52 protein-coding genes, 1 tRNA gene and 1 other RNA gene (1 of these 54 running past the window's edge) are annotated in these 57,671 nt (G+C 45.3%); 42 read left to right on the top strand and 12 right to left on the bottom strand.

Annotated elements, in window-relative coordinates:
- The 5 genes from tkt to mscS form a co-directional block, all read left to right on the top strand.
- A protein-coding gene (gene tkt, locus AB6E54_RS17000) for a transketolase (protein ID WP_048605833.1) crosses the window boundary here: on the top strand, nucleotides 1–1,535 show its 3' portion. Its footprint begins 460 nt before the window's first position; 1,535 of the gene's 1,995 nt are visible here — the last part of the coding sequence; the start codon falls outside the window, past its left edge; it ends in the stop codon at nucleotides 1,533–1,535.
- A 211-nt stretch (nucleotides 1,536–1,746) separates the two neighbouring features.
- Complete coding sequence (gene epd, locus AB6E54_RS16995; RefSeq protein ID WP_017066020.1) at nucleotides 1,747–2,796, top strand: erythrose-4-phosphate dehydrogenase; 1,050 nt, start codon at nucleotides 1,747–1,749, stop codon at nucleotides 2,794–2,796.
- 166 nt (nucleotides 2,797–2,962) lie between these two features.
- The gene (locus AB6E54_RS16990; protein WP_017059064.1) at nucleotides 2,963–4,126 is read left to right on the top strand and encodes a phosphoglycerate kinase; all 1,164 of its coding nucleotides are present in this window, start codon (nucleotides 2,963–2,965) and stop codon (nucleotides 4,124–4,126) included.
- A gap of 155 nt (nucleotides 4,127–4,281) precedes the next feature.
- Nucleotides 4,282–5,358, top strand: coding sequence for a class II fructose-bisphosphate aldolase (fbaA, locus tag AB6E54_RS16985; RefSeq protein WP_010435694.1), 1,077 nt, complete (start codon nucleotides 4,282–4,284; stop codon nucleotides 5,356–5,358).
- Nucleotides 5,359–5,735: 377 nt separating this feature from the next.
- The gene (gene mscS / locus AB6E54_RS16980) at nucleotides 5,736–6,602 is read left to right on the top strand and encodes a small-conductance mechanosensitive channel MscS (protein WP_017063201.1); all 867 of its coding nucleotides are present in this window, start codon (nucleotides 5,736–5,738) and stop codon (nucleotides 6,600–6,602) included.
- A 96-nt stretch (nucleotides 6,603–6,698) separates the two neighbouring features.
- Here the strand turns inward: mscS and AB6E54_RS16975 are convergent, their stop codons facing one another.
- Nucleotides 6,699–7,328 carry a LysE/ArgO family amino acid transporter gene (locus AB6E54_RS16975; protein ID WP_017059061.1) on the bottom strand — a complete coding sequence of 210 codons (630 nt, stop codon included), beginning with the start codon at nucleotides 7,326–7,328 and terminating at the stop codon, nucleotides 6,699–6,701.
- A 142-nt stretch (nucleotides 7,329–7,470) separates the two neighbouring features.
- Between AB6E54_RS16975 and AB6E54_RS16970 the strand changes: the two genes are divergently transcribed.
- Nucleotides 7,471–8,367 (top strand): LysR family transcriptional regulator ArgP, encoded by an 897-nt coding sequence (locus AB6E54_RS16970; protein ID WP_017068706.1) that lies wholly within the window; start codon nucleotides 7,471–7,473, stop codon nucleotides 8,365–8,367.
- A gap of 111 nt (nucleotides 8,368–8,478) precedes the next feature.
- Nucleotides 8,479–9,192: an oxidative stress defense protein gene (locus tag AB6E54_RS16965; RefSeq protein ID WP_017059059.1), complete on the top strand. Its 714-nt coding sequence runs from the start codon at nucleotides 8,479–8,481 to the stop codon at nucleotides 9,190–9,192.
- 112 nt (nucleotides 9,193–9,304) lie between these two features.
- On the opposite strand, the gene serA is transcribed toward AB6E54_RS16965, so the two are convergent.
- From serA to zapA, 5 genes are all read right to left on the bottom strand, one after another.
- On the bottom strand, nucleotides 9,305–10,534 hold the full coding sequence (gene serA / locus AB6E54_RS16960) for a phosphoglycerate dehydrogenase (RefSeq protein WP_017059058.1): 1,230 nt from the start codon (nucleotides 10,532–10,534) through the stop codon (nucleotides 9,305–9,307).
- 261 nt (nucleotides 10,535–10,795) lie between these two features.
- Nucleotides 10,796–11,452, bottom strand: coding sequence for a ribose-5-phosphate isomerase RpiA (gene rpiA, locus AB6E54_RS16955; RefSeq protein WP_017059057.1), 657 nt, complete (start codon nucleotides 11,450–11,452; stop codon nucleotides 10,796–10,798).
- A 124-nt stretch (nucleotides 11,453–11,576) separates the two neighbouring features.
- The gene (locus AB6E54_RS16950; protein ID WP_065584112.1) at nucleotides 11,577–12,176 is read right to left on the bottom strand and encodes a 5-formyltetrahydrofolate cyclo-ligase; all 600 of its coding nucleotides are present in this window, start codon (nucleotides 12,174–12,176) and stop codon (nucleotides 11,577–11,579) included.
- A gap of 6 nt (nucleotides 12,177–12,182) precedes the next feature.
- A non-coding RNA gene (gene ssrS / locus AB6E54_RS16945) (6S RNA) lies at nucleotides 12,183–12,366 on the bottom strand.
- Nucleotides 12,367–12,377: 11 nt separating this feature from the next.
- Nucleotides 12,378–12,686, bottom strand: coding sequence for a cell division protein ZapA (gene zapA, locus AB6E54_RS16940; RefSeq protein WP_004735366.1), 309 nt, complete (start codon nucleotides 12,684–12,686; stop codon nucleotides 12,378–12,380).
- Nucleotides 12,687–12,994: 308 nt separating this feature from the next.
- Between zapA and AB6E54_RS16935 the strand changes: the two genes are divergently transcribed.
- From AB6E54_RS16935 to AB6E54_RS16925, 3 genes are read left to right on the top strand one after another with little or no spacing between them, the layout of a single operon-like run.
- The gene (locus tag AB6E54_RS16935) at nucleotides 12,995–13,570 is read left to right on the top strand and encodes a YecA family protein (protein ID WP_017059055.1); all 576 of its coding nucleotides are present in this window, start codon (nucleotides 12,995–12,997) and stop codon (nucleotides 13,568–13,570) included.
- 24 nt (nucleotides 13,571–13,594) lie between these two features.
- Nucleotides 13,595–14,773, top strand: coding sequence for a 2-octaprenyl-6-methoxyphenyl hydroxylase (gene ubiH, locus AB6E54_RS16930; protein ID WP_017059054.1), 1,179 nt, complete (start codon nucleotides 13,595–13,597; stop codon nucleotides 14,771–14,773).
- A gap of 11 nt (nucleotides 14,774–14,784) precedes the next feature.
- Nucleotides 14,785–16,008: an FAD-dependent 2-octaprenylphenol hydroxylase gene (locus AB6E54_RS16925; RefSeq protein WP_017063203.1), complete on the top strand. Its 1,224-nt coding sequence runs from the start codon at nucleotides 14,785–14,787 to the stop codon at nucleotides 16,006–16,008.
- A gap of 111 nt (nucleotides 16,009–16,119) precedes the next feature.
- Here the strand turns inward: AB6E54_RS16925 and AB6E54_RS16920 are convergent, their stop codons facing one another.
- The 3 genes from AB6E54_RS16920 to ygfZ form a co-directional block, all read right to left on the bottom strand.
- Nucleotides 16,120–16,326 carry a DUF1107 domain-containing protein gene (locus tag AB6E54_RS16920; protein WP_009847660.1) on the bottom strand — a complete coding sequence of 69 codons (207 nt, stop codon included), beginning with the start codon at nucleotides 16,324–16,326 and terminating at the stop codon, nucleotides 16,120–16,122.
- A 557-nt stretch (nucleotides 16,327–16,883) separates the two neighbouring features.
- Complete coding sequence (locus AB6E54_RS16915; protein ID WP_029235114.1) at nucleotides 16,884–17,345, bottom strand: aminoacyl-tRNA deacylase; 462 nt, start codon at nucleotides 17,343–17,345, stop codon at nucleotides 16,884–16,886.
- 4 nt (nucleotides 17,346–17,349) lie between these two features.
- On the bottom strand, nucleotides 17,350–18,321 hold the full coding sequence (gene ygfZ / locus AB6E54_RS16910; RefSeq protein ID WP_017070455.1) for a tRNA-modifying protein YgfZ: 972 nt from the start codon (nucleotides 18,319–18,321) through the stop codon (nucleotides 17,350–17,352).
- A gap of 167 nt (nucleotides 18,322–18,488) precedes the next feature.
- Here ygfZ and AB6E54_RS16905 point away from each other — a divergent pair, with 167 nt between their 5' ends.
- Nucleotides 18,489–18,749 (top strand): succinate dehydrogenase assembly factor 2, encoded by a 261-nt coding sequence (locus tag AB6E54_RS16905; RefSeq protein ID WP_004735374.1) that lies wholly within the window; start codon nucleotides 18,489–18,491, stop codon nucleotides 18,747–18,749.
- Nucleotides 18,697–19,116 (top strand): protein YgfX, encoded by a 420-nt coding sequence (locus tag AB6E54_RS16900; protein WP_346763705.1) that lies wholly within the window; start codon nucleotides 18,697–18,699, stop codon nucleotides 19,114–19,116. Before AB6E54_RS16905 ends, AB6E54_RS16900 begins: the two co-directional genes overlap by 53 nt.
- Before the next feature lie 135 nt (nucleotides 19,117–19,251).
- Here the strand turns inward: AB6E54_RS16900 and nadB are convergent, their stop codons facing one another.
- Complete coding sequence (gene nadB, locus AB6E54_RS16895; protein WP_017059049.1) at nucleotides 19,252–20,868, bottom strand: L-aspartate oxidase; 1,617 nt, start codon at nucleotides 20,866–20,868, stop codon at nucleotides 19,252–19,254.
- A 389-nt stretch (nucleotides 20,869–21,257) separates the two neighbouring features.
- Between nadB and rpoE the strand changes: the two genes are divergently transcribed.
- The 11 genes from rpoE to acpS all read left to right on the top strand — a co-directional run bounded on the left by rpoE (nucleotide 21,258) and on the right by acpS (nucleotide 30,520).
- Nucleotides 21,258–21,836 carry an RNA polymerase sigma factor RpoE gene (gene rpoE, locus AB6E54_RS16890; protein WP_008223963.1) on the top strand — a complete coding sequence of 193 codons (579 nt, stop codon included), beginning with the start codon at nucleotides 21,258–21,260 and terminating at the stop codon, nucleotides 21,834–21,836.
- A gap of 26 nt (nucleotides 21,837–21,862) precedes the next feature.
- Nucleotides 21,863–22,486, top strand: coding sequence for a sigma-E factor negative regulatory protein (locus AB6E54_RS16885; RefSeq protein WP_102427893.1), 624 nt, complete (start codon nucleotides 21,863–21,865; stop codon nucleotides 22,484–22,486).
- Entirely contained in the window at nucleotides 22,483–23,445 is a 963-nt protein-coding gene (gene rseB / locus AB6E54_RS16880; protein WP_017059047.1) for a sigma-E factor regulatory protein RseB, read from the top strand. Before AB6E54_RS16885 ends, rseB begins: the two co-directional genes overlap by 4 nt.
- Nucleotides 23,442–23,912 carry a SoxR reducing system RseC family protein gene (locus AB6E54_RS16875; protein ID WP_372106480.1) on the top strand — a complete coding sequence of 157 codons (471 nt, stop codon included), beginning with the start codon at nucleotides 23,442–23,444 and terminating at the stop codon, nucleotides 23,910–23,912. The genes rseB and AB6E54_RS16875 overlap by 4 nt, the downstream gene beginning before the upstream one ends.
- 137 nt (nucleotides 23,913–24,049) lie before the next feature.
- Nucleotides 24,050–25,843: a translation elongation factor 4 gene (gene lepA, locus AB6E54_RS16870; protein ID WP_017059045.1), complete on the top strand. Its 1,794-nt coding sequence runs from the start codon at nucleotides 24,050–24,052 to the stop codon at nucleotides 25,841–25,843.
- A 97-nt stretch (nucleotides 25,844–25,940) separates the two neighbouring features.
- The gene (lepB, locus tag AB6E54_RS16865) at nucleotides 25,941–26,837 is read left to right on the top strand and encodes a signal peptidase I (protein WP_016792824.1); all 897 of its coding nucleotides are present in this window, start codon (nucleotides 25,941–25,943) and stop codon (nucleotides 26,835–26,837) included.
- A gap of 26 nt (nucleotides 26,838–26,863) precedes the next feature.
- On the top strand, nucleotides 26,864–27,541 hold the full coding sequence (rnc, locus tag AB6E54_RS16860; RefSeq protein WP_017066012.1) for a ribonuclease III: 678 nt from the start codon (nucleotides 26,864–26,866) through the stop codon (nucleotides 27,539–27,541).
- Nucleotides 27,534–28,505, top strand: a complete 972-nt coding sequence (gene era / locus AB6E54_RS16855) for a GTPase Era (RefSeq protein WP_017059042.1) — start codon at nucleotides 27,534–27,536, stop codon at nucleotides 28,503–28,505. The genes rnc and era overlap by 8 nt, the downstream gene beginning before the upstream one ends.
- A 102-nt stretch (nucleotides 28,506–28,607) precedes the next feature.
- Nucleotides 28,608–29,336, top strand: a complete 729-nt coding sequence (recO, locus tag AB6E54_RS16850) for a DNA repair protein RecO (RefSeq protein WP_372106478.1) — start codon at nucleotides 28,608–28,610, stop codon at nucleotides 29,334–29,336.
- The gene (gene pdxJ / locus AB6E54_RS16845; RefSeq protein ID WP_017059040.1) at nucleotides 29,333–30,070 is read left to right on the top strand and encodes a pyridoxine 5'-phosphate synthase; all 738 of its coding nucleotides are present in this window, start codon (nucleotides 29,333–29,335) and stop codon (nucleotides 30,068–30,070) included. Before recO ends, pdxJ begins: the two co-directional genes overlap by 4 nt.
- 69 nt (nucleotides 30,071–30,139) lie before the next feature.
- Nucleotides 30,140–30,520, top strand: a complete 381-nt coding sequence (gene acpS, locus AB6E54_RS16840) for a holo-ACP synthase (RefSeq protein ID WP_017059039.1) — start codon at nucleotides 30,140–30,142, stop codon at nucleotides 30,518–30,520.
- Nucleotides 30,521–30,645: 125 nt separating this feature from the next.
- Here the strand turns inward: acpS and barA are convergent, their stop codons facing one another.
- On the bottom strand, nucleotides 30,646–33,459 hold the full coding sequence (barA, locus tag AB6E54_RS16835) for a two-component sensor histidine kinase BarA (protein WP_017067822.1): 2,814 nt from the start codon (nucleotides 33,457–33,459) through the stop codon (nucleotides 30,646–30,648).
- A gap of 165 nt (nucleotides 33,460–33,624) precedes the next feature.
- On the opposite strand from barA, the gene rlmD reads away from it, so the two are divergent.
- The 13 genes from rlmD to rpoS all read left to right on the top strand — a co-directional run bounded on the left by rlmD (nucleotide 33,625) and on the right by rpoS (nucleotide 47,893).
- On the top strand, nucleotides 33,625–34,944 hold the full coding sequence (gene rlmD / locus AB6E54_RS16830; RefSeq protein ID WP_102333133.1) for a 23S rRNA (uracil(1939)-C(5))-methyltransferase RlmD: 1,320 nt from the start codon (nucleotides 33,625–33,627) through the stop codon (nucleotides 34,942–34,944).
- A gap of 134 nt (nucleotides 34,945–35,078) precedes the next feature.
- The gene (gene relA, locus AB6E54_RS16825) at nucleotides 35,079–37,301 is read left to right on the top strand and encodes a GTP diphosphokinase (protein WP_017059036.1); all 2,223 of its coding nucleotides are present in this window, start codon (nucleotides 35,079–35,081) and stop codon (nucleotides 37,299–37,301) included.
- A gap of 208 nt (nucleotides 37,302–37,509) precedes the next feature.
- Nucleotides 37,510–38,307, top strand: a complete 798-nt coding sequence (gene mazG / locus AB6E54_RS16820; RefSeq protein WP_102333132.1) for a nucleoside triphosphate pyrophosphohydrolase — start codon at nucleotides 37,510–37,512, stop codon at nucleotides 38,305–38,307.
- A gap of 150 nt (nucleotides 38,308–38,457) precedes the next feature.
- Entirely contained in the window at nucleotides 38,458–40,098 is a 1,641-nt protein-coding gene (locus AB6E54_RS16815) for a CTP synthase (RefSeq protein ID WP_017063214.1), read from the top strand.
- Nucleotides 40,099–40,179: 81 nt separating this feature from the next.
- On the top strand, nucleotides 40,180–41,478 hold the full coding sequence (gene eno / locus AB6E54_RS16810; protein WP_017059033.1) for a phosphopyruvate hydratase: 1,299 nt from the start codon (nucleotides 40,180–40,182) through the stop codon (nucleotides 41,476–41,478).
- A gap of 401 nt (nucleotides 41,479–41,879) precedes the next feature.
- Nucleotides 41,880–42,161, top strand: a complete 282-nt coding sequence (gene ftsB / locus AB6E54_RS16805; protein ID WP_010435786.1) for a cell division protein FtsB — start codon at nucleotides 41,880–41,882, stop codon at nucleotides 42,159–42,161.
- Nucleotides 42,161–42,862 carry a 2-C-methyl-D-erythritol 4-phosphate cytidylyltransferase gene (ispD, locus tag AB6E54_RS16800; RefSeq protein ID WP_102333131.1) on the top strand — a complete coding sequence of 234 codons (702 nt, stop codon included), beginning with the start codon at nucleotides 42,161–42,163 and terminating at the stop codon, nucleotides 42,860–42,862. The genes ftsB and ispD overlap by 1 nt, the downstream gene beginning before the upstream one ends.
- Before the next feature lie 2 nt (nucleotides 42,863–42,864).
- On the top strand, nucleotides 42,865–43,344 hold the full coding sequence (ispF, locus tag AB6E54_RS16795) for a 2-C-methyl-D-erythritol 2,4-cyclodiphosphate synthase (RefSeq protein WP_017067356.1): 480 nt from the start codon (nucleotides 42,865–42,867) through the stop codon (nucleotides 43,342–43,344).
- Nucleotides 43,345–43,366: 22 nt separating this feature from the next.
- Nucleotides 43,367–44,413: a tRNA pseudouridine(13) synthase TruD gene (gene truD / locus AB6E54_RS16790; RefSeq protein WP_102333130.1), complete on the top strand. Its 1,047-nt coding sequence runs from the start codon at nucleotides 43,367–43,369 to the stop codon at nucleotides 44,411–44,413.
- A gap of 81 nt (nucleotides 44,414–44,494) precedes the next feature.
- Nucleotides 44,495–45,238, top strand: coding sequence for a 5'/3'-nucleotidase SurE (surE, locus tag AB6E54_RS16785; RefSeq protein WP_017059030.1), 744 nt, complete (start codon nucleotides 44,495–44,497; stop codon nucleotides 45,236–45,238).
- Nucleotides 45,239–45,865, top strand: a complete 627-nt coding sequence (locus AB6E54_RS16780) for a protein-L-isoaspartate(D-aspartate) O-methyltransferase (protein ID WP_017059029.1) — start codon at nucleotides 45,239–45,241, stop codon at nucleotides 45,863–45,865. It begins immediately after the preceding gene.
- A 34-nt stretch (nucleotides 45,866–45,899) separates the two neighbouring features.
- Nucleotides 45,900–46,814, top strand: a complete 915-nt coding sequence (nlpD, locus tag AB6E54_RS16775) for a murein hydrolase activator NlpD (protein WP_017059028.1) — start codon at nucleotides 45,900–45,902, stop codon at nucleotides 46,812–46,814.
- Between the two features lie 98 nt (nucleotides 46,815–46,912).
- A complete protein-coding gene (gene rpoS, locus AB6E54_RS16770) occupies nucleotides 46,913–47,893 on the top strand; it encodes an RNA polymerase sigma factor RpoS (protein ID WP_017059027.1) in 981 nt (326 codons plus the stop codon).
- A 140-nt stretch (nucleotides 47,894–48,033) separates the two neighbouring features.
- Here rpoS and mutS read toward each other — a convergent pair whose 3' ends face one another.
- Nucleotides 48,034–50,595: a DNA mismatch repair protein MutS gene (mutS, locus tag AB6E54_RS16765; RefSeq protein WP_017059026.1), complete on the bottom strand. Its 2,562-nt coding sequence runs from the start codon at nucleotides 50,593–50,595 to the stop codon at nucleotides 48,034–48,036.
- A 124-nt stretch (nucleotides 50,596–50,719) separates the two neighbouring features.
- On the opposite strand from mutS, the gene pncC reads away from it, so the two are divergent.
- The 6 genes from pncC (at nucleotide 50,720) to AB6E54_RS16735 (ending at nucleotide 57,568) form a co-directional block, all read left to right on the top strand.
- Nucleotides 50,720–51,214: a nicotinamide-nucleotide amidase gene (gene pncC / locus AB6E54_RS16760; RefSeq protein WP_029235458.1), complete on the top strand. Its 495-nt coding sequence runs from the start codon at nucleotides 50,720–50,722 to the stop codon at nucleotides 51,212–51,214.
- Nucleotides 51,215–51,353: 139 nt separating this feature from the next.
- The gene (gene recA / locus AB6E54_RS16755) at nucleotides 51,354–52,394 is read left to right on the top strand and encodes a recombinase RecA (protein ID WP_017056586.1); all 1,041 of its coding nucleotides are present in this window, start codon (nucleotides 51,354–51,356) and stop codon (nucleotides 52,392–52,394) included.
- 332 nt (nucleotides 52,395–52,726) lie between these two features.
- Nucleotides 52,727–55,309, top strand: a complete 2,583-nt coding sequence (gene alaS / locus AB6E54_RS16750) for an alanine--tRNA ligase (protein ID WP_102333129.1) — start codon at nucleotides 52,727–52,729, stop codon at nucleotides 55,307–55,309.
- A 220-nt stretch (nucleotides 55,310–55,529) separates the two neighbouring features.
- Nucleotides 55,530–56,711: an aspartate kinase gene (locus AB6E54_RS16745; RefSeq protein WP_017063224.1), complete on the top strand. Its 1,182-nt coding sequence runs from the start codon at nucleotides 55,530–55,532 to the stop codon at nucleotides 56,709–56,711.
- 92 nt (nucleotides 56,712–56,803) lie between these two features.
- Complete coding sequence (gene csrA, locus AB6E54_RS16740; protein ID WP_004415691.1) at nucleotides 56,804–57,001, top strand: carbon storage regulator CsrA; 198 nt, start codon at nucleotides 56,804–56,806, stop codon at nucleotides 56,999–57,001.
- Nucleotides 57,002–57,475: 474 nt separating this feature from the next.
- Nucleotides 57,476–57,568: transfer RNA gene (locus AB6E54_RS16735), tRNA-Ser, on the top strand.
- Nucleotides 57,569–57,671: the final 103 nt, after the last annotated feature.

The following is a 57,671-nucleotide window of genomic DNA, read 5'->3' as shown; positions in this document are numbered from 1 at the left end:
GTGATGGCTGTCTGATGGAAGGTATCTCTCACGAAGCATGTTCTCTAGCAGGTACGCTAGGTCTTGGTAAGCTGGTTGCTTTCTGGGATGACAACGGCATCTCTATCGATGGTGAAGTTGAAGGTTGGTTCTCTGACGATACACCTAAGCGTTTTGAAGCATACGGTTGGCACGTAATCCCAGCAGTAGATGGTCACGACTCTGATGCTATCAACGCAGCGATTGAAGCGGCTAAAGCGGATCCTCGTCCAACGCTTATCTGTACTAAAACTATCATCGGTTTTGGTTCTCCAAACAAAGCGGGTACGCATGACTGTCACGGTGCTCCACTAGGCGCTGATGAAATCACAGCAACTAAAGCAGCATTGGGTTGGGAACACGGTCCTTTCGAAATCCCAGCAGATATCGCAGCTGAGTGGAATGCGAAAGAAGCAGGCGCAGCGAAAGAAGCAGCGTGGAACGCGAAGTTTGACGCATACGCAGCGGCTTACCCAGAGCTAGCAGCTGAATTCAAACGTCGTACTAACGGCGAGCTACCCGCTGAGTGGGAAGAGAAAGCAAACGCAATCATTGCTGATCTTCAAGCTAACCCAGCAAACATCGCTTCACGTAAAGCATCTCAAAACGCACTAGAAGCGTTTGGTCAAATGCTTCCAGAATTCATGGGCGGCTCTGCTGACCTTGCGCCTTCTAACCTGACTATGTGGTCTGGTTCTAAGTCTCTTGAAGCAACTGACTTTTCTGGCAACTACATCCATTACGGTGTACGTGAATTCGGTATGACGGCTATCATGAACGGTATCGCTCTGCACGGTGGTTTCGTGCCATACGGCGCAACGTTCCTAATGTTCATGGAATACGCGCGTAACGCAATGCGTATGGCTGCTCTGATGAAAGTTCAGAACATCCAAGTTTACACGCACGATTCTATCGGCTTAGGCGAAGATGGCCCTACTCACCAACCGGTTGAGCAGATCGCTTCTCTACGTCTGACTCCAAACATGAGCACATGGCGTCCATGTGACCAAGTTGAATCTGCAGTGGCTTGGAAACTGGCTATTGAGCGTAAAGATGGTCCTTCATCTCTAATCTTCTCTCGTCAAAACCTTGCACAACAAGATCGTAATGCTGAGCAAGTTGCTAACATCGCTAAGGGTGGTTACATCCTGAAAGATTGTGAAGGCAAGCCAGAGCTAATCATCATTGCAACTGGTTCTGAAGTTGAGCTTGCAGTTGAAGCTGCTGCACAACTAACCGCTGAAGGTAAAGCTGTACGCGTAGTATCTATGCCTGCAACTGACGCATTCGACAAGCAAGACGCTGAATACCGTGAGTCTGTACTTCCATCTGATGTTACAGCGCGTATCGCAGTAGAAGCTGGCATCGCTGACTTCTGGTACAAATACGTTGGCTTCGGTGGCAAGATCATCGGTATGACAACGTTCGGCGAATCTGCACCAGCAGGTGAGCTATTCAAGATGTTCGGTTTCACTACTGAAAACGTAGTAAACACAGCGAAAGAGCTTCTTGCTTAATCATTGACTGATGGCCTGTGCTAACAGTTAAATGAAGGAAAAACCGAGCGCTGAGCTCGGTTTTTTGTATCTGGGATTTGTTTCTTCTAGGCTTATCTCTACAAGCAACAGATTAACCTGTCCTAACTAAACGGGGTTATTCAAGTAATGCCTTTTGGGTAGGATTCAGTTATCATCTGTTGCACGAAATTTTGGTTAGATGTACGGAAATATGCTAAAAGTCGCGATAAACGGATTTGGAAGAATAGGGCGTAATGTATTACGCGCTGTCTATGAAAGTGGCAAAAGCCAACAAATCAAAGTAGTAGCTGTTAATGAGCTTGCTCAGCCTGACGCTATGGCTCATCTATTGCAGTACGACACTAGTCACGGCCGCTTCGGCAAGAAAATCTCCAACGATCAAGAGCACATCTATGTCCATCACGGCATTGGTGCGGAAGATAAAGGTGAGTTCGATACCATTCGTATCTTACATCTTGCTGATATTGAGCTGTTGCCTTGGCGTGACCTAGAAGTGGATATTGTTCTCGACTGTACCGGTGTTTATGGTTGCCGAGATGACGGCCTAGCGCACATTGCTGCTGGGGCAAAAAAGGTACTGTTTTCTCACCCTGGTGCCAATGACCTCGATAACACCATTATCTATGGTGTGAATCACGATACCATTGAAGCGGGCCACCGAATCGTTTCCAATGGTTCATGCACCACCAACTGTATTGTTCCTATCATTAAGGTTCTTGATGACGCCTTTGGCATTGAGTCCGGTACTATTACAACTATTCACTCTTCAATGAATGATCAACAAGTTATCGATGCGTACCACAGCGATTTGCGTCGTACTCGAGCGGCAAGCCAATCGATCATTCCTGTCGATACCAAGTTGCATAAAGGTATTGAAAGAATCTTCCCGAAATTTTCCAACAAATTTGAAGCTATATCTGTGCGTGTGCCGACGGTAAACGTAACAGCGATGGATTTAAGTGTCACAATTAATGCAAATGTGAAAGTTAATGACGTAAATCAAACCATTGTTAATGCATCCCAGTGTACATTACACAATATAGTTGACTATACTGAAGCGCCGCTCGTTTCCATCGACTTTAATCACGATCCCCATAGCGCAATCGTTGATGGTTCACAAACTCGAGTGAGCAACGGCCACTTAGTTAAAATGCTAGTGTGGTGTGACAATGAATGGGGCTTTGCGAACCGAATGCTGGATACGGTTCTTGCAATGCAAGCTTCTGAAGGCAAGAAGTAAGACCTAGAAGCAAATGTGCGGATTATTTATTTTTTAGCTTGAAATAAATACTAAGAGTCCACATATTATTGGTAGTGAAAGAATTACCAGTTGAATAATTTATAGGCTTAGCAGGGTTGCTGAGTTTCCAAAACTTTATATTTATTTAAATTTGAGAGGACAAATCATGTCTGTGATCAAGATGACTGACCTGGAACTTGCAGGTAAACGCGTATTTATCCGTGCTGACCTAAACGTACCAGTAAAAGACGGTAAAGTAACTTCAGATGCACGTATCCTTGCATCTCTACCAACTATCAAACTTTGCCTAGAAGCTGGCGCAAAGGTAATGGTTACTTCTCACCTTGGTCGTCCTACTGAAGGCGAATACAACGAAGAGTTCTCTCTAGCTCCTGTAGTTAACTACCTAAACGACGCACTAGACTGCGAAGTTAAACTAGCTAAAGATTACGTAAACGGCCTAGAGCTAAACGCTGGTGAACTTGTTGTTCTTGAAAACGTTCGCTTTAACAAAGGCGAAAAGAAGAACGAAGAAGCGCTTTCTAAGCAATACGCTGCACTATGTGACATTTTCGTAATGGATGCATTCGGTACAGCTCACCGTGCTCAAGCTTCTACACACGGTGTTGGTACTTACGCTCCTGTAGCATGTGCTGGCCCTCTTCTAGCTGCTGAGCTTGAAGCGCTTGGTAAAGCAATGGACAACCCAGCTCGCCCACTAGTGGCTATCGTTGGTGGTTCTAAGGTTTCTACTAAACTAACCGTTCTAGAATCTCTTTCTAAAATTGCTGACCAGCTTGTTGTTGGTGGTGGTATCGCGAACACATTCATCGCTGCTGAAGGCCACAACGTAGGTAAGTCTCTATACGAAGCTGACCTAGTTGAAACGGCTCAAAAGCTAATGAAAGAGTGTGCTATCCCAGTAGCAACTGACGTTGCATGTGCTAAAGCATTCGACGAAAACGCAGAAGCTGAAATCAAGCACGTTTCTGAAGTTCAAGACGACGACATGATCTTCGACCTTGGTCCAGATTCAACTGCGGCACTAGCTGAAATCATCGGCAACGCGAAAACAATCCTTTGGAACGGCCCTGTAGGCGTATTCGAATTCAAGAACTTCGAAGCGGGTACAGCTGGTATCTCTAAAGCAATCGCTGAGTCTGCAGGTTTCTCTGTAGCAGGTGGTGGTGACACGCTAGCAGCTATCGATAAGTTCGGTATCAAAGCTGACGTTTCTTACATCTCTACTGGCGGTGGCGCTTTCCTTGAATTCGTTGAAGGTAAAGTACTTCCTGCAGTAGCAATGCTTGAAGAGCGTGCTAAAGCATAATTGATTTAGAAAGGCGAGATGTGAATCTCGCCTTTTAACGTTTGCTGCATATCACACTTTTTTGCTAGAATGGCATAAGTTGTGAGCAAACGATTGCAAGTTTTTAAACTTAAGTTTTTTAATCTTAAAACGATAGAATAAATAGGACTATTTCCATGTCTAAGATCTTCGATTTTGTAAAACCTGGTGTGATTTCTGGCGATGACGTACAGAAAGTATTTGAAGTAGCAAAAGAAAACAAATTTGCTCTTCCTGCTGTAAACGTTGTTGGTACTGACTCTGTAAACGCAGTACTAGAAGCAGCTGCTAAAGTTAAAGCTCCAGTAGTTGTTCAGTTCTCTAACGGCGGCGCTGCATTCTTCGCAGGTAAAGGCGTTAAACTTGAAGGTCAAGGCGCACAAGTTCTTGGCGCTGTAGCTGGTGCAAAATACGTACACGCTGTAGCTGAAGCTTACGGTGTTCCAGTTATCCTGCACACTGACCACGCTGCTAAGAAACTTCTTCCATGGATCGACGGTCTACTAGACGCTGGTGAAGAGTTCTTCGCACAAACTGGTAAGCCTCTATTCTCTTCTCACATGCTAGACCTTTCTGAAGAGTCTCTAGAAGAGAACATCGAAACATGTGCTAAGTACCTAGAGCGCATGGCTAAAATGAACATGACAATCGAGATCGAACTTGGTTGTACTGGTGGTGAAGAAGACGGCGTTGATAACTCTGATATGGACGCATCTGAGCTTTACACTTCTCCAGAAGACGTAGCATACGCTTACGAGAAACTAATGGCTGTTAGCCCACGTTTCACTATCGCTGCATCTTTCGGTAACGTACACGGTGTTTACCAAGCTGGTAACGTTGTACTTACTCCAACTATCCTACGTGACTCTCAAGCATACTGTGCAGAGAAGTTCGGTATCGCACCTAACGCTCTAAACTTCGTATTCCACGGTGGTTCTGGTTCTTCTGAAGCAGAAATCCAAGAGTCTATCGGCTACGGTGTTATCAAAATGAACATCGATACTGATACACAGTGGGCAACTTGGGACGGTATCCGTCAGTACTCTGCTGACAACTTCGATTTCCTACAAGGTCAAATCGGCAACCCAACTGGCGAAGCTGCTCCAAACAAGAAGTACTACGATCCACGCGTATGGCTACGTGCTGGTCAAGCTTCAATGGTTGCTCGTCTAGAGAAAGCATTTGCTGACCTTAACGCTGTAGACGTACTATAATTCTTTGAATTAAGTACTCTTTAAGTTTTAAAAACCCGCTCATTGAGCGGGTTTTTTTATATCTGATAAAAACTTGTACTAAATATGTGAAAAACCTAGCGTGCGGTGAATAAATTTCGTAGTCTTTTAGTTATCGGTATTTGTGTTTATCGGTAAGTTTTAATAATTCAAAAGCTTACATAAATATGACTTTGCAATCTGTCAAAGATAGGATATCGTGCCGAAAAACTGAACTTGGTTCAGTTTATAAAAAGGACTTGGCTTTAATTTACTTTTAACACAATGACTTAACGGTAATTACACTGTTTATTATATTGCAGAGTAAATGAGGCTTAAGGCAGTTTAGCCCATAGCATATTATATAGAGGATGCACATTATGGCTGATAGTTCGACAGCGATTGAGACTCCACTTGTGGATGGTTTGTCTCAAGCAGAGCAGTGGTTAACAAATAATTCAGATTTATTTATCCAATATGGCGTAAATATCATTTCAGCACTGATAATTCTATTTATTGGTAACCTTATTGTTAAAGCAGTAGCGAATAGCGTGTCTAAGGTTCTTCAGAAGAAGAAAATGGACCGAGCAGTTGTGGAGTTCGTCCATGGTTTAGTTCGTTACTTGTTGTTTGTGATTGTTTTAATTGCTGCACTTGGTCGTTTAGGTGTTCAAACGGCATCTGTAGTTGCTGTTATTGGTGCGGCTGGTTTAGCCGTTGGTCTTGCACTACAAGGCTCACTATCTAACTTTGCTGCTGGTGTACTTATCGTTGCATTCCGTCCATTTAAGTCTGGTGACTATGTGGAAATTGGTGGTGTGGCAGGTTCAGTTGATTCTATTCAAATCTTCCAAACGGTTCTAACAACGCCAGACAACAAAATGGTTGTAGTACCTAACGGTAGCGTTATCGGCAGCCCAATCACAAACTATTCTCGTCATGCGACGCGCCGTATTGATCTAATGATTGGTGTTTCTTACAACGCTGATCTTCAGAAGACAAAAGCGCTACTGACTAAGATCTGTGAATCTGATGAGCGTGTACTGAAAGAACCTGGCGTTCAAGTTGGTGTTCATACGCTTGCTGATTCTTCAGTTAACTTCGTTGTTCGTCCATGGGTTAGCACTGCTGACTACTGGAATGTTTATTTCGACCTGATGCAAGCAATCAAAGAAGGCTTGGATAACGAGGGTATCGAAATTCCATTCCCGCAAATGGATGTACACATGAATAAAGTAGAAGCTTAATTCCTAGTTAGTTTTTATAACTATAAGCTTTTATAAGGAAAGGCGGATAACTTAGATTATCCGCCTTTTTTGTTGGTTTCATGAAGCTAAATAGATTTACCAGTATTGCTCAATAAGTCCATCGGTAAGCACCGTTGCTATGGCGAACATCATGGTTGCGACTGCGATATCAATGCCTTTCTTAACCTTAGGTTTAGATAGCGTCGGGCCTAGTTTTGCAGCGCCTAATGACAAAGAATAGAACCAGACGAACGAAGCCAATATAGTCCCCATAGCAAATGCAATTCTGTCGTTGCCTTCAAATTGCCCACCAATGGATCCAAGAATTACCACGGTATCCAAATAGAGATGTGGGTTTAATACTGTTACTGCCAATGCCCCTAAAATAACGGTGCGCTTGCCACGCGCTAATATCTCACCTTTCGACTCATCACTGGTGCGCACTTTGAATGCACTGCGTAGTGAGAGCAAACCATACACAGTCAGAAAAGCGATGCCACCTAGTGTCACTGAGGTAAGCAGTAATTCATTTTGCGACAAGATCGCTCCGCCGCCAAAAATGCCTAATGAGATAAACAGAGTATCGAGCAGGCTACAAATCGTTGCTGTCGTTAAATGATGATTGCGTTTTATCCCTTGATTTAGGACGTACGCATTCTGAGCGCCAATAGGGATAATCATACTTGCCCCTAGACCAAAACCTTGTAATAAAACCCAAAAACTCATTTTAACCTCCACTTATTTAACGATATTTACGTGCTATATGGCGAAGATACTCTGACCCTTTAAATAAGTATAATTAATGATTTTAATCCATTATTAGAGTTGCTAATGTGGTGGTGAGTTAGCTTAAAAAGGAAGCAAATTGATGCGCGGATTGGATTATAAATGGATTGAAGCACTGGATGCTGTAGTAAAACAACGTAGCTTCGAAAGGGCTGCTGAGCAGTTATATATCTCCCAGTCGGCGGTATCTCAACGCATCAAACAGCTGGAAAAGTGGTTGGCTCAGCCAGCCTTGGTGAGAGAAAGCCCGCCTAGGCCAACGCCTGCGGGTAAAAAACTACTGGGCTTATATCGCCGTGTTCGTTTGTTAGAGCACGAGCTTGTGCCTGAGTTGATGAATGAAGAGGGTAATCAACCACTATCGATATCCATAGCCACCAACGCTGATAGTTTGGCGACATGGTTGCTACCAGCTTTGTCGGATGTGATTAAGTCTCGCCAAGTCGAGTTGAATCTCGCGATTCATGGTGAGTCGAGAACCATTGAAAAGATTAAAAGTGGCGAGGTGGCCGGTGCAATCAGTTTGGAGTCTCAAGCGATTCCTGGCTGCAGTGCTGACTATCTCGGTAGGATGGATTATGTGTGCGTGGCTAGCCCTGACTTTCATCAGCGTTACTTTGCAGAGGGCGTAAACTACGCCACCTTAAGCAAAGCACCTGCGGTTTCCTATGATCAATACGATGATCTGCATAAGAAGTTTCTGCATGATCATTTTAACGTCCCGAGAGACAGTGTGATCAATCATACAGTCGGCAGTTCAGAAGCATTTGTGCGCTTGGCATTATCGGGTGTAGCCTATTGCTTGATCCCCCGATTACAGATTATCGATGAGCTCGAGTCTGGTGCTCTGATTGATATTACCCCTGGCTTTCTGCTCTCTTATCGCATCTATTGGCACCATTGGCAGCTTGAGAGCGGAGTATTAAAAGAGGTATCCCAAGCAATATTGAGTTTTGCTCACAATCACTTACCTCAGTAAACTGTTGGTTTTTTCAGCGTCAAAGTTCTGTTAGAAGTGTGTGCTCTGGATTGGCTAAACGATAAATTGCTCTATGATGAAAGGACATTTGTTTAGCATAGGTCATACCTAATGAAGCTTGTACCAAAGATGTTAGCAACGTCTCTTACTCTTACTGCGGCGTTGAGTGCTGTGAGTTTTCCATCATTGGCTGACTCTCCATCCTTTCCTCATATTTCAACGACAGGCTATGGTGAAGTGATCGCTACACCTGATATGGCGACATTCTCTGTGAGAGTCGTGGAATCGACGATGACTGCTGAACAGGCTAAAAATACCGTTGATAAAGTCGTGACAGGCTTTCTAAACAAGCTACATCAAGCTGGTGTTGATGAGGCGAGTGTACACAGCTCTAACCTGTATTTATCTCCTCAATATCATTACCCGAAAGATGGCAAACCGGAACTGGTTGGCTACCGCGCCTCACGTAATGTGACCGTTCAAGTGACTGAGCTAGCTAATCTTAATGAGTACATGGATATTGCGATTGGAGAAGGCATTAATCAGATCGACAACATCCAACTGCAAGTTCGCGACCAAGCTAAGTATCAAGAGCAAGCGCGCTTAGAAGCCATTAAAGATGCGACATCAAAAGCTAAATCATTGGCGAGTGGTTTTGAGCGCGAGTTAGGTGATGTATGGCGCGTGGATTACAACGCCCAATCTTCTCAGCCAGTACTCATGCGTTCAATGGCGATGGATGCAAGAACAGAATCGAACTCTTATGAAGACTCAACGATCACCATTCGTGATCGCGTGAATGTGATCTACCAGATCGAAGAGTAATGACAGTGCTATAGAAGGTTTTGGATCATGACGACCTAATTACCTACGATAGGCCAAATGCTAAAAAGGCTCTCATGATGAGAGCCTTTTTTATGCATTTTGAGTGCGATGATTAGTGAAGAAGACGAGCACGGATTGTGCCTTCGATCTCTTTCAGTTTAAGCAGTGCTTCTTCAGAGCGATCGGCTTCTACATCGATAACGACATAACCCATATCAGCCGCAGTCTGTAGGTATTGACCCGCGATGTTGATCCCTTCCTCAGCGAAGATGGTGTTGATCTGAGTTAGGATGCCTGGGCGGTTTTCGTGAATGTGTAATAAACGAGACGTTCCAGTATGCAGTGGTAGTGATACCTCAGGGAAGTTAACACTTGATAGCGTAGAGCCGTTATCAGAGTATTTCGCTAGCTTACCAGCAACTTCAACACCAATGTTCTCTTGTGCTTCTTGAGTTGAACCACCCACGTGAGGCGTTAGGATCACGTTATCGAACTGCATTAATGGAGACTCAAACGGGTCTGCATTGGTTTTTGGTTCTGTTGGGAAAACATCAATAGCCGCACCTGCAAGGTGTCCAGACTCCAGAGCGCCACACAGAGCAGGAATATCGACTACCGTGCCACGAGCTGCGTTGATAAAGATAGAACCAGGCTTCATGCGCTCGAACTCTTCTTTACCCATCATGTCTTTTGTTTCGTTGGTTTCAGGTACATGCAAAGAGATTACGTCACACTTGTTCAGTAATTCCGTCATGGTATGAACTTGCGTTGCGTTACCCAGAGACAGTTTGTTTTCAATGTCGTAGAAGTAAACACGCATGCCAAGGTTTTCAGCAATAATACCCAGTTGAGTACCGATGTGACCGTAGCCAATAATACCTAAACGCTTACCACGGGCTTCGTAAGAGTTGTCGGCACTCTTTTTCCAGATGCCACGGTGTGCAAGCGCGTTCTTTTCTGGAATGCCACGTAGTAGCAATAGAACCTGACCAAGAACGAGCTCAGCAACGCTTCGAGTGTTTGAGAACGGTGCGTTGAACACAGGGATACCGCGTTTTGCTGCTGCTTGAAGGTTGACTTGGTTAGTACCAATACAGAAACAACCGACGGCAACCAGCTTTTCAGCTGCATCAATAACTTCTTGGGAGATATTAGTGCGAGAACGAATACCAATGAAATGAGCATCTTTTACTGCTTCAAGAAGTTCATCTTCCGGTAGCGAGCCTTTGTGGTACTCAATGTTTGTGTAACCAGCGGCTTGCAGTACTTCTACAGAAGAAGGGTGAAGACCTTCTAGAAGTAGAATTTTAATTTTTTCTTTTTCCAGTGAAACTTTGGCCATTGTTCTCGTCCTTAAAATGGAAAGGTTGGGCAAATGCGGCGCACGTGCTACAAAATGGCTGAAAGGGGAACAAATTCACCACTTTGTTAGGAGACAAACGTTTTCTCTGTGCGTCTTCTGAACAATAAAGTAACAAAAAAAAAATGTTTTGGGTAAGAAAATTACGGAATAAGACATAATTTTACAGCAATAAAGCAAAAAAAACGGCGCCCTAGGACACCGTATGTAATGAAGTAACAGAAAAACTCAATCTTCTATTATTTATTCTTCGATTTTTGCACCTTCAGGCGTGCCGGTGATAACCACATCAGCACCACGGTGAGCGAACAGACCAACCGTCACCACACCAGCTATACCATTGATGATATCTTCTAGTTGTTTCGGGTTTTCGATCGCCATGCCGTACACATCTAGGATCACGTTGCCGTTATCGGTTGTGCAGCCTTCGCGGTAAACTGGGTCACCACCAAGCTTAACCAACTCACGTGCCACGTATGAACGTGCCATTGGGATTACTTCAACAGGCAGTGGGAATTTACCCAACACATCAACTGCTTTAGTACCGTCAACAATACACACAAACTTATCAGAGATAGCCGCTACGATTTTTTCACGAGTCAAAGCAGCGCCGCCGCCTTTGATCATATCGCGAGTTGGGTTGATTTCATCTGCGCCATCAACATAGATGTCTAGCTTAGCGACATCGTTACACTCATACACTTTGATCTCTAGCTCTTCTAGTCGCTGCGTTGAAGCAACAGAGCTTGAAACCGCACCTTTGATTTTGTCTTTCATTGTGCCTAGTGCGTCGATGAAGTGATTTACTGTAGAGCCAGTACCTACACCTACAATGCTGCCTTCTTCAACATATTGAAGTGCTGCCCAGCCAGCTGCTTTTTTCATTTCATCTTGAGTCATGCCATTCTCCTGAATAAGGTCTTGCGCTTTGAATTGATCGTTTGCGTAATGATGAAGTTAACGTTTAGATATTGAGTTAACGTTTCTATATCGAGGTTAACGTTTGCGGCGCGATTATAGCGCTTTAATGGTTGCTTTCCCATTGCCAAGTTTTACTCGGAGTCACGATTTTAGGTAACGGAATGTCCCATTCTTCAATCGGTAGCGTATCAACATGTTGGCAATCATGAGCCAAACCAATAGGAGCTGCACCTTCGCCCGTCTCGAACCACTTTGCCAAGGTGCGATCGTAATATCCGCCGCCCATACCTAAACGATGGCCATGGGAGTCAAAGCCGACAAGGGGCGTAAGAATAAGGTCGAGTTGCTGACAAGGTTTAACCAGCATTTGATTGAGCTGAGGTTCGACAATACCGTACTTATTCAAGACCGTCGGTGTGGTTGGCGAGTAGTGTAAAAACAGCAGGTGCCCAGCAGAGAAGGGGTGCAATACTGGTAAATAAGTTTGCTTACCTTGCGCCCATAACCATTCGATTAAAGGCTGAGTATCGAGTTCGCCATCGATAGAGATATAGAGGGCAATATGCTGAGCAGACTGAATTTCATCAAGCTGCATGCACTGCTTAACTAAGTCGATACCGGATTGAGTTTGTTGGTCGCCAGATAAGGCATTGCGTTTGATACGGATCTGTTTGCGAAATTCGCTGCGTGTGAGCGTCTTCATAAGAAGGGATACCCCAAAGTGCCGTTGAGAATAGATGGCCCTTGAACCAGCGAGTTCAAGGCGGATCAGCAATGATTACCGTAGGCTTCTCGGTCGGGCCGAGCATGCTCAATAGCACTCAAGTACTAACCCTTAGGGATTGCTTATCGGCTCGGGGACGTGAATCCTCTGACAAACACTCCAGGGTAAATTTTGTGTACGCTATTGCTGTCCGTGCTTAACTTTACTGAGGACATCTGAAAGTGATGTCGTGAGCTGTTCCATTCGCTCGGTCAGTGCGTTTTGTTCATCATTTGCTTCAAACTTCTTGGTTTGTAATTCGTAGCAAATATTCAGAGCTGCGATAGTCAGCAGCTTCACTTCATTGGTTACCTTAGTACGTTCAGCCATCTCTTTCAATCGATTATCAAGATCGGCCGCCGCTGCAATCAATGACTCTTCTTGCCCTGGTGGACAATTCACTCGAGTCAGTTTTCCTAATATTTCAACGTCTACCGCTTGATTACTCATGATGGATGAACTCTTTAACGCGCTATTTTAAGGCTGTTGCCCTTCGCCATTTTTTGAGAAAGAAAAAGTGCAAGTACCGATGAGGAAGCAATCTCCTCTGAGGGAGAAACTATAGGTAAACCGCTATTAAGATTCAAGCTTTTCAGAGTGACTGTTTGTAAATGAGAGCTTGAGCACACAGTAATTCAGCAAATTGAACAATTGGTAGTCAGTCATCCTTCAATTGCTGGGGATCGATGCTTACCAGAATTGGGGTGAAGTGGTACGATTATACTATCGATATAAAGAATAACTGAGCGAGCTATCTGATGAGCGAAACTACTTTACCTGACTACCTAACGGTTGCGACTGAACTTCAATCGGCAAGTCTAGCCGTAACCCCTGCTGAGATGCACGGTTTATTAACGGGTATGTTAAGCGGAGGCTTAAGCCTTGCAGATAAAAGCTGGCAACCACTGATCTTCGATTACACCAATGAAGGCATGGGTTGGCCAGATCGCGCATTAACGCTAGCGGAAGCGACACTGAAAGTAACGACCAGTGAAATCACAGGTTCGGGTATGGAATTGTCTATGTTGCTGCCTGACGAAGACGCAAGCGCAAGCCTATTTGACTTGGCTGATGGTGTGTCTGATTGGATTAACCATTTCATTACTGGTCTAGGCTTGGTTGGCGCTCAATTGAACAAAGCGTCTGACAGTACAAAAGAAGCATTAGCTGATCTAGAAGAGATGGCTAAGCTAGGCATTGACGAAGAAGATGATCTGGAAGAGCAAGCGCAGCTTCTAGAGCACGTTATTGAGCACGTAAAAGCGTGTGCACTAACGATTCATGCTGAATTTGGTGCTCGCCCATCTGAAGATGCGGCGCCTACCATTCATTAATTCGTTGGCCGGTTTGAGGTTATGATGGCTCAGTATGATGTTGTAATTGCTGGTGGCGCAATGGCAGGGGCAACCTTAGCCCTTGCTTTGAATCACCTAAGCCAAGGTTCACTGTCGATTGCGGTAGTGGAGCCTTATCAGGTTGATCATCAAGCTCACCCTGGGTTTGATTCTCGTTCGATTGCTTTGTCCTATGGCACAGTGCAGATCCTGGATTCTTTGCGCTTATGGCAATCTATCGCTCCGGTCGCGACCCCGATTAAAGATATCCATGTTTCGGATCGCGGGCATGCCGGAATGACAGACATCTACAGTGAAGAGCTTGCTGTAGATGCGCTTGGCTACGTGGTCGAGTTAGCAGATGTGGGTCGAATCTATCAGCAGAAACTTGAATCAGAAGCGGCAATTACCATGCTTTGTCCTGAGTCTGTTAGTAAAGTTGAACGTGAAGAAGCGTTGACGACGATTGAACTGACAAGTGGGCAAACAGTAACCACTAAGTTACTGGTTGCTGCTGACGGTGCAATCTCAACCTGTTGCCAACAGCTCAATATCTCATTGAGTGAGCATGACTTTGAGCAAGTCGCTGTGATTGCCAATATTGTGGCGAGTGAACCTCACCAAGGTCGCGCATTTGAGCGTTTTACCCATCATGGGCCAGTTGCTCTATTACCGATGAGTGACAACCGTTTATCGCTGGTTTGGTGTTTAACACCAGAGCAAGCACAAAAAGTGATGACGCTAAACGACAATGAATTTCTTGAGCAATTGCAGAATGACTTTGGCTGGCGACTTGGCCGATTAGAGAAGGTCGGCAAGCGCGCGAGTTACCCTCTGATTCTTCGTCACCGACAGCAAAATATCTCTCATCGATTTGCCATTGTTGGTAATGCTGCTCAAACGCTTCACCCAATTGCGGGGCAAGGCTTTAACCTAGGTATCCGAGATGTGGCTTCCTTGGCAGAAGAGTTGTGTACCCAGTTAGATGATGTAGGTCGTTACCGTGGTCTTGTTAACTTTAGAAAGCGTAGAGAACAAGACCGAGACGCAACGATCACGTTGACTTCAAGCCTAGTTCACCTGTTCTCAAACGATTATATGACCGCTCGCATTGGGCGTAATCTTGGGTTAGCCGTAATAGATAACCTTCCACCACTTAAAGGTCCACTTTTGCGTCATACGCTTGGCCTAGTAGAAAGATAAGGTAATAAATAATGATGCAAAGTGTTGATATCGCGATTGTTGGTGGTGGCATGGTTGGCCTAGCGCTTGCTGCTGCCCTAAAAGACAGTGACCTAAGAATCGCTGTCATTGAAGGCAGAGCGCCTAGTGAAGGGCTGAGTGAGCTGCCTGATGTGCGTGTATCCGCGCTGAGTCGTTCTAGTGAAGTGATTCTTCGTAACCTAGGTGCATGGCAAGGTATCGAACAAAGACGCGCTGCACCGTATCAAGCGATGGAAGTGTGGGAACAAGACAGTTTCGCTCGTATTGAGTTTGACTCGACACGCTTGGCTCAGCCTAATCTTGGTCATATCGTTGAAAACCGTGTGATTCAATTAGCGCTGCTTGATCAGGTTAAGAAACAAGACAACGTCAGCCTGTATATGCCCGCAACGTGTAAAACGATGGCGATTGGTGAAAGTGAAGCTTGGTTAACATTGGACAATGGTCAAGCACTGACAGCTAAGTTAGTTGTTGGAGCAGACGGCGCAAACTCTTGGGTTCGTAAGCAGCAAGATATCCCATTAACACATTGGGATTACGGACACAGTGCGATTGTCGCGAACATCAAAACCACAGAGCCGCACCACAGCGTTGCTCGTCAAATCTTCACGCCTCAAGGCCCATTGGCATTCCTACCAATGCAACCAAGCAACATGAGCTCGATTGTTTGGTCTACGGAACCAAATCGTGCCGAGAACCTCGTATCAATGTCGGATGCTGAATTCAACAAGCAGTTAACAGCTGAGTTCGATGCAAAGCTGGGCTTATGTGAAGTGGTTGGTGACCGTTTTGCCTTCCCACTGCGCATGCGTTATGCGCGTGACTTTGCGGTAGAGCGTGTGGCTTTGGTTGGTGATGCTGCTCATACCATTCACCCATTAGCAGGGCAGGGCGTGAACCTTGGCCTATTAGACGCAGCAAGCCTAGCGCAAGAGCTGTTAAAGCTATGGTCTGCGGGTGAAGACATTGGCACCAAGCGTAATCTTCGCGGCTACGAGCGCTGGAGAAAAGCAGAGGCGGCGAAAATGATTGCTTCAATGCAGGGCTTTAAAGATCTGTTTGAAGGCGATAACCCAGCTAAGAAGCTGATTCGTGGCATTGGTATGAAGCTTGCGGGCCAATTACCGGGTGCGAAAGATGAGATCATGAAGCGCGCACTGGGTTTGTCTGGCAATCTTCCTGACTTAGCTAAGCGTCCAGTGACTCATCGATAATGACATAGTGTTCTGGTGGTATATCGAATCATCATTGATACGAAAATTGGTACGAAAAAAGGGTTGGCATAATGCCAACCCTTTTTGTTTTTAATTCTGTAGATAATCAGGTCATGCGTACGCGCAGCGCAGTTTCATGATTTCACTATTTATTTCTTTCACTGTTTGAAAGTGACGTTTTTCTGCTCGGTCTGGTAGCACTAGCTTACCGTTATCAAACTCAAATTTTCCTACGCCGTAAATGTAGATTCGTCCTTTGAAAAGTCGACTTACATGTTTAGCAATCATACTCGGTGTATAGCGCTTAAACAGTCTCATTCTTAATTATCCTTATATTTACCTAGCCTGCATATTATAGAAAAACTCCGAGATAATAATTGTGATAAGCATGGAGTTATATGCAGTAGCGTTGACGTTAATTAGATATTTGTGCTGTTCTAAGCACTTTCTTCAGTAAATATCTATTTTTACGTGAGCTCCTCCCCAAAATAATACTGAGTAGTGAACTGCCGTGAACTTTTCTGTTCAGTATTAAGCAGTGATAATGTTACAAGTATAAGAATAGGCGGGATTTTTTTGTTTGTGTAATCAAATTGTAAATTTCGGACAAAAAAAAGCCCGTCTAAAACGGGCGAATAGTCACAGATGCATTACACAAAAGTGGATACTGATGTTACTCAGTGGATTCACTTGCACTGATTTGCTTAATAGCTAGTCAGTAAATTTACAATAACGCAAATTTAACTTTGTGACTACTTATGCTTTTATTTTGAGTAACTATTTATTAATGGTGTGTTCTTCTTATGACGAGGTTCACACTAAAAATGTACTCAATGAAATATTAAAATGAAGTTTGCGAAGCATGATCTAAACGATCATCGACTGATGTCCGCGACGGTCGGTGCACATAGCGCCATAAGATCATTGAGATCCAGCGCAACGCCAGCCATTCGGTCGCCGGAGCTAATGGTTACGGTCGAGTTGTTTTGAATGGAAGGATCAAAAATGATCGGCATGTGTCTCTTGAGAGCGAGCGGACCAACACAACCCACTTTAAAACCGGTGATCGCTTCAACATCAGCGAGCGACACGCAGGTCATTCGACGGCAATTCAGTACCGAGCGTACTTTCTTGGGGTCGACAGAGCGATCGCCAGCAGTACAGGCTAACGCATACTGGTTGCCCATATCCTTGAGCAGGATGCACTTCACCATTTGAGAGGCGTCGATGCCTCGCTCTTGTGCAGTTTCTTCAATGCTGGTGGTTGGCTTGCTTTGCATCAGCAGGCGATAATTCACCTGCTGTTGATCCAGCCATTGTGTAATCTGCGTTTCCACGTGGTTACTCGTCGTCAAGGCTGTACGGCAGTGGCAGGATATTCCATGTTTGATCAGGCTGCGCGGTCAGTCGCAGCTGAACATCGTCATCAAGGTTGTTTGGCAGTACCATCAAACCAATCGCTCGGTTATCAGCAAATTGATAGACGTTTAATAGTCGGCCTGCGCCACGCCAGTTCTCACCCACGCTACGCTCTAGTTCAATTGGGTTCTCTAGAGACAATACCTCTGCTGTCGTTCCTGAAACAATGCGCATCTCACGCTTGTTCATGCCACGGTACTTAGCACGAGCAACCGTTTCTTGACCTGTGTAACAGCCTTTTGAAAAGCTGATACCGCCAATCGCTTGCAGGTTAAGCGCTTGAGGGATGTGCTCGTTTTGCTCTGCTTTCGATAGGTTAGGCTGAGCATCAAGAATTTCATGATATTGCCAAAGTGTTTCTGATACTTTCTCCGCAGCGCTGTTTGATACCAAGGCTTCAGCGGCTTCTTCTGTCACAAGTAGAGCCCAGCGGTTATCTGCAACTTGAACCGCTGTACCACCAGAGATAGCACGCACATTACCTTGGCTTTCTGAAATAGAATCAATGTATTGATTAGCTGACGAACCCATCACACCGATAACAACGTCAGACGTTTGCTCGATATCGACCTTAGAGAACACCGCGTACTTCTTGATTTCAACGAGCTCGACTTCAATCGCTGATTTAGGTTGCATGAGTGCGTAGCCACCGTTGTGGTGGAACAAACGAAAGATACTCCATACCTTTCCTTTTGCATCACAGTGCGCGCCTAATGTGGATTCATCATTAGGAAGAGTGACGACATCGCACGTTACTTGACCCTGTAGGTACGACTTTTTGTCATCGCCTATCATGGTAATTGCACTCCAGTCTGATACGTGTGTCATCATCAGTTCTGGAAGCGATTCATTTTGCGTATGAGCGAGTGGCTGAAATATGTTTTTCCAATCCATTTTATCTTTCCTAAGAATTTTATTTGGCTCTATGTTAATCCGGTTCTGTTTCTTTGTCAGCCTAGGTTTTTTTGTGAGCTTAGATAGGGACTGTGACTCACATAGTAGTTGCAGGGCGTATGACTTGTTACACTCCGAGAAAGAAAAATTATAGGTGAGGATAGCCAATGTACACTGCAGAGCAGAAAGCACGAATTAAATGGGGTTGCCGTCGCGGCATGTTAGAACTTGATGTAGTCATCATGCCATTTTTCGAAGAGTGTTTTGATTCATTGCAAGAGCAGGAACAGCGCGAGTTTGTTTCTCTATTAGAGTGTGATGATCCAGATTTGTTTACTTGGGTAATGGGCCACGGACGCAGTGAAAACCTAGGCCATGCATCAATGGTTGATAAAATTGTCGCACACAACCTCAGCAAGGTTCGTTAAGCTTCAGCTTAACCCTTCGTATTCCGCATTATTTGCAAAAGGCACTATTTTTGGGTGCCTTTTGTTTTTCATCGTCCTGTCTTCTATTCCACTTGCCGCCAGCCTTTATTGCTTAGCTTTAATGATCCGCTTGTTCAGAAACAATCATGTGATTCTAAATAGTGTCTATGGGTGTTTTGATTACAGAGAGGATGGTGATATTCGACTCAATGACCGAACTTACCGACTCAAGTCCGTTGATAAGATCTGGGCGCAGTTCTTCGTTAAATTGCAGTTTGAATGTGGGCACTCGGTACTGCTTTGGCGGGACAGCTGTTGCGAGCGAGAATATCGCCATTTTCTGGCGAACTTACAACGAGCGCGCTAGAGAAGCCAAACTATTCGATGAAAGAAAGTATTAGATAAAAGAAAGCGTTAGACAAAAGAAAAGGGAGCACTCGGCTCCCTTTCGTTTAATCATTTTCCGCTGACGGCTAATTCGCTAAGCACGTTTAACCAATTATTATGATTGGCGTTTCTCTGGCGTCAGAATCGTTGGGCCACTGTCTTCTGCAAGTTCAGGGTAATCCAACGTGTAGTGGAGGCCGCGGCTCTCTTTACGTTGCATTGCACAACGAACCATTAGCTCTGCCACTTGTAGCAAGTTACGCAGTTCTAATAGGTTATTCGAAACCTTGAAGTAGCTGTAGTACTCATGAGTTTCTTGTTGCAGCATCTGAATGCGACGCAATGCTCGCTCTAGTCGTTTATCCGTTCGAACAATGCCCATGTAATCCCACATGAATAGGCGCAGTTCGTGCCAGTTGTGTTGAATGATAACTTCTTCATCACTGTTGGTGACCTGGCTTTCATCCCATGCTGGCAGTTCAGCGCACAGTTGAGATTGGTCGATGTTCTCAACGATATCTTTTGCTGCTGCCCATGCGTAAACCACACACTCAAGCAGTGAGTTAGAAGCCATTCGGTTTGCACCGTGTAAGCCGGTGTAGCTCACTTCGCCAATCGCATACAAGTTCGTTAGGTCGGTTTGACCCTGCTTATTCACCATGACACCACCACACGTGTAGTGAGCGGCTGGTACGATAGGGATCGGCTCTTTGGTCATGTCGATGCCCAAGTCCATCAAGCGAGTATGGATCATCGGGAAGTGCGCTGTGATGAATTCTTCAGGCTTGTGGCTGATATCAACATACATACAGTCGGCACCTAAGCGCTTCATTTCGAAGTCAATTGCACGAGCAACCACATCACGTGGCGCCAGTTCACCGCGCTCATCGAAGTCCTTCATAAAGCGAGAACCATCTGGACGACGCAAGTAAGCACCTTCACCACGCAGTGCTTCCGTTAGTAGGAAGTTACGCGCTTCTGGGTGGAATAAACAAGTTGGGTGGAACTGGTTGAACTCAAGGTTTGCCACACGACAACCCGCACGCCAAGCGATAGCAATACCATCACCTGAAGAAACATCTGGGTTAGAGGTGTATTGGTAAACCTTTGAAGCGCCGCCTGTTGCTAATACAACAAACTTAGCGCGCACGGTTTCAACATGTTCTTGGTTACGGTTCCAAATGTAGGCACCGATCACCTTGTCTTTTGAACCACCAATCTTATCTTCCGTGATCAAATCCAGCGCATTGTGGCGCTCGAAGATCTCGATATTTGGGTGGTTGTTGACGTTATCTTGTAGTGAGGTTTGCATCGCCATGCCAGTTGCATCGGCAGCGTGCAGAATTCTGCGGTGACTGTGGCCACCCTCACGAGTGAGGTGATATTTTGGTTGGCCTTCTGTGCTGTTCTCATCTTTATCAAATGGAACACCACCATCAATCAGCCATTGCACACACTCTTTCGCATTTTCAGCAATGAATTGAACTGTATCTTCTTCGCATAACCCAGCCCCAGCGATTTGAGTATCCTCTACATGAGACTCAATACTGTCCGACTCATCGAACACCGCGGCGATACCACCTTGTGCGTAATACGTCGATCCTTCGCTGCGTGGTCCTTTGCTTAATACAATTACTTTTGCATGTTCTGCTACGCGTAAGGCTAATGACAAGCCTGCCGCACCACTTCCTACCACTAATACATCACACTGATGTTCACGGTTTGCGTTCATAAAACTTATTAAATCCCGGGCTATAGTCGAGTTGTCCACTCTCAATTGACTTTGTCTTGTTTTAGGAGTTTGGCTAAGACTGTTATAATCTCTCCAGAGTCATCCTTAAACGCTATGCAAAATCAATATATAGACAGCTATCTAGAAATATTTAATTGCTCAATACCATTGCTTTTGCTCAAGTTTCCCCAAATTGATAGGGATAGCTATTTTTATTACATCACATTGTGAAACAATAATGGCAAATAATTTTAAGAAAGTTGGAACTTTCGGTATTTGGCTTAGTCACAATAGTGCTCTTGTAGACGGTGGTGTCAATACTACATTTCGCATAATTAGTACCCATATCTGTGAAGGTGAGGGTTATAACAATAGGAGTACCCGCTCGAATGAACGAGCAGCTAACCGATCAAGTGTTGATTGAGCGAGTTCAGAGTGGAGATAAGCAGGCATTTAACTTACTAGTGGTTAAGTATCAAAACAAAGTTTGTAATCTTATCTCTCGATACGTGAATAATTCCGGTGATGTACCTGATGTAGCACAAGAAGCTTTTATTAAAGCTTACCGCGCGATACCTAACTTTCGTGGCGAGAGTGCCTTCTATACATGGTTATACCGAATTGCCGTGAACACCGCTAAAAATCATATCGTTGCCCAAAGCCGTAGGCCGCCAGCAACCGATGTAGATGCAGAAGATGCAGAATATTACGAAACAGGCAGCGCGTTAAAAGAAATATCGAACCCTGAGAACTTAACGCTGTCTAAAGAATTGAAACAAGTTGTTTTTGGAGCGATTGAAGCGCTACCAGAAGACTTAAAAACTGCAATGACGTTGCGAGAGCTCGAAGGTTTGAGCTACGAAGAGATTGCAGAAGTAATGGATTGCCCTGTAGGAACCGTACGTTCGCGTATTTTCCGAGCTCGTGAAGCGGTGGAAAAGAAAATCAAACCTCTTTTGCAACGCTAGAACTTGTAATAATTATGGTGAAAATAATGGCTGATAAAGAAAAGCTTTCGGCACTCATGGATGGTGAAACGATCGATAAAGCTCTCATTGTAGATCTAGAATCTGATCAAGAAAGCATGGATACTTGGCAGAGTTACCATTTAATTGGTGATGTTATGCGTGGGGATTCGCCAGAAACTCCAGAGTGGAACATTGCTAATAGTGTAGCGGCAGCGCTTGAGAACGAGCCTGCACATGGTTCAATGTCGAACCTGCACCAAGTGAATGTTGAACCTACTGTTGCTCCAATTGAAGAGCAACCTAAACCTCAGCAAGCGAAGCGTCAGCTTCCGGCGTGGTTACAACAGTTTGGACAAGTTGCCGTGGCAGCGTGTGTTTCATTAGCCGTTGTATTAGGTGTTCAACAATATGGTGGTAGCGACCCTGCAGCACCAGAGCAGTTGCCTGTACTCCAGACGATTCCATTTGCCGGTTCTGCGGAACCAGTAAGTTTAACGCGTGACTCTGTTGAGAAACCAACATCTGAAGCTAACTTGCAAGAGCAGCGCAAACGCGTTCATGCATTGTTAGAAGATTATGAGCTGCAGCTAAGATTAAACAGTGATGCATCGCCAATGCAAGATGCACATCTAGAATCGGACATTGAATGAAGAAAATCCTGGTCAGTGCACTGACACTGTTCAGCTTGATGTCTCCAACAGCCTTTGCAGAGGAAACCACTGCAAAGGCCTTGTTGCATCAAATGAACGAGGCCAGTCAGCATCTAAATTACGAACTCTCCTACATTTTGATAAAGAAGAGCAGTATTGAGCCTCTTGTTTATCGCCATGCGGTTAACGACGACCAACAACTTGCACACCTTGTTTATCTAAGCGGCCCTGTTCGTGAAGTCATTCGACGTGGCAACGAAGTTAGCTACATCGAGCCGGGTACAGAGCCATTTACGATTCAGTCAGGCAGCATGGTTGCGCCTGTTATTCCGATGATTAATCGAGATATCGAATCTCTGAATCAGTACTACGACTTTGTGAAAGTTGGTCGCTCTCGTGAAGCAGGTAGCACCACTCAAGTGCTGCGTGTCGTGCCGAAAGATGGCCTTCGCTACTCTTACGTGGTTTGGGTAGACGAAAAAACGAATCTTCCTTTGCGTGCCGACCTTTTGGATCGTGATGGCGAAGTGCTTGAACAGTACCGCACTATCTCTTACGTGGTGAACGATAAGATTGCTGAGGCTATGGGTGGCTTGAGCCAAGCTCAATTGCCGAAAGTTTTATCATTACCGGAAGGCTTAGTGAGTGAAACTAACTGGCAAGCGTCGTGGATTCCTGAAGGGTTTAAATCAAAAGAGCTTAGCCGCTATCAAATGGCTGCGACCGATAAAATGGTTGAAAGTCAGCTTTTCAGTGATGGACTGTTTAACTTTTCGGTTTATATCGCGGAAAAAGATGAGCATTCATTGAAAGGGCAGCTGGTGCGTCAAGGGCGTAGAACCTTGCACAGCTTAGTGATTGGCGATAAAGAGATCTCTGTGGTTGGTGACATTCCGCCGGCAACTGCAAAACGTATTGCTCAGTCAGTTACATTTAATAAATCGGTACAAGCGCAATGATGACCGCGCTGGCGACCGTTAGCTCGGTTGAACAAAAAGGTGAGCAATACTTTGTTCAATTGAGCTGCGAACAACAAACCAGTTGTAGCAGCTGTTCTTCTCAAAAAAACTGCGGTACGGGTATTGTGACCAAGGCTGTTGGCAATAAATCTTTGTTTTGGCAGCTTAAAACCAAAAGCTTAGTCAAAGCTGGACAAATCGTAGAAATTGGCTTTCCAGAAAAAAGCCTACTTCAGTCGGCGGCGATTGTTTATCTCATCCCACTTTTCATGTTGATGATTGGTGCTGGTTTTGGGCAACTCTTGTTACAACCCTTACTCCAGGGGGGCGAGGGCATTGTTATCTTAAGTGCAGCACTGTTTACTGCTGGTGGGATTGCCTTAGCGAAGCGGTTAGCCAAACCCATGGAAGACAAATCCAAGCAAGAAGTCGTCTTGATTCGAATCCTAGGTGAGTCTCTCGTCTAATTTATGATGCTTCTTGCCCTTAAATTGGGTAGAATCTGCCAACTTGATTGAAATGCCGCCACCAATGCTGACTGTAGATTGGACGCGTCGCGGCTTTCTTATTATCCCTATTCAAAGAGTTTAGTCACACCAAGCCTATGAAGCACATTCGTAATTTTTCGATTATCGCCCACATCGACCACGGTAAGTCGACCCTTTCTGACCGCTTAATCCAAGTTTGTGGAGGATTAAGTGAACGTGAGATGGCAGCTCAAGTCCTCGATTCTATGGATATAGAACGCGAGCGTGGTATTACAATTAAAGCGCAGAGTGTGACTTTAGATTACAAAGCTAAAGATGGTGAAACTTACCAACTTAACTTTATCGACACTCCTGGACACGTAGACTTCTCTTACGAAGTATCTCGTTCTCTAGCGGCTTGTGAAGGCGCACTACTTGTAGTGGATGCTGGCCAAGGTGTTGAAGCACAAACTCTAGCAAACTGTTACACAGCAATCGAAATGGAACTGGAAGTAGTGCCAATCTTGAACAAGATTGACCTACCAGCTGCTGAACCAGAACGTGTTGCTGAAGAAATCGAAGAGATCGTTGGCATCGATGCGATGGAAGCGACTCGCTGTTCTGCGAAAACAGGTTTGGGTGTTGATGATGTTCTAGAAAACATCGTGACGGCAATCCCGCCACCGGAAGGTGATCCTGAAGCGCCTCTACAAGCGTTGATCATTGACTCTTGGTTCGATAACTACCTTGGCGTAGTTTCTTTGGTTCGTATCAAAAACGGTAAGCTGAAGAAGAACGATAAGATCAAAGTAATGTCGACAGACCAAGTATGGGGTGTTGACCGTCTAGGTATCTTCACGCCTAAGCAAATCGATACTACAGAGCTAAATACTGGCGAAGTAGGTTGGGTTGTTTGTGGTATTAAAGACATCCTAGGTGCACCGGTTGGTGATACGTTGACGCTTGCAAAAGGCGGCAGCACTGAACGTCTACCTGGTTTCCAAAAAGTGAAGCCTCAGGTATACGCTGGTCTATTCCCTGTATCATCTGATGACTACGAAAACTTCCGTGACGCGTTAGGCAAATTAAGCCTGAACGATGCATCACTGTTCTTTGAACCAGAAAGTTCAGCAGCACTTGGTTTTGGTTTCCGTTGTGGCTTCTTAGGAATGCTTCACATGGAGATCATCCAAGAGCGTCTAGAGCGTGAATACGACCTAGACCTAATTACGACTGCACCAACAGTAGTATATGAAGTTGTAAAAACAGATAAAACGGTTCTGTACGTTGATAGCCCGGCTAAACTGCCAGCAGTTAATGACCTAGAAGAAATTCGCGAACCAATTGCACGCTGTAATATTCTGGTACCTTCTGATTACCTAGGTAACGTAATTACACTGTGTGTTGAGAAGCGTGGCGTACAAGTCGACATGGTTTACCACGGTAACCAAGTTGCTGTGACGTATGATCTTCCTATGGCAGAAGTCGTTCTAGACTTCTTCGACCGTCTGAAGTCAACGTCTCGCGGTTACGCATCATTGGATTACAACTTCCAACGCTACGAGCCATCAAACATGGTACGTGTCGACGTATTGCTGAATGGCGAAACCGTTGATGCATTAGCGATCATTACGCATAAAGATATTGCCCAGTCTCGTGGTCGTCTACTGGTAGAGAAGATGAAAGAATTCATCCCTCGTCAGATGTTCGATATCGCGATTCAAGCAGCGATTGGTAACCACATCATTGCTCGTTCTACAGTGAAACAACTGCGTAAGAACGTAATCGCAAAATGTTATGGTGGTGATATCAGTCGTAAGAAGAAACTTCTTAAGAAACAAAAAGAAGGTAAGAAGCGTATGAAGCAGATCGGTAACGTTGAACTGCCTCAAGAAGCTTTCCTTGCAATCCTTCATGTTGGAAAAGACTAACTTTATCCAGCATTAAACGAATAATTTAGAGTGAAAGAGTAGCTCGCTACTCTTTCACTTTCGTTATTTTTAAAGAAATGAAATTTAAGGGATATCAATGGCTAACACATTTTCGCTTATCTTAGTGATCGTAACTCTAGTAACCGGCATTGTATGGGCGTTGGAAAAGTTTGTGTGGGCGAAGAAGCGCCAGCAAAAGCTTGCTGACGTTGAAGCACAATCGAATGGCCTAGACGCTGAAATCAGCGCAAAAGTTACGGCTCAGCCTTGGTGGGTTGAGAACAGTGTGTCCATTTTCCCGGTAATTGCATTTGTTTTGATCTTGCGTTCATTCATCTATGAACCGTTTCAAATCCCTTCTGGCTCGATGATGCCAACCCTTTTGGTTGGTGATTTCATCTTGGTAGAGAAGTACGCGTACGGTCTGAAAGACCCAGTATGGCGAACTCAATTGGTAGAAACAGGCAAACCAGAACGCGGTGACTCAATCGTATTTAAGTATCCACCTCAGCCGAACATTGACTACATTAAGCGTGTTGTCGGTATGCCAGGTGATACGATTCGCTACAGCAGTCGTAAAGAGATCTGTATTCAGGCGAAGGGTACAAGTAGCTGTGAACCAGTGAAACTAAGTAACGTTGAAGAAAGTCAATTTATTCAAGATGGTGTGCCTCTGATTCAGCTGAACGAACAGCTTGGAGACGTAGAGCACCAGATTTTAGTTAACCCATTACGTCGTGATCGTGTGCAAGCATATCAGCCTCGCAATGGAGTTAATGAATGGGTCGTTCCAGAAGGCCAGTACTTTGTGATGGGTGATAACCGTGACAACAGTGCCGATAGCCGTTACTGGGGCTTTGTCCCTGAAGCAAACCTTGTTGGTAAGGCTGTTGCTATTTGGATCAGCTTCGAATTCGAACGCGGTTCAGACAGTATACTTCCAACATGGATTCCTACTGGTGTGCGTTTTAATCGCATCGGTGGGATTCATTAATCGATCACATAACACATCGAGAGAGCATGAATTCTCCAATTGATAAACTAGAGAGAAAGATTGGCTATCAGTTTAATGATGCCGATCTTATCCACTTGGCGCTGACTCACCGCAGCGCCGCAGGTAAACATAACGAACGTCTTGAGTTTCTGGGCGATTCAATTTTAAGTTTTGTTATCGCTGATGATCTTTACCACCGTTTTCCTAAGGTAAACGAAGGTGATATGAGCCGCATGCGCGCAACATTAGTACGTGGTCATACATTGGCAGAACTAGGTCGTGAATTCGAACTAGGAGATTACTTAAAATTAGGTCCAGGTGAGTTGAAGAGTGGCGGTTTCCGTCGTGATTCTATTCTAGCGGATGCGGTTGAAGCGGTCATCGGCGCTGTCTATTTAGATAGTGATACCGAGACGGTTCGCGGCATTATTTTAAGCTGGTACCAATCTCGCCTAGATGCTATTCAGCCTGGAGTATCTCAAAAAGATCCGAAAACTCGCCTACAAGAGTTTTTGCAAGGTCGAAGAAATCCTCTACCTGTCTACACAGTGACTAATATTAAAGGTGAAGCACACAACCAAGAGTTTACGGTTGAGTGTGAAGTGGCAGGTGTGGATAAACCTGTTATCGGTAAAGGCACTAGCCGCCGCAAGGCAGAACAAGCGGCTGCTGAAACAGCATTAGAGCAACTAAGCAATGTCTGATAACAACCAAGATTTCGATATCGATGCATTCTTTTCATCTGATAGCAAAAAAACAGGCCTACCGGAAAACCAACACTGTGGCTTCATCGCTATTGTCGGTCGCCCAAATGTAGGTAAGTCGACGCTTCTGAACCATATTCTGGGTCAGAAGATTTCTATTACATCACGTAAACCACAGACGACACGTCACCGTATTATGGGCGTTGAAACTGAGGGTGATTACCAAGCGATCTTTGTTGATACTCCTGGACTTCATATTGAAGAAAAGCGTGCCATCAACCGCTTGATGAACCGTGCGGCGAACAGCTCATTGAGTGATGTAAACCTAGTATTCTTCCTTGTCGATGGTACTCACTGGACTGACGACGATGAGATGGTTCTGAACAAACTGAAGAAGACTGACTTCCCAGTTGTACTTTGCATCAACAAAGTAGATAACGTTCAAGACCGTACTAACGTGATGCAGCACATGATGGAAGTCTCTAAGAAGATGGATTTCATTGATGTAGTGCCAATCTCAGCGAAGCAAGGTAAAAATATTGATGTACTGCGTAAGCACGTACGTGAACATTTACCTAAAGCGACACACCACTTCCCTGAAGAATACGTGACTGATCGCTCGCAACGTTTTATGGCCTCTGAAATTATCCGTGAAAAGCTGATGCGCTTTACGGGTGACGAGCTACCTTACTCGGTAACGGTTGAAATCGAACGTTTCGATTACAACCCAGATAACGATGGCTTCCACATCAATGCACTGATTCTTGTTGAGCGTACAGGCCAGAAGAAAATGGTGATTGGTAAAGCGGGCGAGAAGATCAAAACGATTGGTCGTGAAGCGCGTATCGATATGGAAGAGCTATTCGGCCGTAAGGTTTACCTAGAGACTTGGGTCAAGGTTAAATCTGGCTGGGCTGATGATGAGCGTGCACTTCGCTCGTTAGGCTACATCGACGATCTATAATATATTGAACGTCACTTTCTGAGATTAAGAAAGTTGAACTGAAGATAAATCCAAGAGAGAGTGCGAACTCTCTCTTTTTGTATCTGTAATAAGGGTAAGTGATTGAGCGAAGGGTTACAGCGATGCTTTGTGTTGCACCGTCGACCATACAGTGAGTCGAGCCTGATCTTGGACGTCTTCAGCGAAGAGTTCGGTCGGGTGACGTTGATGTCTAAAGGCGCTCGCAGCAAGCGTTCCAATTTGAAAGGTGCATTACAACCTTTTACGCCGCTATTGCTTAAGTGGTCTGGTAATGGTTCGATGAAAACCTTACGCCAAGCTGAACCCATCAGCTTGGGGCTCCCTCTCGCCGGTATTAATCTGTATTCAGGCATGTACGTGAACGAGCTTATCGGTCGGGTATTGATGGCGGAAGTACCGATGCCTGCACTTTTTCACGACTATCTTCATGCTTTAACAGAGCTGGCGCATAATGATAATCCTGAGCCAGCACTGCGTCGCTTTGAGCTGGCTCTATTATCTACTATGGGTTACGGCGTCGACTTTTTACACTGCGCGGGCACTGGCGAAGCGATTGATCCGAGCATGACTTATCGCTATCGAGAGCAGAAAGGTTTCATCGCTTCAGTACGTCGAGATAACCTGACTTTTATGGGCGATGAACTTATTGCAATCAGCGAACGTAGGTTTATCACTAAAGAGCAGTTAAAAGCGGCAAAACGCTTTACACGCATAGCCTTAAAGCCGTATCTTGGCGGCAAACCATTAAAAAGTAGAGAGCTATTTATGCCAACAATAGCCCTCTCCAGAGCACGGAGTATTGGAAAATGAGCTCAATCCTTTTAGGCGTTAATATCGACCATATTGCAACACTACGTAATGCACGTGGTACTAAATACCCAGATCCAGTACACGCAGCTGAAATCGCTGAACGTGCTGGTGCAGATGGCATTACTATTCACCTGCGTGAAGACCGTCGTCACATCGTTGATCGCGATGTGCGTATTCTGGCTGAAACACTTCAAACTCGCATGAACTTGGAGATGGCCGTAACGGACGAGATGGTTCAAATTGCACTCGATACTAATCCTGAGTTTGTTTGTCTGGTTCCTGAAAAACGTGAAGAGCTAACCACTGAAGGTGGCTTGGACGTAGTTGGTCAACTAGAGAAGATCAAAGCGGCGACACAAAAACTGTCTGCAGCAGGTATCAAGGTATCTCTGTTTATCGATGCTGACCGTGAGCAAATCGATGCTGCAAAAGCGTGTGGCGCACCGTTCATTGAACTGCACACGGGTCACTATGCTGATGCTAAGACAGAAGAAGATCAACAAGACGAGCTTAAGAAGATCGCAGCAGGCGCAAGCTATGCAGATGACTTAGGTATCACAGTCAATGCGGGTCATGGTCTGACTTACCACAACGTAGCACCGATTGCGGCACTTCCAGAGATCTACGAGCTGAACATCGGTCACTCGATCATGGGACGTGCAGTGTTTGATGGCTTAAACAAAGCCGTTGCAGACATGAAAGCAATCATGGAAACAGCACGTAACAACGCTTAGTTCGGCAAGTCGTCGGCACTAAGCGATGTACAGTTAATCATTAGACAGAAGTTAAGTAGTAGAGGAAACATGGCAGTTGTTGGATTAGGTACAGATATCGCAGAAATCGAACGTGTCGAGAAGGCGCTGTCGCGAAGTGGCGACGCTTTTGCTCAGCGTATTTTGACGGATTCTGAGTTTGAAGTATTCCAACAGTTGAAGCAAAAAGGCCGTTACCTTGCAAAACGTTTTGCTGCTAAAGAAGCTGCATCTAAGGCGTTAGGTACGGGGATTGCGCTGGGTGTTACCTTCCACGACTTTGAGATTTCAAACGATGAGCATGGTAAGCCAGTATTGAGCTTACACAAGAAAGCGCGTGAAATCGCAGAGGCGAATGGCACAACATCGATTCATCTGACTATCTCGGATGAGCGTCACTACGCTGTGGCAACGGTGTTACTCGAATCGTAAACAGATTATCGCGACTTTATATCTAGTGCTCTTGGCTCTAGACAGAAAAAAGCAGAGCTCATGAGCTCTGCTTTTTTATTGGCGGGTAAACCCTCTAAAGAATACTAGTGAGTAACAAGTACCCGCTAGGCCTTCGCCTGTTTCAAGTAGTGAATCGCGGTTGCTTGAACCTTATCTAATTCATCCTGAAGCTCGAAAAGCTCAGGTTCAATGTCTTCAACAGAAGTACCTGAACGCAGCTCTTTCTCTATTGTCGCACATACCGATTTTAGCCTTGGTACGCCGCTGTACGAGCTGCTGCCATGCATCTTGTGAATGATGTGTATCAGCTCTTCAACTGGATAGTCACTGTCTTCTATCGCTTTGTCTGCTGCCTCATACACCTCTGGAATAAAGTCGACGAGCATTTGCAGCATATCGCGTGCGAGGTCTTCTTTATTGGCGGCTTGTTTCATCGCAGCTTGCCAATCAATGATGATGTTTGTGTGCACGCTGGCTTCAGTTTCTGACACCGGACCGTTGTCGACTTCAGCAGAGACCGCTGGGTGGTCTGGATCTATTTTTTCGATGTGCTCAACCTCAGAGGTCGAGCTCCAATGAATCAGAACCTGCTGTAAAACATGCTCTTCAATAGGTTTGGTTAGGTAGTCATCCATGCCCGCTTCAAGCAGTCGATCTCGTTCGCCAATCATTGCATGTGCGGTCACGGCAATTACAGGTGTATTCGCATTGTTCGCCAGTTTTTTGATGTTCTGACAAGCGGTTACACCGTCCATCTGTGGCATTTGAATATCCATGAAGATGATATCAAATGGCGTCTCTGTCGCTTTGTCTATCGCCTGCTGACCACTGGTACAACTGATGACGGTTTCTACACGCTCTTTAAGCAGCGCGGTAATCAACTTAAGGTTGGCTGGGTTGTCGTCTACTGCCATCACAGTAAGCGGTAACTTCTCTTCAGAATGCGTTTCAATCGCTGGTGCAATCAAGGTAGGTGCCTGATTCGATACCAGAGTTTGCAGCAACTTCTTACGAGAAAGAGGCTTGGTGATGCACTGAACATCGACCTCTTTCATTAGTTGCTCACCCAACGCTAGCTCGGTACTTGGTGTACCAATAATCACGTTTTGAGCAATCTTCTTCGCACCGATCGCCCAACCACTCACAGTATCAAATTGATACTCTTGGTTGGCGGCTAGGTTAAGCAGAACGTAGTCATACGAGGTCGTCTCATCTGGCATCACCGAACGATACGTTACCACTAAGCCTTCTTGGGTTAGGATTTGCTGAGTAATCGATGCCGCTTGCATGTTTGGCTCGATAAGCAGCAGTTGTTTGTCTTGCAGACACTGCGTCTCAATCAGCTCTGTCATCGGCATATCAGTCGTTGATAGTCTCAAGGTGAACCAGAAGGTAGAGCCTTGGTGAAGACGACTGGTTAGGCTGATCTCTCCGCCCATTTGGCTGACCAGTTTTTGGGTGATAACCAGACCTAAGCCTGTACCGCCGTAACGACGAGAGATACTTGCATCGGCTTGGCTGAAAGCTTGGAAAAGCTGAGCTTGTTGACGCTCAGAAATACCAATACCCGTATCGCGAACCATGAATTGCAGCTCGATGTTGTCTTCACTTTGTGAGCGAAGCTCAACGCTGATATCAATGTTGCCGCGTTCGGTAAACTTGATTGAGTTACCAACAAGGTTGGTTAGGATCTGCTGAATACGCAGTGGATCGCCCACCACACCTGGCGGTACTTTAGGGTCGATCTTCAGTGTCAGTTCTAGGCCTTTCTCATGAGCGTTGGTTGCTTGAAGGTTTACTACCTCTTCAAGGCTGGCTTGGAATTCAAATGGGATGTTCTCTAGGGCTAATTTACCGGCTTCAAGTTTCGAGAAGTCCAAGATATCGTTGATGATGCTAAGCAGGTTGTTTGCCGAGCGTTCAATGGTTTGTAGGTAATCGGTTTGACTGTTCGATAGGTGAGTCTTGAGCATTTGACGAGTAAAGCCAATCACACCGTTCAGCGGCGTTCTCAATTCGTGAGACATATTCGCTAAGAACTCAGACTTAACACGAGCCGCTTCTTGAGCGCGTTTCTTCGCGATGTCTAACTCAACGTTTTGAATCTCTAGCTGTTCAAGAGTTTCACGCAAATCTGATGTGGCCTGGTCGATACTGTGCTGCATCTCGACGTGATACTCTGATAGCGATACCGCCATCGCATTGATACCGTTTTTCAGCGAGTCTAGCTCACCATGCATCTTACCTTCGATACGCACATCTAGGTGACCTCGACGAATTCGGTCGACCATGTTTTTCATGTGTGTGATCGGTTGAGTGACATCGTGCATTAAGCGGAACGCAAACACGCCCGATAAACCAAGCCCGAGAATCAACACTAAGAATGCAGAGAACACTTCTTGATATTGCTGCAATCGAAGTGATGAAAGATCTAATTCAATCGCAATGTAGCCGATCGCTTGATTAGCTTGAGACTGACCGTTGGCTGAATTGATGTACTGGCCTTCGGCGATGATAGGTGTCCGCAGAATCAGCGTATTATCGAGAAGGTTCGATGAGCTTAAATGCGGGATCGGTTTATCTTTGGGGTAGGTCAGGCTTTCAAAATCGGGGTGGAAGTTTGAGGTTACAAACAACTCATGACGCTCATCAAACACCGCGATACTGCGCACTAGCTTAGAATTCTTTCGATGCGCATAGCTAATAAGCTGACGAACAGACTCTCGACTTTCGAGCTTCATGCCTGATTCACTCGCAATCGCAAGTGGCTCAATGATGCTAGTACCAGTGTTAACCACTTGACCTTCAAGGTCTTGATAGCGGTTAAATGAGAAAAATGCACTCAATAGCAACCCAATAATCAGGGTTGGAGCTAGAGTTAAGGTAATTACACGGGCTCTTAAGCCATATCTGGTCATGTTCTTTAATTACATCGAGGTCTGGATATGGGAAAATAACGCACACAATGGCGGTTAAGTGAACGGTAAGCTTAATCAAAGCCGTGACGTTCGACAATGATTCCAAGACATAATAGTGAGTCCTGGATACCAATTACTTATTAAAAGATACATTAGGCACAAGCAATGGCACGTTTTTTCCAACCAAAAAAGAAAACTCAACTCGAGACCAAGCATCAATCGGTTTTGGTTGAACGAATGGATCACAATGGCGCTGGCATCGCTTATCAAAAGAATAAACCGGTTTTCATTGATGGCGCATTGCCCGGTGAGCAGGTGGTTATTCAACTTACTGAGAGCAAAAGTAAGTTTTCGCGAGCTAAACTCATCAAGTTATTGAAGCCGAGCGAGCAGCGTTTAAAGCCGTTTTGTAAGCACTTTAATCAGTGTGGTGGCTGTCACCTTCAACACCTAGGTTACTCTTCTCAGGTTGAGCATAAATCGCAATCTCTGACGCACCTGATGAGCCAATACCAAACGGCGAACACTGAAGTTGCACAACCTATTGTCGGTGATGAAACCGGTTATCGACGTCGCGCACGTATCAGCCTATTTGTTGATAAGAAGACGCAACAGCTTCAATTCGGTTTCCGTAAGAAGCAGAGTAAGCAGATTGAAAACATCACCGACTGTGCCGTGCTTGATCCTCGCCTTAATGTGTTGCTGCCAAAACTGAAAAATTTACTGAACACTTTCAACAGCCTTACGTCTTTAGGACACGTTGAATTGGTGTTGGGCGATACTGGCCCTGTTATGGTGCTACGTCACCTTAAGCCTCTGGTTGAAAAAGATGAGCAAGCGCTGATTGCGTTAGCAAAAGAAGAAGGCGCTACGCTGTATTCGATGCCTGAAACCGATAAGTTGGTTCGCTTAGTCGGCGATACACCTTCTTACAGCGAAACTGGCGTGACGTTACCGTTTGAGCCAAACCACTTTATCCAAGTAAACCAGAAAGTGAATCGGCAGATGGTGGCTCAAGCGATTGAGTGGCTAGAGCCTCAAGCGGATGAGCGAGTGCTAGACCTGTTTTGTGGTCTCGGTAACTTTAGTCTGCCTATCGCGCAACAATCGGCGTTTGTGGTTGGTGTAGAAGGCGTTGATGAAATGGTTCAGCAAGCCGCATCTAATGCAGCGTTAAACCAGTTAAGCAATACAGAATTTTACCAAGCTAACCTTGAAGAAGACTTATCTTCACAGCCTTGGGCAAAAGAGAAATTCGATAAAGTATTGCTTGACCCGGCACGTGCGGGAGCGAGTGGGATCGTTGATCAAATTTCAGCGTTAGGAGCGAAGCGTGTGGTTTATGTTTCGTGTAATCCTGCTACTCTAGCTAGAGATTCTGAGAGCTTAGAAAAACAAGGCTATCAATTAGCCAAACTGGGTATGTTGGACATGTTCCCACACACCAGTCATCTAGAATCTATGGCTCTCTTTATCAAGGCTTAGAGGCCCTTAAACAAGGCTTCAAATGAATCACAAAGGCGCAGGGAAGCCTGCGCTGATATCAATATGGTCGAACTAACTTGGAACCAGTTAGTCATATTGAATTGGGTATAAAACATAATAACTAGGAAGGCATGATGGTTGCGGTACGAAGCGCACATTTAAACCCAAGCGAACAGTTTGAGCTAGAAAGTTGGATTGCGTCATTGAATCAAGACGCAAAAACCTCGAATAAACTGATTAAAGTTTATCGTCACTGTGAAGAACTTTTAAAAGATCACGAGCAAGCATCGCTCTTGCTTTGGCGTGGCCGTGAGATGATCGAAATCTTGGTCACCTTGTCCATGGACCGTGCCACTTTAATTGCTGCACAACTTTTCCCCGTCGTCTCAAGCGGCGTTTTTGAGCGCGAAGCGTTTGAAGAAAGCTACGGTAAAGAAACCGTAAAGTTGATCGATGGCGTTGAAGAAATGGCGGCCTTAGGCCAGTTAAACGTGACCCTTGAAGGCAGTGCTGCCTCGGGTCAAGTTGATAACGTTCGACGCATGCTACTGGCTATGGTCGATGATTTCCGCTGCGTAGTCATCAAACTCGCTGAACGAATCTGTAACCTTATCGAGGTAAAAAAAGCGCCTGATGCTGTGCGTCGCGCGGCCGCAAAAGAGTGTTCTAACATCTATGCCCCACTGGCAAACCGTTTAGGTATCGGCCAACTTAAGTGGGAAATCGAAGATTACGCATTCCGCTACCAACAACCAGATACCTACAAGCAGATTGCAAAACAGCTGTCTGAGCGTCGTATCGTTCGTGAACAATACATCACAGATTTCGTTGATGATTTAACCGCAGAAATGCAGCGTTCAAACATCAATGCTGAGGTGAGTGGCCGACCAAAACACATCTACAGTATCTGGCGCAAAATGCAGAAGAAAGGCTTAGCCTTCGATGAGCTTTTTGACGTACGAGCAGTACGTATTATCGCTGACCAGCTGCAAGACTGTTACGCCGGCCTTGGGGTGGTACACACTAAATACAAGCACCTCCCGAGCGAATTTGATGACTATGTGGCGAACCCTAAGCCAAATGGTTACCAGTCGATTCATACCGTAGTACTTGGCCCTGAAGGCAAGACCATTGAGATTCAGATCCGTACTAAGCAAATGCACGAAGACTCTGAGCTTGGTGTGGCGGCGCACTGGAAGTACAAAGAAGGAGCTTCAAGCGGCCGTAGTGGCTACGATGAGAAAATCACTTGGTTGCGTAAACTTATCGACTGGCAAGAAGAGATGTCGGACTCTGGCGAGATGCTGGATGAGGTACGCAGCCAAGTCTTCGATGACCGTGTATACGCATTTACTCCACGTGGTGACGTGGTCGACTTACCAATGGGCGCAACCCCGTTGGATTTCGCCTACCACATCCACTCGATGGTCGGACACCGCTGTATCGGTGCCAAAGTAGCGGGGCGTATCGTACCGTTCACTCATAAACTATCGATGGGCGATCAAGTTGAGATCATCACGCAGAAAGAGCCGAACCCATCTCGTGACTGGTTAAATCCAACCACAGGTTTTGTTCATTCTGGTCGAGCTCGAGCGAAAATCAACGCTTGGTTCCGCGCACAAAGCCGTGAGAAAAACCTAGAAGCGGGTCGTGATATCCTGGAAGTTGAGCTAGCGAAAGTAGGCGCAACCCTAAAAGATGCTGATCAATACGCACTAAAACGCTTTAACGTGAATACGCCAGACGAACTCTATGCAGGTATTGGTAGTGGCGACTTGCGTATTAACCAAGTGGTTAATCACATCAATGCGCTAGTGAATAAGCCAACGGCGGAAGAAGAAGACAAGAAAGCGCTAGAGAAACTGCTTGAGTCGGAAAACAAGCCGGCACAACAGAGTCGTCCGAAGAAAGATGCGGTAGTGGTTGAGGGCGTTGATAACCTAATGACGCACCTAGCGCGTTGCTGTCAGCCAATCCCAGGTGATGTGATTAAAGGTTACATCACTCAAGGTCGTGGTATCTCAGTGCACCGCGCTGACTGTGAACAGCTAGGCGAGCTAAGCGTGCATGCGCCAGAACGTATCATTGATACCGTTTGGGGTAATGGCTTTGTCGGTTCATACATCCTAACGCTGCGTGTTGAAGCGCTAGAACGTAATGGCTTGTTGAAAGACATCACCTCACTGTTCTCGAATGAAAAGATCAGCGTGACCACAATGAAGAGCCGCATCGACTACAAGCGTCAGCTATCGGTAATGGATTTCGATTTGGAAGTGACCAATATTGAGATTCTGAGCCGAGTGACAAGTCGAGTCGAGCAGATCAAAGATGTAATGAGCGTTAAGAGACTTGGATGATCCTTTTGTGTCATTTATGTCATTCCCTACAGTGAGGGACGAACGTGATAGGGAATCTCGCCAAGCGGTTTGAGATCCCCAACTCGCTCATACTTCACTCTTGGAGATGACGAAAAATAGAAAGGTGAGTGGTTTTGGCTGCTCACCTTTTTTAGTTTTAAGAAAAGAATTAGATTAAAACAATCAAACAGAATAATAGGAAAGCACCATGAGCCACCCGATTGAACAACTAGAACAAATTATGACTAAGCTGCGCGATCCAGAAGGTGGCTGTCCTTGGGATTTAAAACAAAATTTTGAAACAATTGTCCCGCATACTATCGAAGAGACGTACGAAGTGGTGGATGCGATTCACAACAAAGATTGGCCGAACCTACAAGAAGAGTTGGGTGACTTGTTGTTTCAGGTGATCTTCTATAGCCAGTTAGCGAAAGAACAGGGGGTGTTTGAGTTCTCTGATGTGGTTGATGGCATTAACGAAAAGCTAACACGCCGCCATCCGCATGTGTTTTCTGATACCGAGTTTGCGAGCGATGAAGAAATTAATGCCAACTGGGAAGCTGAAAAAGCCAAAGAAAAAGCTCAGGCAGGCAAAACTCAAGAAAGTATTCTAGACTCAATACCAAACTCTCTACCTGCGCTTTCACGTGCTACAAAGATTCAAAAACAGGTAGCGAAATATGGCTTTGATTGGGACTCTATTGGCCCAGTGGCTAATAAGGTTTTAGAGGAAGTCGATGAGGTGCTGGAAGAGGCACTTCAAGTGACGCCAAATGAAGAATTGGTTGAAGAAGAGCTGGGGGATTTACTGTTCGCGACCGTTAACTTGGTACGACATTTAGGTAAAAACCCAGAATCGGCACTCAATAAAGCCAATCTCAAGTTTTCGCGTCGCTTTAAAGGGGTGGAACAAAAAGTTCGTCAGCAAGGTAAAAATTTGACCGATTTTTCACTACAACAGCTTGATTCCATGTGGGGTGAAGTCAAAGTGGCGGAGAAAAGATAACCAAAGCTTTTATCATGAATTGATTTGAAGCAAAAAATAAAAAATAGCAGTGTGATAGATTTCACGTTGTGGCGATAAGGGGCTTCTGGTATATTTTCATCCCGTCCAGAAGTAGTCCATTTCCCTCATTCAACCAATTTCAGGTTAAACATGACGACAAATTACATTTTTGTTACTGGCGGGGTTGTATCCTCTCTAGGTAAAGGTATTGCTGCAGCATCTCTTGCGGCTATTTTAGAAGCTCGTGGTCTTAAAGTGACTATGATGAAGCTTGACCCTTACATCAACGTTGATCCAGGCACTATGAGCCCGACTCAGCACGGTGAAGTGTTCGTTACGGAAGATGGCGCTGAAACAGACCTTGACCTTGGTCACTATGAGCGATTCATTCGCACCAAGATGACTAAGCGTAACAACTTCACTGCAGGTCGTGTTTACTCAGACGTACTAGCAAAAGAGCGTCGCGGTGATTACCTAGGTGCAACAATTCAGGTTATCCCACACATCACTAACTCTATCAAAGAGCGTGTTATTTCTGGCGCAGCTGGCCACGATATCGCGATCGTTGAAGTTGGTGGTACGGTTGGTGATATCGAATCTCTACCATTCATGGAAGCGATTCGTCAGCTAGCAGTAGAACTAGGCCGTGAACGCGCAATGTTCATGCACCTTACTCTAGTGCCATACCTAGCAGCTGCGGGCGAAGTGAAAACTAAGCCAACGCAACACTCTGTAAAAGAGTTACTGTCTATTGGTATTCAGCCAGACATCCTAGTTTGTCGTTCAGACCGCAACATTCCTTCGAACGAGCGTAAGAAAATTGCTCTGTTCTGTAATGTGCAAGAAAATGCAGTTATTTCTATGCGCGATGTTGACTCTATCTACAAGATCCCTCAGCTTATTAAAGCTCAAGGCACTGATGAACTTGTATGTAAGCGTTTCGGCATCACAGCTCCAGAAGCAGATCTGTCTGAATGGGAACAAGTAATTTACGAAGAAGCTAACCCAACGGGTGAAGTGACGATTGGTATGGTTGGCAAGTACATTGAACTGCCAGACGCATACAAATCAGTAAATGAAGCGCTAAAACACGCAGGCTTGAAAAACCGCCTAAGCGTTAATATTAAATACGTAGATTCACAAGATGTTGAGTCTCGTGGCGTAGAGGTTTTAGAAGGCCTAGATGCAATCCTAGTTCCTGGTGGCTTTGGTGACCGTGGTGTTGAAGGTAAGATTCTTGCTGCTCAATACGCTCGTGAAAACAAAGTACCGTACTTAGGTATCTGTCTAGGTATGCAAGTAGCACTTATCGAGTACGCTCGTAACGTTGCGAAAATGGAAGGGGCACACTCTTCTGAATTCTGTACTGAAACTAAGTACCCAGTTGTTGGTCTTATCACTGAGTGGACTGATGGCGAAGGTAAAGTTGAAGAGCGTACAGAAACATCTGACCTTGGCGGCACAATGCGTCTTGGTTCACAGCTTTGTCACCTAGCGAAAGGGACGAAAGCTTACGAATTATACGGTAGCGCGACGATCCATGAACGTCACCGTCACCGTTACGAAGTGAACAACAATCTTCGTCCACAAATCGAAAAAGCGGGCCTAAAAGTATCGGGTCTATCTGCGGACAAGAAACTGGTTGAAGTTATTGAGAACCCGAACCACCCATGGTTCGTTGCTGCTCAATTCCACCCAGAGTTCACTTCAACACCTCGCGATGGTCACCCATTGTTTGCAGGTTTCGTTAAAGCGGCTGGTGAGTTCCAGCGCGGCGAGTTAGAGAAGTAAAAAGGAATACAGGTAGCTGCGTAAGTTGTGCTGCTACCTTTAAATTTGACATTTATATATTCAACGAGAAGGAAACATTCAATGTCTAAGATCGTTAAAGTTCTAGGTCGTGAAATCATCGATTCACGTGGTAACCCAACTGTAGAAGCTGAAGTACACCTAGAAGGCGGTTTCGTAGGTATGGCTGCTGCTCCATCTGGCGCATCTACTGGTTCTCGCGAAGCTCTTGAGCTACGTGACGGCGACAAATCACGTTTCCTAGGTAAAGGTGTTCTTAAAGCTATTGAAGCTGTAAACGGCCCAATCGCTGAAGCTCTAGTTGGTACTGACGCTAAAGCACAAGCTGACGTTGACCAAATCATGCTTGACCTAGACGGTACTGATAACAAGTCTAAGTTCGGCGCGAACGCTATCCTAGCTGTATCTCTAGCTAACGCAAAAGCTGCTGCTGCTGCGAAAGGCATGCCTCTATACGAGCACATCGCTGAGCTAAACGGTACTGCTGGTCAGTTCTCTATGCCTCTACCAATGATGAACATCATCAACGGTGGTGAGCACGCAGATAACAACGTTGACATCCAAGAGTTCATGATCCAACCAGTTGGCGCTAAAACTCTTAAAGAAGGTCTACGTATCGGCGCTGAAGTATTCCACAACCTAGCTAAAGTTCTTAAGTCTAAAGGCTACAGCACTGCAGTTGGTGATGAAGGTGGTTTCGCTCCTAACCTTAAGTCTAACGCTGAAGCTCTAGAAGTTATCGCAGAAGCTGTTGCAGCTGCTGGTTACGAACTAGGTAAAGACGTTACTCTTGCTATGGACTGTGCAGCATCTGAGTTTTTCGACAAAGAAGCTGGCATCTACAACATGAAGGGCGAAGGTAAAACTTTCACTTCTGAAGAGTTCAACCACTACCTAGCTGAGCTAGCGAACAACTTCCCAATCGTTTCTATCGAAGACGGTCTTGACGAGTCAGATTGGGATGGCTTCAAGCACCAAACTGAACTTCTAGGCGACAAGCTTCAAATCGTTGGTGACGATCTGTTCGTTACAAACACTAAGATTCTTGCTGAAGGTATCGAGAAAGGCGTAGCTAACTCTATCCTTATCAAGTTCAACCAAATCGGTTCTCTAACAGAGACTCTAGCTGCTATCAAGATGGCTAAAGACGCTGGCTACACTGCAGTAATCTCTCACCGTTCTGGCGAAACTGAAGATGCAACTATCGCTGATCTAGCGGTAGGTACAGCTGCAGGTCAAATCAAAACTGGTTCTATGAGCCGTTCTGACCGTGTTGCTAAGTACAACCAACTTATCCGTATCGAAGAAGCTCTAGGTTCTAAAGCTCCTTACAACGGTCTTAAAGAAGTTAAAGGTCAATAATTCGTCCTATTTGGCACTGTAGCTGCGTTAACTGCAGAAGATTCACTAAGTCACATAGGAAACTATGCTCCATAGCTGAATCTTCTTTGTTGCCTTGCTACAGCACCAACTAGTTAGAATTATGCACTAATACTTTTGAATGCCTCGCTTATGCGGGGCATTTTTTTGTCTGTAGAAAACTGAATGAAAGAAGCTCTAGGCTCTAAAGCTCCTCCTTGTCACATATAAAGTTCGTCATTCCCTAGACTGACGAAGGAAGGAGTAGGGAATCTCATTGTTTTCCTGACAATGACTCCCCGACTTATTGATTCCCTGACACCACATATCTCGCACCAATAAGCTCATTATGGTATATATGTGCCTTATTCTAGTTCCTTCTTTTTCAACCGGCGAAAGGTGTTATGCGAATTTTTGCTTTAGTACTGCTCATAGTGTTTGGCTGGCTACAACACACACTGTGGCTCGGTAAAAATGGTATCTCTGATTACTACGGTGTGAACAACGAAATCCAAGTTCAACAGCAAGTAAATGAAAAGCTGCATATTCGAAATGCAGAAATGTTTGCTGAAATTGACGATCTACGCCAAGGCTTAGACGCGATAGAAGAACGCGCACGTCATGAACTTGGAATGGTCAAAGAAGGTGAAACGTTTTATCGCATCATTGGTGAGGAATCCCATTAATGTCGACTCAACTTCAAAGCGTGATTGCCGTTGTACCTGCGGCGGGCGTCGGTAGCCGAATGAAGGCAGACCGCCCTAAGCAATATCTCAAGATTAACGGCTCAACGATTTTAGAGCACACCGTAGATAAATTATTGTCTCATCCACAAGTCTCTCAAATTATCGTCGCGATTAGCGATGATGACCCATACTACCCAGAGCTTGCTCTAAATCAGAACCCACAAGTGATCAGAGTGTCGGGTGGAAGCGAAAGAGCGGACTCCGTACTCTCTGCTTTAGATTACATTGCAGAGCAACAGCTCGGTGAGTGGGTAATGGTGCACGATGCTGCAAGACCTTGTGTCCAGTTGGGTGACATCGATAAGTTGATTTCAGGCGCGATGAACCACGATGTCGGGGCTATTTTGGCCGCGCCCGTTCGTGACACGATGAAGCGAGGTGCCCAAGGGCAGATTGAGCATACCGTTGAACGAGCTGATCTATGGCACGCACTGACGCCGCAAATGTTTAGAGCAGAACCTCTCTGGAATACATTAAGTGAGGCGCTTCAACAAGGTGTTTCAATTACCGATGAAGCTTCAGCCTTTGAGTGGAAAGGTTTATCGCCCGCATTAATCGCTGGGCGTTCAGATAATTTTAAGATTACTCAGCCAGAAGATTTAGCGCTCGCTGAGTTCTATTTAAGTCAGAATAAGGAATAATGATGATTCGTATTGGCCATGGCTTTGATGTACATAAGTTTGGTGGTGAAGGCCCGGTAATTATTGGTGGCGTGAGCGTCCCTTATGAACAAGGTCTTATTGCACACTCAGACGGTGATGTTGCCCTACATGCGTTATGTGACGCTCTATTAGGTGCGATTGCTGCGGGTGATATTGGACGTCATTTCCCAGACACTGATGATGAGTGGAAAGGTGCAGACAGTCGAGAGCTATTGAAAGATGTTTATCGTCGAGTAAAAGAGCAAGGCTACGTGATTGGTAATGCCGATATTACTATCATGGCGCAAGCACCAAAAATGGCGCCTCATATAGACTCTATGTGCCAAGCTATTGCACAAGACTTAGAAACCAGCATCAGTAATGTGAATGTAAAAGCGACGACCACAGAGCGTTTAGGTTTTACAGGTCGCAAAGAGGGCATCGCATGTGAAGCGGTGGTCCTAATTACCAAAAGTGCGTAAGCACCAACACGAAAAGAACAGCATGTCAGATATTTTATCTTCATTGGCTTATCTAAACGGTAAACCAACTGCGAAAGCAAAACTAAAAGCAAAAGCCGAACACTTTGTCGTTAATGAAGACTTGGGTTTTGAATTTACCGGCGAAGGCGAGCATCTCATGGTTCGCATCCGTAAAACGGGTGAGAACACGAGCTTCGTGGCCAATGAGCTGGCTAAAGCTTGCGGTGTTAAGTCGAAAGACGTGAGCTGGGCGGGTTTGAAAGACCGCCACGCTGTGACAGAGCAGTGGTTGAGTGTACACCTACCAAAAGGTGAGCCTGACTTTTCAGGGTTCTTAGCACAGTACCCAAGCATTGAGATCTTGGCGACAGCAAGACACAACAAAAAGTTACGTCCGGGTGATTTAGTTGGCAACCAATTCGAGCTGACTTTGTCTGAAGTAACAGACTGTGATGATGTCGTAAAACGTTTGGAAAAAGTCGCTCAAGTCGGTGTGCCAAATTACTTCGGTGCTCAGCGTTTTGGTAATGAAGGTAACAACTTATCTGAAGCTCGTCGTTGGGGCCGTGATAACGTTCGTACTCGTAACCAGAATAAGCGCAGCTTGTACCTTTCTGCGGCTCGCTCGTGGATTTACAACCTGATCCTGTCGGACCGTATTGAGCAAGATGCGTTTGCATCGGCATTGGTTGGCGATATTGTCATGAAAGATGGCGCTCAACTAGCGGTAACTGCGGACAATATCGAAGCAGTAAACCAAGACATCGCGAATGGCGCTGCATGGGTTACTGTTGCTTTGGCTGGCGATAATACTTTGCCAACGACTGATGAGTCTCAAGCGTTAGAGCAAAAACATCTTGATTCTGAACCTGACCTAATGGCGCTGATTCGCGGTAACCGCATGCGCCATGACCGTCGTGAAGCATCGTTAAAACCAACCGATTTAACTTGGGAAGTGAACGAAGATAATGTCACTCTTAAGTTCTCTCTAGACGCAGGTTGTTTCGCAACCGCTATCGTTCGAGAGTTGGTTGAAGAAGTACACGTAGAGAGAACCTACGAGCAATAACGATTCTGCTTGGAGCTGAGTCACTTGATATTGGAATTTAAGTGACTTGGCTTAGCATGGGAACAAAAGAAAGGATACAAGATGAAGATTTTACTCAGCAATGATGATGGTGTGCACGCTCAAGGTATTCATGAGCTGGCAAATGAGCTACGTGATCTTGCTGACGTTATCATTGTTGCCCCTGACCGTAATCGCTCGGGTGCGTCAAATTCATTAACTTTAGAACAGCCTCTGCGTGTTCAAGAGATTACTGAAAATACCTATTCGGTACAAGGAACACCGACCGACTGTGTGCATTTTGCGTTAAACGAACTGCTAAAGAATGACATGCCTGATCTGGTATTAACGGGCATTAATCACGGTGCTAACCTGGGTGATGACGTGCTTTATTCCGGCACGGTGGCTGCAGCAATGGAAGGGCATTTTCTAGGCGTTCAATCGGTAGCGTTTTCTCTGGTGGGAAAAAAACATTTTAAGACAGCGGCAGCGATTGCTCGTCGTATTGTCGAACAACATTTAGCAAACCCAATCCCGACCAACCGCTTGTTGAACGTAAACGTTCCTGATTTAGCCTTAGAACAATTGTCTGGTACTCAGGTGACGCGCTTAGGTGCTCGTCATCACGCTGAAGATATGATCAAGCAAAAAGACCCGCGTGGTCACGATATCTATTGGCTTGGCCCTCCGGGTAAAGAGCAAGATGCCGGTGAAGGTACCGATTTTTACGCGATTGAGCATGGCTTTGTGTCGGTAACACCGTTGCAGGTTGATCTGACGGCGCATGAGTCGTTGGGTGCGATGGCAACATGGTTAGGGGAGAAGTAAGTGAGTAATCCGCAAGCTGAGCGTTTAATTACTTTCCTGATTGAAAATGGTATTCAGGATCAAAAGGTTCTTGATGCGATTTACCAACTGCCGAGAGAGAGCTTTTTATCACAGGCGATGTATCACCAAGCCTATGATAATAATGCGCTGCCTATCGGTCAGGGTCAGACAATCTCACAGCCATACATTGTTGCTAAAATGACAGAGCTACTTGAATTACAACAAGATAGCCGTGTCTTGGAGATCGGAACGGGTTCTGGTTACCAAACTGCGGTATTGGCTCAACTTGTTGATCATGTGTATTCGGTTGAAAGAATAAAGTCGCTACAATGGGATGCCAAGCGTAGGTTGAAGCAACTCGATTTCTACAATATCTCAACTAAGCACGGTGATGGTTGGCAAGGTTGGTCTTCAAAAGCCCCTTTTGATGCGATTATTGTCACCGCCGCTGCAGAGTCGATTCCTCAAGCGCTTCTGCAACAGCTGAAAGATGGCGGTCGTTTACTGATTCCAGTCGGTGATGACGAACAGCAACTATTGAAGATCGTTCGACACGGCGATGAGTTTTTATCGAGTGTTATCGAGATGGTGAGATTTGTACCTCTTGTTCCTGGTGAGCTAGCTTAATAAAAGACTAATGGTGTAGGTGGATAGAGAGTCGATGCGTTCGAAGTTGTTAAAAGGAAGTACTTTACTGCTTAGCTGTGCCCTTGTTGGGTGTGCAGCGAATTCGCCTGCGCCCGTTTCAAACCTAAACAAGAATTACTCATCGATTGATCGTGGTAGTTATCGTGGCAGTTACTATGAAGTTAAAAAAGGCGACACCCTTTACTTCATTGCTTATGTCACCAATAAAGACGTTAAAGACCTCATCGGTTATAACAAGTTGTCTGCTCCTTACACTATCCACCCAGGGCAGAAGCTTAAGTTATGGCGTCCTAGCTACAACGCGCCAGCGTATGGTAAGTCAACGGTAGCGGCAGCAGCAGTTGCTGCGCCTGTCGCCGCATCCACAACGTCATCTGCGGCAAGTAAACCGAAAACCACACCACAAAAGAGCAAAAACTCTAAACCGGCTCCAGCTCAAACTACCACCAAAGTGGTGAAAAAAGATCCACCAAAGAAGGTTGAACAATCCAAATCAAAGGAGTATGTTGGTTCTAAAGGTAAACAGAATGTTACACCGCCCACCAAACCAACAAGTGATAAAGTATCCAAATGGTTATGGCCAACTAAAGGGAGAGTAATCAAGAGTTTCTCTGTAGGCGAACAAGGAAATAAAGGCATAGACATAGCAGGACAGCGAGGTCAGCCAATAGTATCTACTGCAGGGGGAACGGTTGTTTATTCGGGTAATGCACTACGAGGCTACGGCAATCTAGTGATTGTGAAGCACAATGATAATTACTTAAGTGCATACGCGCACAACGACCGACTATTAGTATCTGAAGGGCAAAGTGTGAAACCAGGGCAGAAGATTGCAACAATGGGAAGCTCTGGAGCCAGCAGTGTTAGGCTGCACTTTGAGATTCGTTACCAAGGTAAGTCCGTTAATCCAAAACGATATTTACCTTAAATACAATATGCAAAAATTACGTATTGTATGGAGTGACATAGTCATTTAGCGACATATGAAGTTGTAATGTCATGCTAATTTCGCCAGGGGGAGGCGTTATGAGTATAAGCAATGCAGTAACCAAAGAAGAGTTCGATCTTGACCAAGCAACCACGGAACCGGAAGCTCTTGGAAAAGCAAAACGAACAGTCACTAAGAAAACCGAAGCGAAAGAAGAAGTTGAAGTTACGTCTAAAAGTTTAGATGCCACTCAACTCTACTTAGGCGAAATTGGTTTCTCACCACTACTAACCGCTGAAGAAGAAGTGCTATATGCACGTCGAGCTCTACGCGGTGATGAAGCAGCACGTAAACGCATGATCGAAAGTAACCTGCGTTTAGTGGTAAAAATTTCACGTCGTTATAGCAACCGCGGCCTTGCACTTCTCGATCTAATCGAAGAAGGCAACCTAGGTTTGATTCGCGCCGTAGAGAAGTTTGATCCAGAGCGTGGCTTCCGCTTCTCAACTTACGCGACATGGTGGATTCGTCAAACCATTGAACGTGCGTTAATGAATCAGACTCGCACTATCCGTTTGCCAATCCATGTTGTGAAAGAGCTGAACATCTACCTACGTACTGCAAGAGAGCTATCACAAAAGCTTGACCATGAACCAACGGCAGAAGAAATTGCTTCTAAGCTAGATAAGCCGGTTGGTGATGTGAGCAAGATGCTTCGTCTAAACGAAAGAGTGAGCTCTGTTGATACGCCAATTGGTGGTGACGGTGAGAAAGCGCTGTTGGATATTATTCCAGACATCAATAATTCAGATCCTGAGGTTTCAACTCAAGATAGCGATATCAAGAACTCGTTGATTTTCTGGCTTGATGAGCTGAATCCTAAGCAGAAAGAGGTGCTTGCGCGTCGCTTTGGACTACTGGGTTATGAACCGTCAACATTAGAAGAAGTGGGCCGCGAAATCAGCCTGACTCGTGAACGTGTTCGTCAAATCCAAGTTGAAGGTCTTCGCCGTCTACGTGAGATTCTTATCAAGCAAGGTCTGAATATGGAAAACCTGTTCAACGTAGAAAACGACTAATTGAACGGATGATGCTTCTCTAAATAGAAGACAAATAAAAACGCTGACTTTAAGTCAGCGTTTTTTTGTTTGTGGCTTTGGTATTTCATGCCGTCTAATCAAAATAGCAGTACGGCCATAACAAGCTACTTGGTAAGAAACTAAAGCAGCTTCTTCAAGCGGTAAAGTTCTTCTAATGCTTGGCGAGGAGTTAGATCATCAGGATCAACATTCGCTAGCGCTTGCTCTACTTCACTCGGTTCTGGGATCAGGCTCAGTTGGTTTGCGATATCGACACCGCTTGGCTTCGATGTTGGCGACTCCATACTTAACGCTTCTAACTGAGTCAGCTTCGCACGAGCATTCTTGATCACTGCTTTCGGTACGCCAGCTAAACCTGCAACCGCTAGACCATAAGATTTACTTGCAGCACCTTCTTGAACTGCGTGCATAAAGGCAATGCTATCACCATGCTCAACCGCATCTAAGTGTACGTTTGCTAAAGTTGGAAGTTGGTTAGGTAGTTCAGTTAGCTCAAAGTAGTGCGTTGCAAACAGTGTCATCGCATTGATTTGATTGGCTAGCCACTCTGCACTTGCCCAAGCCAGAGACAGGCCATCGTAAGTACTGGTACCACGACCGATTTCATCCATTAGCACAAGGCTGTTTGGTGTTGCATTGTGCAGGATATTTGCGGTTTCTGTCATCTCAACCATGAAGGTTGAACGGCCAGAAGCCAAATCATCGGATGCGCCAATACGCGTAAAGATACGGTCGATAGAGCCGATGGTTGCGCTTTCTGCAGGAACATAACAACCGATATGAGCCATCAATGCGATGAGTGCCGTTTGGCGCATGTAGGTCGATTTACCACCCATGTTGGGACCCGTGATGATCAGCATCTTACGTTGATCATTCAGGTCGATAGGGTTAGCAATGAAAGGTTCGTCCATCACTTGTTCAACAACAGGGTGACGACCGGCCTGAATTTGTACGCCAGCAGACTCTGTCATGGTTGGACGACAGTAATCAAGGGTATCTGCACGCTCAGCCAAGTTCTGTAGAACATCAAGCTGAGATACTGAAGAGGCGATATTTTGTAGGCGCTCTAGATACGGCAGTAGTAAGTCAAACAACTCTTCCCACAGCTGTTTCTCGATAGCGAGTGCTTTCGACTTAGAGTTAAGTACTTTGTCTTCGTGCTCTTTTAGCTCAGGAATGATGTAACGCTCAGCATTTTTCAGCGTTTGACGACGAACATAGTGTGGCGGCACAAGATGGCTTTGCCCACGGCTTACTTGAATGAAGAAACCATGTACGTTGTTGTAGCCAACTTTTAGCGTGTCGATGCCATGACGTTCACGCTCTTCTTGCTCAAGCTTATCAAGAAATTCAGTTGCGCCAGCTGCAAGGTCGCGCCATTCGTCTAACTCGGCATTGTAGCCTTCTGCAATCACACCACCGTCACGGATAACCACCGGTGGGTTCTCTTTGATTGCACGTTCAAGCAGCTCAGAAACCTCATCCACAGGAGAAGCATATTGAGCAAGTTGAGTTAGGTATGGGTGCTTCAGTTGCGTCAGTGTTTCAGCAAGCTCTGGCAAATATTCCATTGCTTGGCGAAGACGCGCCATATCGCGAGGGCGAGCAGAGCGAAGTGCTAATCGAGCGAGAATACGTTCGATATCACCAATCTGTTTTAAGGTTGGCTGTAGTTCTGTGAATAGAGCCAAATCTTTCATTTCACCAATTGCATCTAAGCGCTGATCGAGTGCAGATATATTGCGCATTGGTTGATGTAACCAACGCTTAAGCATACGGCTACCCATTGCTGTCGCAGTGTGATCAAGTACTTCGGCAAGGGTGTTATCAGTACCACCCCCAAGATTTTGCGTGATCTCCAAATTACGACGAGTTGCAGCATCAAGGATCACCGAGTGATCTTGTTTATCCATCGTGAGTGAACGGATATGAGGGAGGGCAGTACGTTGGGTATCTTTCACGTATTGGATCAAACAACCAGCCGCACATAGACCCAGTTTCGCGCTTTCTACGCCAAAGCCAACCAGATCGCGAGTACCAAACTGCTTATTCAATTGCTGCTTAGCGGTGTCTAATTCAAATTCCCATACAGGGCGGCGGCGGTTGCCATTACGGCTTGCCATTAAATCGACGGGTTCGAAATCTTCAGGGAACAGCAGCTCACGCGGAGAGGTTCTTTGTAGCTCAGCGGCCATCGCTTCTTCTGTTTCTGGCTCGCAAAGTTGGAATCGGCCAGAGGTAATATCAAGTGTCGCATAACCGAATTTACCGTTGTGGTGATAAATGGCTGCAATTAGGTTATCAACGCGTTCAGAAAGCAAGGCTTCGTCGGTTACGGTACCCGGTGTCACGATACGCACTACTGCGCGCTCAACAGGGCCTTTTGAAAGTGCTGGATTACCAATCTGTTCACAAATTGCTACGGACTCACCAAGTTGCACTAACTTTGCAAGGTATCCTTCAACCGCATGGTATGGAACACCTGCCATCGGAATCGGTTCACCATTTGATGAGCCACGCTTAGTCAGTGAAATATCGAGGAGTTGAGAGGCTTTTTTAGCGTCATCGTAGAAAAGCTCGTAGAAATCGCCCATGCGGTAGAACAGCAGAATTTCTGGGTTTTCTGCTTTCAGTTTTAGATACTGCTGCATCATGGGAGTATGTTTTTGATCGGCTTTCACAGTTAACTTCTTTCGTTTATTTCTATTGCGGCTTAGGATACGTGAAAGCGTTTCGTGCGAAAAGCGGCTGATGCGAAAAGATGCGAATCCAAATGATATGACAGTAAATAAAGGGAAGCAGATGATGCAGATGACTCAAGACCTTAGTGAGCAGCTTGGACATTTACTCGCTAAACACAAACACGTGTTAGTGACGGCTGAATCTTGCACTGGCGGAGGTGTCGCGAGTGCAGTCACCGATATTGCGGGCAGCTCTGGATGGTTTGATCGCGCTTTTGTTACGTACAGCAATGAAGCCAAACAAGAGATGATCGGTGTACAGCTTAAAACCTTAATGGAGTTCGGCGCCGTGAGTGAGCCTGTCGTAATAGAAATGGCGAGCGGGGCATTGCAACATTCAAACGGGACGATCTCTGTATCAATCAGTGGCATCGCTGGCCCAGGTGGCGCGACCGAAGATAAGCCTGTTGGTACAGTATGCTTCGCGTGGAAAGCGCTAAATGGCTGGGATAAAGTAGAAACGCATGTATTTACAGGCGACAGATCACAAGTACGCCAACAAGCCACGCACCATGCCCTGCAAGTTATTTATGATTACCTATCAATGGAAGGTAAGTAACATTTGTACAAATTATTTTCATACAGGTATAGACACTGTATGAATCAACAGTATAATGAAAGCCAATTAGTCACCCCTATGTGGGTTAGAAATAGATTCTAGATCGCTTGTTGAGACAACCGATTATGTGGAGATAGAAATGGACGAGAATAAACAAAAAGCGTTAGCCGCAGCCCTTGGTCAGATTGAAAAGCAATTTGGTAAAGGTTCTATCATGCGTCTTGGTGATAACCGCACAATGGACGTAGAAACTATTTCTACAGGTTCTCTATCTCTAGATATCGCACTAGGTGCTGGTGGCCTACCGATGGGACGTATCGTAGAAGTTTACGGTCCAGAATCATCAGGTAAAACAACGCTAACGCTTGAGCTTATTGCTGCAGCACAGAAAGTGGGAAAGACGTGTGCATTCGTTGATGCGGAGCACGCACTTGACCCTATCTACGCTCAAAAGCTTGGTGTTGATATCGATGCACTTCTTGTTTCTCAACCAGATACTGGTGAGCAAGCGCTGGAAATCTGTGATGCACTGGCTCGTTCAGGTGCAATCGACGTTCTTGTTATTGACTCAGTAGCAGCCCTAACACCAAAAGCAGAAATCGAAGGCGAAATGGGCGACAGCCACATGGGTCTTCAGGCTCGTATGCTTTCTCAAGCAATGCGTAAGCTGACGGGTAACCTTAAGCAGTCTAACTGTATGGCTATCTTCATTAACCAAATTCGTATGAAAATTGGTGTGATGTTCGGTAACCCAGAAACAACAACAGGTGGTAACGCACTTAAGTTCTACGCATCTGTTCGTCTTGATATTCGCCGTACTGGTGCGATTAAAGATGGTGATGAAGTTGTTGGTAACGAAACTCGTATCAAGGTCGTTAAGAACAAGATTGCTGCACCATTCAAACAAGCTGAGACTCAAATCCTTTACGGTAAAGGCTTCAACCGCGAAGGTGAGCTTATCGACTTAGGTGTTAAGAATAAGCTAGTAGAAAAAGCAGGCGCTTGGTACAGCTACAAAGGCGATAAGATCGGCCAAGGTAAAGCTAACGCTGGTAAATACCTACGTGAAAACCCAGAAGTTGCTCTAGAGATCGATACTAAACTTCGTGAGTTACTACTGACTCCTGCTGTTCTTGAAGAGAAAGACGTAGAGAAAGAAGAAGAAAACGAAGAGCTATAAGCTCACGTTTTATAGAGTGGATGTTTGAAAGAAGCATCCGCTTTGAAAGAATTTAAAGCCTCGCATATTTTATGCGGGGCTTTTTTATTGGATCTGCTCCGTCGAGCATGTCTTTGGTCAAATCTCTCTCGTTGACTGAGTTTCTTCGGTACTAGGTCGTCAATTTAGTTCTGCTTTTCCACGGCAAGATATAGTGGAATATTCTTCATTTTATCGAATTCCCACTAAAATCCTGCCCAAGGGTGTCTTTTCTACAAGAAAACTAGTCGAAGCCTTAACCATGATCTACAATACGGCAAAATTCTAACTCGACTATTTTCAGGAAGAGCTGCATGTACATGAGCACTGATGAGGTTCGCAACGCGTTCCTTAAGTTCTTTGAGAGCAAAGAACACCAAATCGTAGACAGTTCATCGTTAGTTCCACATAACGATCCAACCCTGCTATTCACTAACGCAGGTATGAACCAATTCAAAGATTGCTTCTTAGGCGCCGAAAAGCGTGCCTACACTCGAGCAACTACGGCTCAGCGTTGTGTACGTGCGGGTGGTAAACACAATGACCTTGAAAACGTAGGTTTCACGGCTCGTCACCACACGTTCTTCGAAATGCTAGGCAACTTCAGCTTTGGCGACTACTTCAAAGAAGAAGCGATTGGATTTGCTTGGGAATTCCTGACTGAAACTCTTCAACTGCCAAAAGATCGTCTACTGGTAACGGTATACGAGACAGATGATGAAGCATTCGATATCTGGAACAAGAAAGTAGGTGTTCCTGCTGACCGTATCGTTCGCATTGGCGACAAAGAAGGCGGTAAACAGTTCGAGTCTGATAACTTCTGGACGATGGGTGACACAGGTCCTTGTGGTCCATGTACTGAAATCTTCTACGATCACGGTGATCACATCTGGGGCGGCCGTCCTGGTACACCTGAAGAAGATGGTGACCGTTTCATCGAGATCTGGAACAACGTATTCATGCAGTTCAACCGTCACGCTGACGGCACAATGGAACCGCTACCTAAGCCTGCTGTAGATACAGGTATGGGTATTGAGCGTATTTCTGCAATCATGCAGGGCGTTCACTCTAACTACGAAATTGATGTATTCCAAAAGCTAATCAAAGCGACTGCGGAAGTTGTTGGTCATGACGATCTATCTAACCAATCGCTACGCGTTATTGCTGACCACATCCGTTCTTGTTCATTCCTAATTGCTGACGGTGTTATGCCTTCAAACGAAGGTCGTGGCTACGTTCTACGTCGTATCATCCGTCGTGCAGTTCGTCACGGTAACAAGCTTGGCGCACAAGGCGTGTTCTTCCACAAACTTGTGGGCGTACTGGCTGAAGTGATGGGCTCTGCGGCAGATGAACTTAAGAAACAGCAAGAGCTGGTTGAAAAAGTACTTCGCATTGAGGAAGAGAACTTTGGTCGTACGCTAGAGCGCGGCATGGTTATTCTTAATGACGCACTAGATGCACTTGAAGGCAAAGAGCTTGACGGCGAAACAGTTTTCAAACTTTACGATACATACGGCTTCCCAGCTGACCTTACTAACGATGTAGCTCGCGAACGCGATTTTACTATCGATGAAGAAGGCTTTGAGAAGGCGATGGAAGCACAGCGTAAGCGTGCACGTGAAGCAGGCCAATTCGGCACGGATTACAACGCGACAATCAAAGTAGACACCAACACTGAGTTCTGTGGTTACACAGCAACTGAAGGTGCTGGTGAAATCTCTGCGCTATTCGTTGACGGCGAAGAGGTTGCTTCACTATCGGCTGGCGACAAAGCAATCATCATCCTTGAAGAGACACCATTCTACGCTGAGTCAGGCGGTCAATGTGGTGATGCTGGTACACTAAAAACAGCGTCGGGTCTTTTCAAAGTACAAGACACTCAGAAGCTAGGTAACGCATTTGCGCACCACGGTGAGCTAGTTGAAGGTGTATTTGCTAAGGGCGATAAAGTAGAAGCAACGGTTGACGCTGAGCGTCGAGCTGCTATCTCACTAAACCACTCTGCCACTCACTTACTTCACTCTGCATTGCGCGAAGTGCTAGGTGAGCACGTTGCTCAGAAAGGTTCTTTAGTTAAGCCAGACAACCTACGTTTTGACTTCTCTAACCTTGAAGCGGTAACACCAGCACAGATTAAAGAAGTAGAGCGTCTAGTTAACGCACAAGTTCGTAAGAACCATGTGATTGAAACGAACATCATGGACATCGAGTCAGCGAAAGAAAAAGGTGCAATGGCACTGTTTGGCGAGAAGTACGATGATGAAGTTCGCGTTCTATCTATGGGCGACTTCTCTACTGAACTTTGTGGTGGTATCCACGCTTCAAACACAGGTGATATCGGCCTATTCAAGATCACTTCTGAAGGTGGTATTGCTGCGGGTATTCGTCGTATTGAAGCGGTAACAGGTGAAGCTGCACTAGATGCAGTAGAAGCTCAAGCTAACGCTTACGAAGAGAAACTGGCTGAGTCAGCTAAGAAAGCGAAATCGCTAGAGAAAGAAATCCAACTGCTTAAAGAAAAGATGGCTGCTGCAGAAAGCGCAAACATCATGGGCAAAGTAGAAGACATCTCTGGTACTAAAGTTTTGGTTGCTGCAATTGAAGGCGCAGACAACAAGAACCTACGTACTATGGTTGATAATGCTAAAAACCAAGTAGGTAGCGGCATCATCCTGATCGCGAACGTAGCAGACGGTAAAGTTGGCTTGATTGCTGGTGTAACCAAAGACCTAATCGGCAAAGTAAAAGCGGGTGATCTCGTCAAGATGGTTGCTGAGCAAGTTGGCGGTAAAGGCGGCGGTCGTCCAGATATGGCTCAAGCGGGCGGTACAGACGTTGCAGCACTGCCAGAAGCGCTTAAATCTGTGCGTACTTGGCTAGAAGAGCGTCTTTAAGCTTAAGTAATTGATACAAAGATGCCCAATCAGTTGATTGGGCATCTTTTATTTTGCCTATTGGAAGTGTGTTTAAACAAGGTTTGATTGAGATTAACCAAGAAGTCTAATGGTGGCGTTAGACTCCTTGGTTAATTTTTTATTGCTTCGCCCTGACGCGGAGTATGTGTTTTTTTGTCATATATAGACATTGGTCTTGGGAAGGTGAGGACGGGTGAAAATGCCTCTTATCGTGCAGAAATTTGGTGGAACGTCGGTGGGTTCAATTGAACGAATCCATCATGTAGCAGAAAAAATCATTGAAGCGAAAAATGAAGGGAACCAGATCGTGGTTGTCGTTTCTGCTATGTCTGGTGAAACAAATCGGTTAGTTAATTTAGCCACGCAAGTTGATAGCGTACCAAACGCTAGAGAACTGGATGTGTTGTTAACGGCTGGCGAGCAAGTTTCCATGGCCTTGTTAGCAATGACGTTACACAAGTTAGGTTATGAAGCGACATCGATGACTGGCTATCAAGCCAAGATACACACGGATTCTAATCATAATAATGCAGCGATTGAGCGTATTGATACTGCTCCGATTCAAGCTCTGCTAGATGACAACCAGATTGTTATTGTTGCAGGCTTTCAAGGATTCAATGCGAAAGGTGATATCACGACATTAGGCCGCGGTGGTTCAGATACTACAGCGGTCGCGCTTGCAGGTGCCTTGCAGGCGAAAGAATGCCAGATCTATACTGATGTAGATGGTGTTTACTCTTGTGACCCTAGAGTCGTAAAACAATCTCAGAAATTAGATACTTTAGACTTTCCTTCTATGGAAGAGATGGCTCGCCGAGGCGCTAAGGTATTGCACCTTCCTTGTGTTCAGTATGCATGGCAGCACAACGTGTCATTGCGAGTGCTTTCAAGCTTTGAACAAGGCGAGGGCACATTGATCGCGGGTAATCAGTGTTTGAATGATATTGCTGGCATCGCCATCCAAAGAGATATGGTGCGTATCGAGTGTTTGAATGAAGATTTACCGTCTTTCATTTCACATTGCCAACTGTTGGGGATCGAAGTCTGTAGTGTGATCGAGGAAACAGAACGGGCAGCACTCATTATTAAACAAGACATAAGTGCCAAATTAAAACTAGTTTTTGCTGAGAAAATCCGTAATAGTGAACAGGTTAGTTTGTTAACTGTGGTAGGAAGCCGAACACAAGAAATTGTGGTCAGTTCACATGGATTGTTGTCTGAAGGCGAAATTGATGTACAGCATCACTTATTGCAGCAGCAGTCTTTAACTTTGGTGATATCACCAACGCAAGTCGATATGGCTGCTAACATATTACACAATGCATACATCGTAGCGCGTGAAACACAGGGTTATCCTAAAAAAGAAGTGCATTTTGGTTAAATAAACTCAATCGATAGTTTACGAAAATATAACTTTTGTTGGATAATGCTCTCGTAGCTAGATAAATTTAGAGATTACTCAAGGAGCAAAGAATGCTAATTTTGACTCGCCGCGTTGGCGAAACACTGATGATTGGTGATGAAGTAACAGTTACTGTACTAGGCGTTAAAGGTAACCAAGTACGTATCGGTGTTAACGCACCTAAAGAAGTATCTGTTCACCGTGAAGAGATCTACATGCGCATTCAAGCTGAAAAAGGTAATGGTAACGTTGCATCTGGCAACTACTAATACTTTTGCGTAGAGAAGAGGCTAGCATTGTTGCTAGCCTTTTTTGATCTTGGGGAACCGAAACACTGATTGGGACATAGATGGGTTGGATAACGGATCGGTCTCAAAGTGGTGAAGTGAATGCTTTGTGATGCTGCGAGATACAGACAAGGTTGAACAGAACTGTTGCTCTGTATTTTGTTTGGCAAAACTCAAGATTTATTCGCTTCCCCTATGGCGAAAATACGCATCCCGTAGTATTGTGCCATCAGCGGTAGCACTTGCTGCTGGAGAAATTAGATAATTGTTTTCGGCTGTTTATTATTGCCAATCTTTCACCTTAATTTTTAAGGGAAAAAGCGCGATTTGAATCTTATAAGTTCAATTTGCAAGCGCTTTGATTAAATAGCAAACGGTTGAGTGTTTTTGTCCAATTTTTTTCAATAAAGTGTTTGACATATTTTCGGTAAAACGTAATATGTGCCTCCGCAAGACGGTGAGGTGGCCGAGAGGCCGAAGGCGCTCCCCTGCTAAGGGAGTATGTGGTTTGTAGCTGCATCGAGGGTTCGAATCCCTCCCTCACCGCCATTTCTTGCGAGTCTAAAATTAGCAATTTAGACAATGTAAATGTGCGTCCTTAGCTCAGCTGGATAGAGTACCTGGCTACGAACCAGGCGGTCGGAGGTTCGAA

The sequence above is a fragment of the Vibrio sp. 10N.247.311.49 genome (assembly GCF_041467655.1).
Taxonomy (GTDB): domain Bacteria; phylum Pseudomonadota; class Gammaproteobacteria; order Enterobacterales; family Vibrionaceae; genus Vibrio; species Vibrio crassostreae_C.
The sequence above is the reverse complement of the archived record's forward strand: the minus strand, read 5'-3'. Positions and strand labels throughout refer to the sequence as shown.

Coding starts and splice junctions, on each gene's coding strand:
- epd (WP_017066020.1), top strand. CDS start 1,747: ATGCTAAAAGTCGCGATAAACGGATTTGGAAGAATAGGGCGTAATGTA.
- AB6E54_RS16990 (WP_017059064.1), top strand. CDS start 2,963: ATGTCTGTGATCAAGATGACTGACCTGGAACTTGCAGGTAAACGCGTA.
- fbaA (WP_010435694.1), top strand. CDS start 4,282: ATGTCTAAGATCTTCGATTTTGTAAAACCTGGTGTGATTTCTGGCGAT.
- mscS (WP_017063201.1), top strand. CDS start 5,736: ATGGCTGATAGTTCGACAGCGATTGAGACTCCACTTGTGGATGGTTTG.
- AB6E54_RS16975 (WP_017059061.1), bottom strand. CDS start 7,328: ATGAGTTTTTGGGTTTTATTACAAGGTTTTGGTCTAGGGGCAAGTATG.
- AB6E54_RS16970 (WP_017068706.1), top strand. CDS start 7,471: ATGCGCGGATTGGATTATAAATGGATTGAAGCACTGGATGCTGTAGTA.
- AB6E54_RS16965 (WP_017059059.1), top strand. CDS start 8,479: ATGAAGCTTGTACCAAAGATGTTAGCAACGTCTCTTACTCTTACTGCG.
- serA (WP_017059058.1), bottom strand. CDS start 10,534: ATGGCCAAAGTTTCACTGGAAAAAGAAAAAATTAAAATTCTACTTCTA.
- rpiA (WP_017059057.1), bottom strand. CDS start 11,452: ATGACTCAAGATGAAATGAAAAAAGCAGCTGGCTGGGCAGCACTTCAA.
- AB6E54_RS16950 (WP_065584112.1), bottom strand. CDS start 12,176: ATGAAGACGCTCACACGCAGCGAATTTCGCAAACAGATCCGTATCAAA.
- zapA (WP_004735366.1), bottom strand. CDS start 12,686: ATGAGTAATCAAGCGGTAGACGTTGAAATATTAGGAAAACTGACTCGA.
- AB6E54_RS16935 (WP_017059055.1), top strand. CDS start 12,995: ATGAGCGAAACTACTTTACCTGACTACCTAACGGTTGCGACTGAACTT.
- ubiH (WP_017059054.1), top strand. CDS start 13,595: ATGGCTCAGTATGATGTTGTAATTGCTGGTGGCGCAATGGCAGGGGCA.
- AB6E54_RS16925 (WP_017063203.1), top strand. CDS start 14,785: ATGATGCAAAGTGTTGATATCGCGATTGTTGGTGGTGGCATGGTTGGC.
- AB6E54_RS16920 (WP_009847660.1), bottom strand. CDS start 16,326: ATGAGACTGTTTAAGCGCTATACACCGAGTATGATTGCTAAACATGTA.
- ygfZ (WP_017070455.1), bottom strand. CDS start 18,321: ATGGATTGGAAAAACATATTTCAGCCACTCGCTCATACGCAAAATGAA.
- AB6E54_RS16905 (WP_004735374.1), top strand. CDS start 18,489: ATGTACACTGCAGAGCAGAAAGCACGAATTAAATGGGGTTGCCGTCGC.
- AB6E54_RS16900 (WP_346763705.1), top strand. CDS start 18,697: ATGCATCAATGGTTGATAAAATTGTCGCACACAACCTCAGCAAGGTTC.
- nadB (WP_017059049.1), bottom strand. CDS start 20,868: ATGAACGCAAACCGTGAACATCAGTGTGATGTATTAGTGGTAGGAAGT.
- rpoE (WP_008223963.1), top strand. CDS start 21,258: ATGAACGAGCAGCTAACCGATCAAGTGTTGATTGAGCGAGTTCAGAGT.
- AB6E54_RS16885 (WP_102427893.1), top strand. CDS start 21,863: ATGGCTGATAAAGAAAAGCTTTCGGCACTCATGGATGGTGAAACGATC.
- rseB (WP_017059047.1), top strand. CDS start 22,483: ATGAAGAAAATCCTGGTCAGTGCACTGACACTGTTCAGCTTGATGTCT.
- AB6E54_RS16875 (WP_372106480.1), top strand. CDS start 23,442: ATGATGACCGCGCTGGCGACCGTTAGCTCGGTTGAACAAAAAGGTGAG.
- lepA (WP_017059045.1), top strand. CDS start 24,050: ATGAAGCACATTCGTAATTTTTCGATTATCGCCCACATCGACCACGGT.
- lepB (WP_016792824.1), top strand. CDS start 25,941: ATGGCTAACACATTTTCGCTTATCTTAGTGATCGTAACTCTAGTAACC.
- rnc (WP_017066012.1), top strand. CDS start 26,864: ATGAATTCTCCAATTGATAAACTAGAGAGAAAGATTGGCTATCAGTTT.
- era (WP_017059042.1), top strand. CDS start 27,534: ATGTCTGATAACAACCAAGATTTCGATATCGATGCATTCTTTTCATCT.
- pdxJ (WP_017059040.1), top strand. CDS start 29,333: ATGAGCTCAATCCTTTTAGGCGTTAATATCGACCATATTGCAACACTA.
- acpS (WP_017059039.1), top strand. CDS start 30,140: ATGGCAGTTGTTGGATTAGGTACAGATATCGCAGAAATCGAACGTGTC.
- barA (WP_017067822.1), bottom strand. CDS start 33,459: ATGACCAGATATGGCTTAAGAGCCCGTGTAATTACCTTAACTCTAGCT.
- rlmD (WP_102333133.1), top strand. CDS start 33,625: ATGGCACGTTTTTTCCAACCAAAAAAGAAAACTCAACTCGAGACCAAG.
- relA (WP_017059036.1), top strand. CDS start 35,079: ATGGTTGCGGTACGAAGCGCACATTTAAACCCAAGCGAACAGTTTGAG.
- mazG (WP_102333132.1), top strand. CDS start 37,510: ATGAGCCACCCGATTGAACAACTAGAACAAATTATGACTAAGCTGCGC.
- AB6E54_RS16815 (WP_017063214.1), top strand. CDS start 38,458: ATGACGACAAATTACATTTTTGTTACTGGCGGGGTTGTATCCTCTCTA.
- eno (WP_017059033.1), top strand. CDS start 40,180: ATGTCTAAGATCGTTAAAGTTCTAGGTCGTGAAATCATCGATTCACGT.
- ftsB (WP_010435786.1), top strand. CDS start 41,880: ATGCGAATTTTTGCTTTAGTACTGCTCATAGTGTTTGGCTGGCTACAA.
- ispD (WP_102333131.1), top strand. CDS start 42,161: ATGTCGACTCAACTTCAAAGCGTGATTGCCGTTGTACCTGCGGCGGGC.
- ispF (WP_017067356.1), top strand. CDS start 42,865: ATGATTCGTATTGGCCATGGCTTTGATGTACATAAGTTTGGTGGTGAA.
- truD (WP_102333130.1), top strand. CDS start 43,367: ATGTCAGATATTTTATCTTCATTGGCTTATCTAAACGGTAAACCAACT.
- surE (WP_017059030.1), top strand. CDS start 44,495: ATGAAGATTTTACTCAGCAATGATGATGGTGTGCACGCTCAAGGTATT.
- nlpD (WP_017059028.1), top strand. CDS start 45,900: ATGCGTTCGAAGTTGTTAAAAGGAAGTACTTTACTGCTTAGCTGTGCC.
- rpoS (WP_017059027.1), top strand. CDS start 46,913: ATGAGTATAAGCAATGCAGTAACCAAAGAAGAGTTCGATCTTGACCAA.
- pncC (WP_029235458.1), top strand. CDS start 50,720: ATGCAGATGACTCAAGACCTTAGTGAGCAGCTTGGACATTTACTCGCT.
- recA (WP_017056586.1), top strand. CDS start 51,354: ATGGACGAGAATAAACAAAAAGCGTTAGCCGCAGCCCTTGGTCAGATT.
- alaS (WP_102333129.1), top strand. CDS start 52,727: ATGTACATGAGCACTGATGAGGTTCGCAACGCGTTCCTTAAGTTCTTT.
- AB6E54_RS16745 (WP_017063224.1), top strand. CDS start 55,530: ATGCCTCTTATCGTGCAGAAATTTGGTGGAACGTCGGTGGGTTCAATT.
- csrA (WP_004415691.1), top strand. CDS start 56,804: ATGCTAATTTTGACTCGCCGCGTTGGCGAAACACTGATGATTGGTGAT.